At 43.5% G+C, this 57,671-nt stretch carries 57 protein-coding genes (2 of these 57 cut by a window edge); 6 read left to right on the forward strand and 51 right to left on the reverse strand.

What is annotated here, in order from left to right:
- The 17 genes from G589_RS18855 to G589_RS0104065 all read right to left on the reverse strand — a co-directional run.
- On the reverse strand, positions 1-1,810 hold the 5' portion of the coding sequence (locus G589_RS18855; RefSeq protein WP_051192173.1) for a TIM-barrel domain-containing protein. The gene continues 227 nt to the left of window position 1, outside the view; only the first 1,810 of its 2,037 coding nucleotides appear in the window; its start codon is at positions 1,808-1,810; its stop codon lies off the left edge, out of view.
- The gene (locus G589_RS0103995) at positions 1,807-3,132 is read right to left on the reverse strand and encodes a carboxylesterase family protein (protein WP_026521197.1); all 1,326 of its coding nucleotides are present in this window, start codon (positions 3,130-3,132) and stop codon (positions 1,807-1,809) included. The genes G589_RS18855 and G589_RS0103995 overlap by 4 nt, the downstream gene beginning before the upstream one ends.
- On the reverse strand, positions 3,129-4,580 hold the full coding sequence (locus G589_RS0104000) for an MFS transporter (RefSeq protein ID WP_026521198.1): 1,452 nt from the start codon (positions 4,578-4,580) through the stop codon (positions 3,129-3,131). The genes G589_RS0103995 and G589_RS0104000 overlap by 4 nt, the downstream gene beginning before the upstream one ends.
- A 160-nt stretch (positions 4,581-4,740) precedes the next feature.
- Complete coding sequence (locus G589_RS0104005; RefSeq protein ID WP_026521199.1) at positions 4,741-5,694, reverse strand: ABC transporter permease; 954 nt, start codon at positions 5,692-5,694, stop codon at positions 4,741-4,743.
- A 15-nt stretch (positions 5,695-5,709) separates the two neighbouring features.
- On the reverse strand, positions 5,710-7,206 hold the full coding sequence (locus tag G589_RS0104010) for a sugar ABC transporter ATP-binding protein (RefSeq protein ID WP_026521200.1): 1,497 nt from the start codon (positions 7,204-7,206) through the stop codon (positions 5,710-5,712).
- An 11-nt stretch (positions 7,207-7,217) separates the two neighbouring features.
- Positions 7,218-8,165 (reverse strand): ABC transporter permease, encoded by a 948-nt coding sequence (locus G589_RS0104015; protein ID WP_026521201.1) that lies wholly within the window; start codon positions 8,163-8,165, stop codon positions 7,218-7,220.
- 96 nt (positions 8,166-8,261) lie between these two features.
- On the reverse strand, positions 8,262-9,353 hold the full coding sequence (locus G589_RS18860; RefSeq protein ID WP_051192183.1) for a sugar ABC transporter substrate-binding protein: 1,092 nt from the start codon (positions 9,351-9,353) through the stop codon (positions 8,262-8,264).
- The gene (locus tag G589_RS22330) at positions 9,307-9,435 is read right to left on the reverse strand and encodes a hypothetical protein (protein WP_255344668.1); all 129 of its coding nucleotides are present in this window, start codon (positions 9,433-9,435) and stop codon (positions 9,307-9,309) included. Before G589_RS22330 ends, G589_RS18860 begins: the two co-directional genes overlap by 47 nt.
- An 80-nt stretch (positions 9,436-9,515) precedes the next feature.
- Positions 9,516-9,968 carry a hypothetical protein gene (locus G589_RS0104025; protein ID WP_026519717.1) on the reverse strand — a complete coding sequence of 151 codons (453 nt, stop codon included), beginning with the start codon at positions 9,966-9,968 and terminating at the stop codon, positions 9,516-9,518.
- Between the two features lie 149 nt (positions 9,969-10,117).
- Positions 10,118-11,716: a response regulator transcription factor gene (locus tag G589_RS0104030; RefSeq protein ID WP_026521202.1), complete on the reverse strand. Its 1,599-nt coding sequence runs from the start codon at positions 11,714-11,716 to the stop codon at positions 10,118-10,120.
- Positions 11,685-13,508 (reverse strand): cache domain-containing sensor histidine kinase, encoded by a 1,824-nt coding sequence (locus G589_RS18865; protein WP_081668928.1) that lies wholly within the window; start codon positions 13,506-13,508, stop codon positions 11,685-11,687. Before G589_RS18865 ends, G589_RS0104030 begins: the two co-directional genes overlap by 32 nt.
- 209 nt (positions 13,509-13,717) lie before the next feature.
- Positions 13,718-14,872: a hypothetical protein gene (locus G589_RS0104040; protein WP_026521203.1), complete on the reverse strand. Its 1,155-nt coding sequence runs from the start codon at positions 14,870-14,872 to the stop codon at positions 13,718-13,720.
- On the reverse strand, positions 14,872-15,570 hold the full coding sequence (locus G589_RS0104045; RefSeq protein WP_026521204.1) for an ABC transporter ATP-binding protein: 699 nt from the start codon (positions 15,568-15,570) through the stop codon (positions 14,872-14,874). The genes G589_RS0104040 and G589_RS0104045 overlap by 1 nt, the downstream gene beginning before the upstream one ends.
- Positions 15,561-16,271, reverse strand: coding sequence for a hypothetical protein (locus G589_RS0104050; RefSeq protein WP_026521205.1), 711 nt, complete (start codon positions 16,269-16,271; stop codon positions 15,561-15,563). Before G589_RS0104050 ends, G589_RS0104045 begins: the two co-directional genes overlap by 10 nt.
- Positions 16,264-16,719 carry an RNA polymerase sigma factor gene (locus G589_RS0104055; RefSeq protein WP_026521206.1) on the reverse strand — a complete coding sequence of 152 codons (456 nt, stop codon included), beginning with the start codon at positions 16,717-16,719 and terminating at the stop codon, positions 16,264-16,266. The genes G589_RS0104050 and G589_RS0104055 overlap by 8 nt, the downstream gene beginning before the upstream one ends.
- A gap of 164 nt (positions 16,720-16,883) precedes the next feature.
- A complete protein-coding gene (locus G589_RS0104060; protein ID WP_026521207.1) occupies positions 16,884-19,565 on the reverse strand; it encodes a glycoside hydrolase family 2 TIM barrel-domain containing protein in 2,682 nt (893 codons plus the stop codon).
- Between the two features lie 12 nt (positions 19,566-19,577).
- Positions 19,578-22,841, reverse strand: a complete 3,264-nt coding sequence (locus G589_RS0104065; RefSeq protein WP_026521208.1) for a DUF5107 domain-containing protein — start codon at positions 22,839-22,841, stop codon at positions 19,578-19,580.
- A gap of 133 nt (positions 22,842-22,974) precedes the next feature.
- Here G589_RS0104065 and G589_RS0104070 point away from each other — a divergent pair, with 133 nt between their 5' ends.
- A complete protein-coding gene (locus G589_RS0104070) occupies positions 22,975-23,832 on the forward strand; it encodes an AraC family transcriptional regulator (protein WP_026521209.1) in 858 nt (285 codons plus the stop codon).
- Here G589_RS0104070 and G589_RS0104075 read toward each other — a convergent pair.
- From G589_RS0104075 to G589_RS0104100, 6 genes are all read right to left on the reverse strand, one after another.
- On the reverse strand, positions 23,807-25,264 hold the full coding sequence (locus G589_RS0104075) for a GGDEF domain-containing protein (protein WP_026521210.1): 1,458 nt from the start codon (positions 25,262-25,264) through the stop codon (positions 23,807-23,809). The genes G589_RS0104070 and G589_RS0104075 overlap by 26 nt on opposite strands.
- Before the next feature lie 27 nt (positions 25,265-25,291).
- The gene (locus G589_RS0104080; protein WP_242826412.1) at positions 25,292-27,238 is read right to left on the reverse strand and encodes a diguanylate cyclase; all 1,947 of its coding nucleotides are present in this window, start codon (positions 27,236-27,238) and stop codon (positions 25,292-25,294) included.
- A 541-nt stretch (positions 27,239-27,779) separates the two neighbouring features.
- The gene (locus G589_RS0104085; protein WP_026521212.1) at positions 27,780-29,129 is read right to left on the reverse strand and encodes an MATE family efflux transporter; all 1,350 of its coding nucleotides are present in this window, start codon (positions 29,127-29,129) and stop codon (positions 27,780-27,782) included.
- A 612-nt stretch (positions 29,130-29,741) separates the two neighbouring features.
- Positions 29,742-30,647, reverse strand: coding sequence for an Abi family protein (locus G589_RS20930; protein WP_026521213.1), 906 nt, complete (start codon positions 30,645-30,647; stop codon positions 29,742-29,744).
- Positions 30,648-31,286: 639 nt separating this feature from the next.
- On the reverse strand, positions 31,287-31,454 hold the full coding sequence (locus G589_RS21840) for a hypothetical protein (protein WP_015550812.1): 168 nt from the start codon (positions 31,452-31,454) through the stop codon (positions 31,287-31,289).
- A gap of 65 nt (positions 31,455-31,519) precedes the next feature.
- Entirely contained in the window at positions 31,520-32,404 is an 885-nt protein-coding gene (locus G589_RS0104100; protein WP_026521214.1) for a LysR family transcriptional regulator, read from the reverse strand.
- Between the two features lie 127 nt (positions 32,405-32,531).
- Here G589_RS0104100 and G589_RS0104105 point away from each other — a divergent pair, with 127 nt between their 5' ends.
- Positions 32,532-33,569 carry a YeiH family protein gene (locus G589_RS0104105; protein ID WP_026521215.1) on the forward strand — a complete coding sequence of 346 codons (1,038 nt, stop codon included), beginning with the start codon at positions 32,532-32,534 and terminating at the stop codon, positions 33,567-33,569.
- Between the two features lie 27 nt (positions 33,570-33,596).
- On the opposite strand, the gene G589_RS0104110 is transcribed toward G589_RS0104105, so the two are convergent.
- The 6 genes from G589_RS0104110 to G589_RS0104135 form a co-directional block, all read right to left on the reverse strand.
- The gene (locus G589_RS0104110) at positions 33,597-33,899 is read right to left on the reverse strand and encodes an ArsR/SmtB family transcription factor (RefSeq protein WP_026515576.1); all 303 of its coding nucleotides are present in this window, start codon (positions 33,897-33,899) and stop codon (positions 33,597-33,599) included.
- Between the two features lie 214 nt (positions 33,900-34,113).
- Positions 34,114-35,055, reverse strand: a complete 942-nt coding sequence (locus G589_RS0104115) for a Fic family protein (RefSeq protein WP_024865252.1) — start codon at positions 35,053-35,055, stop codon at positions 34,114-34,116.
- A 303-nt stretch (positions 35,056-35,358) separates the two neighbouring features.
- A complete protein-coding gene (locus G589_RS0104120) occupies positions 35,359-36,438 on the reverse strand; it encodes a plasmid recombination protein (protein WP_026521216.1) in 1,080 nt (359 codons plus the stop codon).
- A gap of 207 nt (positions 36,439-36,645) precedes the next feature.
- A complete protein-coding gene (locus G589_RS0104125; protein ID WP_026521217.1) occupies positions 36,646-36,879 on the reverse strand; it encodes a hypothetical protein in 234 nt (77 codons plus the stop codon).
- A 107-nt stretch (positions 36,880-36,986) separates the two neighbouring features.
- A complete protein-coding gene (locus tag G589_RS0104130) occupies positions 36,987-37,961 on the reverse strand; it encodes an AAA family ATPase (protein WP_026521218.1) in 975 nt (324 codons plus the stop codon).
- 129 nt (positions 37,962-38,090) lie between these two features.
- Positions 38,091-38,327: a hypothetical protein gene (locus tag G589_RS0104135; RefSeq protein WP_013280038.1), complete on the reverse strand. Its 237-nt coding sequence runs from the start codon at positions 38,325-38,327 to the stop codon at positions 38,091-38,093.
- Between the two features lie 159 nt (positions 38,328-38,486).
- Here G589_RS0104135 and G589_RS18875 point away from each other — a divergent pair, with 159 nt between their 5' ends.
- Together G589_RS18875 and G589_RS0104145 are read left to right on the forward strand one after the other, a co-directional pair.
- Positions 38,487-39,014 carry a helix-turn-helix domain-containing protein gene (locus G589_RS18875; protein WP_049973101.1) on the forward strand — a complete coding sequence of 176 codons (528 nt, stop codon included), beginning with the start codon at positions 38,487-38,489 and terminating at the stop codon, positions 39,012-39,014.
- A 54-nt stretch (positions 39,015-39,068) separates the two neighbouring features.
- Positions 39,069-40,121: a tyrosine-type recombinase/integrase gene (locus G589_RS0104145; protein WP_026521219.1), complete on the forward strand. Its 1,053-nt coding sequence runs from the start codon at positions 39,069-39,071 to the stop codon at positions 40,119-40,121.
- Between the two features lie 156 nt (positions 40,122-40,277).
- Here the strand turns inward: G589_RS0104145 and rpsI are convergent, their stop codons facing one another.
- From rpsI to G589_RS0104175, 6 genes are all read right to left on the reverse strand, one after another.
- A complete protein-coding gene (rpsI, locus tag G589_RS0104150; RefSeq protein ID WP_022770583.1) occupies positions 40,278-40,676 on the reverse strand; it encodes a 30S ribosomal protein S9 in 399 nt (132 codons plus the stop codon).
- Positions 40,677-40,702: 26 nt separating this feature from the next.
- Positions 40,703-41,131, reverse strand: coding sequence for a 50S ribosomal protein L13 (gene rplM / locus G589_RS0104155; protein ID WP_022764386.1), 429 nt, complete (start codon positions 41,129-41,131; stop codon positions 40,703-40,705).
- 193 nt (positions 41,132-41,324) lie between these two features.
- Positions 41,325-42,113 carry a tRNA pseudouridine(38-40) synthase TruA gene (gene truA / locus G589_RS0104160; protein ID WP_026521220.1) on the reverse strand — a complete coding sequence of 263 codons (789 nt, stop codon included), beginning with the start codon at positions 42,111-42,113 and terminating at the stop codon, positions 41,325-41,327.
- A gap of 21 nt (positions 42,114-42,134) precedes the next feature.
- Entirely contained in the window at positions 42,135-42,938 is an 804-nt protein-coding gene (locus tag G589_RS0104165) for an energy-coupling factor transporter transmembrane component T family protein (RefSeq protein WP_026521221.1), read from the reverse strand.
- Entirely contained in the window at positions 42,938-43,786 is an 849-nt protein-coding gene (locus tag G589_RS0104170; protein WP_022770579.1) for an energy-coupling factor transporter ATPase, read from the reverse strand. The genes G589_RS0104165 and G589_RS0104170 overlap by 1 nt, the downstream gene beginning before the upstream one ends.
- Positions 43,777-44,622 (reverse strand): energy-coupling factor transporter ATPase, encoded by an 846-nt coding sequence (locus G589_RS0104175; protein WP_022770578.1) that lies wholly within the window; start codon positions 44,620-44,622, stop codon positions 43,777-43,779. Before G589_RS0104175 ends, G589_RS0104170 begins: the two co-directional genes overlap by 10 nt.
- 125 nt (positions 44,623-44,747) lie before the next feature.
- On the opposite strand from G589_RS0104175, the gene G589_RS0104180 reads away from it, so the two are divergent.
- Positions 44,748-46,397, forward strand: coding sequence for a dicarboxylate/amino acid:cation symporter (locus G589_RS0104180; protein ID WP_026521222.1), 1,650 nt, complete (start codon positions 44,748-44,750; stop codon positions 46,395-46,397).
- Positions 46,398-46,411: 14 nt separating this feature from the next.
- Positions 46,412-47,305 carry a M15 family metallopeptidase gene (locus G589_RS0104185; RefSeq protein WP_026521223.1) on the forward strand — a complete coding sequence of 298 codons (894 nt, stop codon included), beginning with the start codon at positions 46,412-46,414 and terminating at the stop codon, positions 47,303-47,305.
- Positions 47,306-47,359: 54 nt separating this feature from the next.
- Here G589_RS0104185 and rplQ read toward each other — a convergent pair whose 3' ends face one another.
- From rplQ to rplF, 16 genes are all read right to left on the reverse strand, one after another.
- A complete protein-coding gene (rplQ, locus tag G589_RS0104190) occupies positions 47,360-47,896 on the reverse strand; it encodes a 50S ribosomal protein L17 (protein ID WP_022769964.1) in 537 nt (178 codons plus the stop codon).
- Between the two features lie 157 nt (positions 47,897-48,053).
- Entirely contained in the window at positions 48,054-49,010 is a 957-nt protein-coding gene (locus G589_RS0104195) for a DNA-directed RNA polymerase subunit alpha (protein ID WP_022764378.1), read from the reverse strand.
- Between the two features lie 63 nt (positions 49,011-49,073).
- Positions 49,074-49,667 (reverse strand): 30S ribosomal protein S4, encoded by a 594-nt coding sequence (gene rpsD / locus G589_RS0104200; RefSeq protein ID WP_022769966.1) that lies wholly within the window; start codon positions 49,665-49,667, stop codon positions 49,074-49,076.
- Between the two features lie 143 nt (positions 49,668-49,810).
- Positions 49,811-50,218, reverse strand: coding sequence for a 30S ribosomal protein S11 (gene rpsK, locus G589_RS0104205; RefSeq protein WP_022764376.1), 408 nt, complete (start codon positions 50,216-50,218; stop codon positions 49,811-49,813).
- Between the two features lie 94 nt (positions 50,219-50,312).
- Positions 50,313-50,681 (reverse strand): 30S ribosomal protein S13, encoded by a 369-nt coding sequence (rpsM, locus tag G589_RS0104210; protein ID WP_026521224.1) that lies wholly within the window; start codon positions 50,679-50,681, stop codon positions 50,313-50,315.
- 166 nt (positions 50,682-50,847) lie between these two features.
- Positions 50,848-50,961: a 50S ribosomal protein L36 gene (rpmJ, locus tag G589_RS0104215; RefSeq protein ID WP_013280022.1), complete on the reverse strand. Its 114-nt coding sequence runs from the start codon at positions 50,959-50,961 to the stop codon at positions 50,848-50,850.
- A gap of 143 nt (positions 50,962-51,104) precedes the next feature.
- Entirely contained in the window at positions 51,105-52,484 is a 1,380-nt protein-coding gene (locus G589_RS0104220) for a uracil-xanthine permease family protein (protein ID WP_026521225.1), read from the reverse strand.
- A gap of 91 nt (positions 52,485-52,575) precedes the next feature.
- Positions 52,576-52,794, reverse strand: coding sequence for a translation initiation factor IF-1 (gene infA / locus G589_RS0104225; protein WP_013280019.1), 219 nt, complete (start codon positions 52,792-52,794; stop codon positions 52,576-52,578).
- A gap of 25 nt (positions 52,795-52,819) precedes the next feature.
- A complete protein-coding gene (gene map, locus G589_RS0104230) occupies positions 52,820-53,572 on the reverse strand; it encodes a type I methionyl aminopeptidase (protein ID WP_026521226.1) in 753 nt (250 codons plus the stop codon).
- 4 nt (positions 53,573-53,576) lie between these two features.
- Positions 53,577-54,221: an adenylate kinase gene (locus G589_RS0104235; RefSeq protein ID WP_026521227.1), complete on the reverse strand. Its 645-nt coding sequence runs from the start codon at positions 54,219-54,221 to the stop codon at positions 53,577-53,579.
- An 88-nt stretch (positions 54,222-54,309) separates the two neighbouring features.
- Positions 54,310-55,629 carry a preprotein translocase subunit SecY gene (secY, locus tag G589_RS0104240; RefSeq protein WP_026521228.1) on the reverse strand — a complete coding sequence of 440 codons (1,320 nt, stop codon included), beginning with the start codon at positions 55,627-55,629 and terminating at the stop codon, positions 54,310-54,312.
- Entirely contained in the window at positions 55,629-56,069 is a 441-nt protein-coding gene (rplO, locus tag G589_RS0104245) for a 50S ribosomal protein L15 (RefSeq protein WP_026521229.1), read from the reverse strand. Before rplO ends, secY begins: the two co-directional genes overlap by 1 nt.
- A 97-nt stretch (positions 56,070-56,166) precedes the next feature.
- Positions 56,167-56,355 (reverse strand): 50S ribosomal protein L30, encoded by a 189-nt coding sequence (gene rpmD / locus G589_RS0104250; protein ID WP_022764368.1) that lies wholly within the window; start codon positions 56,353-56,355, stop codon positions 56,167-56,169.
- A 15-nt stretch (positions 56,356-56,370) separates the two neighbouring features.
- Positions 56,371-56,880, reverse strand: coding sequence for a 30S ribosomal protein S5 (gene rpsE, locus G589_RS0104255; protein ID WP_022764367.1), 510 nt, complete (start codon positions 56,878-56,880; stop codon positions 56,371-56,373).
- An 18-nt stretch (positions 56,881-56,898) separates the two neighbouring features.
- Positions 56,899-57,267 (reverse strand): 50S ribosomal protein L18, encoded by a 369-nt coding sequence (gene rplR, locus G589_RS0104260; protein ID WP_022769976.1) that lies wholly within the window; start codon positions 57,265-57,267, stop codon positions 56,899-56,901.
- Between the two features lie 19 nt (positions 57,268-57,286).
- On the reverse strand, positions 57,287-57,671 hold the 3' portion of the coding sequence (gene rplF / locus G589_RS0104265) for a 50S ribosomal protein L6 (protein WP_022764365.1). The gene runs 155 nt beyond the window's last position; only the last 385 of its 540 coding nucleotides appear in the window; its start codon lies beyond the right edge, outside the window; the stop codon is at positions 57,287-57,289.

Raw genomic sequence — 57,671 nt, forward strand, 5'->3', positions numbered from 1 at the left:
CATCACTCTCAGGGTCGTAATCGGAATCTTCTAAAAAGACTGGGTATATTATCGGAGTGCACTCAGAAACTGATATCTCCATCTGCCTGTAAAGATATGGTATGAGGGCCTCTCTCAGATCAAAGAGTCGCTTTACGGTCTCAACTTCATCTTCATACAGCCAGGGCATGTTTGAAGTTCCGTCTGTATTCCAGGAGTGGAGCACAAACCTTGGCGTAAAGATTCCGTACTGAATCCATCTAAGGAACAGCTCCTTGGAGGGCTTTGGGCCGGCAAATCCGCCTATATCCTGACCGAAGTTGTAGATGCCGGAAAGGCTCATGGTCATGGCCATCTTATGGTTAAATCTGAAATCCTCGAAACTGGTTCTGTTATCCCCTGTCCAGGTGGATGCTATCCTTGAAGTTCCCACAATTCCGCATCTTGATACAGCGGTCTTATTTGATATATCGGGTGCAGCTTCAAGGCTTGCTCTGGTCATCAGGTATGAGAACAATGGCTTTATCAGCTTGGCTCTGATTGGTCTTCCAAAGCCATCGGCATATACGTCCTCATCAGGAACGTCATACTCGTTATTGTCATTCCAGGTGCTGTAATAGCCCTTATCAGCAAGTTCTTTTTTTACGCACTCTGTCCAGAACTTCGCCGCATTTTCATTGGTAAAGTCCAGATAACTTCCCATTCCTCCCCAGAAAGGAAACTTTGCCGTAGTGCCGTCACCGTTTTTCAAAAACCATCCGTTCCCAGCGATCATCTCATACATCGGGTGGTCATCCAGAAAGCACGGCTTTATATTGGGCAGAAACTCCACTCCCTTTTCCCTGAAGGTCCTGCTAAGTCCCTCGGGCGAAGGAATCTTATCCGTGTTCCAGTGAAAGACATATCGCTTGTCGCCGATCTGGGTATAGCCGCTGGACAGGTAAAATCCCCCGGGAGAAATGCCGTATTTCTCACAGAGCGCAAGAAACCCTTCAAGCTGCTCACCTGCATTATCAGCATCTGTATACGCCATCGTACTTCCGCAATATTTAAGCGTCCACTTCGGAGGAAGGAATGTGCCTCCGGACAATCGGACAAAACTCCTTAGTATCTCAGGAACGCTTCCGTAAAAGACATAGTAGACGAGATACTCTTCCTCGCATCTGAAGGACTTAAAAGGCGAGTAATAGTTGTCATGCTCTCTTCCAAAATTAAACTCACCGTCAGAATATGTGTCATAGTAAATCCCGTATGAACCTACAGAATTCTTGCAGATATAGAATGGAACATGCTTATACAGAGGGTCCGATGATCTGGCATCAAATCCCATGGAATCTGTGGTTCCAAGCTTAAAGCATCTTCCGTTTTTATTGACATCCCCTGATTTATCTCCAAGCCCGAAGATGAACTCATCCTCTTGTCTTGAAAGATAATGACAGGCTCCTCTTCCCAGCTCGCCTTCAAGGTTATAAGCCATGTATTCCCTGTCCCTGAACAGAACTTCCCCGCCTTCGTAATGTATGATCAGGAAATTCTTTTTTTGGACAGAAAGCCTGTGGCTGCCAAAGGTGAATGTCCAGCCGTCGGCGTCTTCAGTCATCTGCGTTTTTTCGCCTGTAAGGCCTTTGCAGGATAACTTATCCCTTCCCTCATAGGGCATCTCCCCATCCGGGCATACTGAGAAGGTGTTAAAAAACCTTGTACCGTCTTTATAGATTGCCACCCGGACCATGTCCTTGAAAAAATCCAGCCTTGCATTTATGTCTGATTCCTTGAAAAGGAATGTGGATTCCTCCCGGGTTTTAAGAGTAAATCTGTGGTCATATTTCATTTTGGGTCTCCTCTGAAGGTATTTACTATCAGCTTTACAGGGTCCGGACGTTTCATCTTTATTCCTTTTTTTGAGATAACAAGACAACTCTTTCCCCTCTTCCATACAGGACGCTCTGAAGCATTGGGATTTCCGGTTTTCACAAAATCTGCAATGTAATCCATCATAAGAGCTGATATTTCCATATCCTTGTCATCATACGGCCTAAAGCTCTTTTCAAGAGTTCCGAACAGGTATCTTAAATCTGATGAATGAAATGCTCCATTGTCATCGCCGGGGGCATCGATGTCAAAATAATAGCGATATCCGCCGACCTTTCCCATAAACTTTCTTGCCATGTTATACAAAACAACATTGTACATATCATTACTTGTAGTTCCCGCCATGTAATCAAGCTTAAGTGGCTTCTCTATCAGTTTTTCCACGCTTTCCGTCAGAAGATATCCGTCAATAACAGGCTGTGTGTTGACGGTATTATCTTTTCGGACTTTCTTAATCTCTTCAACTGCACCAAGAACCGCCTTATCATCAAGCTCTTTAAACTCATCAAAGTTTGTCGCACCGGAGAGTTTTATCACTTCTTCCCAGTAGCCGCGGGTGTCTGCAGATGCCTTCGGTCGTCCCATCTTTGGGAAAAGACCTGCTCCTGAGATCATAATTGCTCGTTCAAAAAGATCTTTAGCCTTCTCTGACAGACAAAGATACTGCAACGAAATCGCACCTGCGCTTTGTCCCATGGCAGTTATGCAACCAGGGTCTCCGCCAAAAGAGCCTATATGACTCTTTACCCATTTAAGTGAAACCAATATATCATCAAGTCCAAAATTCCCATCTCTTCCAAACTCATCCTGAATCTGCCTGTGTGTCATATATCCGAAAACACCCACACGGTAGTTAACGCACACAAGGATCAGCCCTCTCTTTGCATAGGCTTCGCCATCCAGATATCCCTCGCTGTTGGCCATGGAATTAAATCCGCCTCCGTGTATAAAGACCAGCACCGGTGCATTATGTGCATTCTTGGGTGTATAGATATTGAGATTTAAGCAGTCCTCGCTGTAGGTAAAATCGAGTCCTTCACGGAATTCCCTGTGATAGAATCTCCGCTCAGGAACATCCAGATGTGGAAAGTAGGTCCTGTACTGGGAGCATGCATCTCCAAAAGCTGTGGCATCGTATGTGCCATCCCAACCCTCTACCTGCTTTGCGTACTCAAATCTCTTGGCCTTAGCATATTTTATTCCCAAAAACTCAAGACACTCTTCTCTTTCATTTCCCCGGATCCTACCGAGATCTGTGTCTATTTCGATGTATTTACTCATCTGACCTGTCCCTTTAAATAGTCTTCCTTCCGGTTCTGAAGCTCACTAACCTTCTCCTTGGAGAGTGGATACCAGAAAAGCAAAGCAATTGCCATCAGTGCAAACATTACCGCCGGAATAAGGGTTGCAAGAACATACATCAGATCAAGCTGTCCTTCGGAAAAGACAAATTCCAGAGTGCTTGCAGTGTCATAATATCCCATTGCAAGTAAGGCTGCATTTACAGCTATCGCTGAAATAACCTGACCTAGCTTTCTAAAGAAATTTAAGAAGGCATATGCAGTACCGTTGTCCTTACTTCCGGTGCTGACTTCAATCTCATCTATGGCATCCCCCGCCATAGCCCAGAGCTGAAGCACAAAGAGATTAAGACCAAATCCGGAGATAAGACACAAAACCATAAAAGGCATGAGGGCCGCTCCCGGATCCAGGAATTTCAAGAAAAACATCAGGAAATTTGCTGCAGCAGCTATGATCATACCAACGGAGGTAATCTCTTTTTTACCAAACTTCCTTGCAAGCTTTGGGGTAAAAAGCATAAGTATTGCCATTGGGATATAGGTCAAAATGGTTGGCAGGGATACAAAGATTCCGCCCTTTCCGAAGTAGTATCTGATCAGATAAATATAATAGCTCTGAGTGAACATCTGTCCTGCAAGGAGCAACATTGCAACAACGGAAATAGAGAGCATGGCCTTGTTCCTGAATATAAGCTTAAGGGCCTTTGACGCAGCACCTTTTTCATGCTTTTGTGGCTCTGTTTTTACTCTTTCTTTTGTACCTGCAAATGCCAGAAGAAGCGAGATCACAGACAGCACAGACATGACAATGACGCCTGTCAGAAGAACATCATACTTTACAATAGACTTTCCCGTAGCCTTATCTGTGGAAAAGCAGAGCATTGAAAGCACCATGACAGGCATGCTGCCCAGTGCTGAACCTACTGCTCTGAAGACAGAGAGCTTGGATCTTTCTTTTACATCAAGGGTAATAACTGTGGCAAGAGAGCCATAGGGAATCTGAAGCATAGTGTAGATCATACCCCACGCCACATATGTGATGGTTGCATAAATATATGCAGGAAGATTATCTCCCGGTGTTCCGAAACCGTCGAATTTAAGAAAAAGAAGGATTGAAGCGATGGCCAGAGGAAATGCCACCCTCAGAAACCACACCCTGTATCTTCCATGCTTTGAAACAGGTGCTGTATCACAAATTCTGCCCATAATAGGGTCATTTACAGCGTCCCATACCCTGGTAAGTACAAACATCACCATGATAAAGAACGGACTTAAAATCAGGACATCCGTGTAATACGTCTGAAGAATCGACGTAACAAGTCCAAATACCAGACATCCGCCTGCATCTCCCAATGCGTAGCAGATATACTCCAGCGTCTTAAGGCCGCTGGCTCTGGCAATCATACTTTTTTCATCAGTTTGTCCCATAATATGTAACCCTCCCCTAAAAATGATATCACAAAATGGTCCCTGGGGACGGAGTCAAGGGGTCATTTTCATACAATTAACAAAATGCTATAAAAGTATTCTGAAAATGACCCCTTGACTCCGTCCCCAGGGACCATTCGCCCCCAGCTTAATTTTCAAATTATTTTACGATCATACCGGTTTCTCTGTCGGCAAATACTGCAACCATCACAAGGAACACAATACCCATAATGAGTTGCTGGGTCTTTGGCTCGATTCCCAGCATAACTAGTCCGGCTGTAAGGATCTTATATGTCAGCGCACCAAGGATAATGTTGTAGAACCTTACCTTAGCTCCGCCGTTGACCGGCATTCCGCCAAGTACCAGAGCGATCATGATCTGTGTTTCAAGCTGATTTCCTGCTGTTGATGTAACAGAACCAACCTTGATACTGTTGATGAATGCTGCGAGGCCTGTGATCATGCCTGCTGCCATGTAGATCAGCATCTTTGTCTTTTCAACTCTTACACCTGCAAAACGGGCTGCAGTCTCGCCTGCGCCGATGGCCTTAAGCCTGTTGCCAAGGCCTGTGTATCTGAACACTGCAAATGCAACCAGCAGAATCACAATTGTAAATGTCAGGTTAAAGCCCATGGTGTTGTAAGAGGTAATATTGGAAACACCGTAAACCGGGCTCTTTGTGGTAGCATAGGCAACCATTCCGCGAAGCAGATACATGTTACAGATAGTAACGATGAAGGATGTGATCTTTCTCTTTACGTTAAAGAATCCGTTTACAATTCCTATAAGTCCACCTGTCAAAACTCCGCACAGGATTGCCAGCACAATGTTTATGTTTGACAAAAAACATATGACAACCGAGCAAACACCCAGCATTGAGCCCTGTGAGAAATCAAGGCCTCCCATGGTCATTACCATGAATACGCCAACGCATGCTATAAGAAGCACATAGGACTGTGACAGCAAAAGCTTTAAGTTACCAGGGGTGTAAAGCTGACCCCCTGTTAAGATTGCGAATAAAACTACAATAAAGATGAATCCTGCAAATGGCATTACCGTCCTGAAAAGAGGCTGATTCATCAATGATAATTTTACTTTTTTCTCTGTATCCATAACCGGCCTCCCCCCTTAAACCATCTTCGCAATAAGGTCTGTATCCTTAAGACCTTCATGCCTCAAAAATTCACCATTCTGACGACCGTCTTTCATGATGATGATCCTGTCAGCCATTCCAAGAAGCTCTGAGATTTCCTCGGAGATCATGATAATGGACTTTCCGCTCTTTCTCATTTTGTCCATCATCTGGTAGATATCAGCTTTAACCCTGATATCGATTCCTCTTGTCGGTGAATCCAGAATGATGATATCCGAATTCTTACCGATCCACCTTGCAAGGACAACCTTCTGCTTGTTTCCTCCGGAAAGAGCTGACATAAACTGGTGAACGCCAACCATCTTGGTACTCATCTGTTTTGCATATTTCTCTGCAAATGCCCTCTCATCCTTGGCATGAAGGATGTGATTTCTCTTGATGTCCTCAAGGGATGGAAGCGTGATGTTATCCTGAATGGTGTCGTTGATGACCAGCGACTCTGTGGATCTGTCCTTTGAAGCATAGGCTATGCTGTGATCAATGGCTGTCTTAATGTCTTTTATCTGTGTGCCATCAGCAGTGGTAACGGTGCCTTCTCTGTCATAGGATGCTCCGAAAAGAGCTTTTCCAACCTCGTGCATTCCGCACTCCGAAAGGCCTCCGATTCCGATGATCTCGCCCTTATGCAGCTCTATGGAAAAGTCCTCGATCTCGCCGGGAACCGTAAGGTGTTCCCCCCGCAGAACAACCTCATCAGAAATCGGTTCCCCATAATCTGCGCGATAGTAATTTCCACTCATCTCACGACCTACCATTAACTTTTTGAGGTCATCGGTAGTCACATCGCTGCTCTTTACAGTATCAATATATTCTCCGTCTCTGAGTACGCTTACGTTGTCTGACTGCTCAAGAACTTCATCAAGGTCATGGGATATGAAGATGACGCATCTTCCGTCGTCCTTAACATCCTTCATTACTTTGAAAAGCTCTTTTCTTCCCTTCTCACCAAGTGCAGTGGTGGTCTCATCAACGATGAGGACCTGGGGCTTAAAGTATGTCGCCTTTACAATCTCGATGAGCTTTCTGTCCTCGAAGTTATATTTGTCTATGATGTCTGTAGCCTTGATGTAATCAAAGCCGTAAGAGTTTAAAAGTTCCTGGGCCTTTTTGTTCATGGCCTTGGTGTTCTTTACATTGAACTTTGTGAACTCATCCTCTTTTCCGAGGAAGATATTCTCGGCAACGGTAAGACCTGAAAGTGTACCTGTCTCCTGCACGATGATAGCAACACCCTGGTAGTTTCCGTCAACCTGATTTTTTGCATTAACCTCTTTTCCCAAAAGAGTAAACGTTCCGGAATCCTTGTGGTAAATTCCTGTAAGACATGATGTAAACGTGGATTTACCGGATCCGTTCTCTCCGATCAGCGCATGGATCTCACCCTTGTAAAAGTCCAGAGTGACATGATCTATGGCATGTGTGCCAACGAAGCTCTTGTCGATCTTCTCGGCATGAAGTATAACCTCGCTCATATCTCTCCTCCTTACTTAACAACTGCGCCTTTAACGGGCTTGATGGTCATGGTTACGATAGCAAGCAGCACAATACCTGTTACGATATTCTGCACTGTTGTGGGCGCGCCAAGAGCGACGAACCCCTGGAACAGGAGCTGGATTATGAATTCGCCCACAACAATAGCGATGACAGGATGTCCGTACTTTTTAAAGGCAAGGCCAAAGAAGGTTCCCATAAGAGGCGGGAAGTTTCGGCTCATGGAAGCAAGGTTTGATGCACTGGTCATGGAAGTTCCGTAGGAGATTGTCAGGATTGACTCGATTCCTACAAAGAATCCGCAAAGGACAAATGCCACAACCTTGTATTTATCAACGTTAACACCCATGTTTCCGGCAACAACTTCATTGGAGCCGATGGCATAGGTATAGGTTCCGATCTTGGTGTATTTAAGGATGAATCCGCAGAAAAAGAACGCCAAAAGAGCAAGGATCAGGTTTCCGGGATAGTCACCAAAGGCCCTGTAACTTGGGGAGAGGATAGCCTCTTTTCCGTTGGTTGCAAAAATTGAAAGAGCCTCGTAAACCAGAGAAAGTCCGGCGGTTACGATAAGTGATGAAATCTTAAGCTTTATATATACAAGTCCGTTCAGCAGGCCAACCAAAGTGCCGCTTATAAGGGGCGCTATAAGAAGTCCCGCATATCCGAAACGTTCGCTCATATTTACGGCAAGCACCGATGAAAGCACGATGTTTGCACCAACGCTCATATCAAAGGGTCCCATTACGCAGATAAAATAAAGACCACAGCCGCCTACAGCATAGTAGAGAGCTGTCTTTAGATAAGTCTGAAGTTTATTGAAATCACCGAAAGTATCGGGGGCAAGGATCTTAAAAAACGCCCAGAAAACAAAGGTGATAACGGCCAGCATCACCAGCCCGTACCAGTGGCTCTGCCTGAATTTTTTAAAGTTACTCATACACTCCTCCCTAAGGGTGCTTTTTTTATGAAAAGAGATTTCTCTTACATAAACCGTACCCTCCGGATGGCGGAGGATACGGCTGCAAATTAACTATTAGTTGCTGTGACGTGAAATAACGTCGTTGATTGAAAGATTAGAAGCTGCCTTATTCAGATCTTCGAAGCTGTAACTTGCCATCTCAACGAGCTCTTCGTCTGTATAAGGATCGTCATTTACGAAGTACTTCTCATAGTTCGCGTAATCATCGGGCGATGATACGTAGAGATACGGGAACAGGATCTCATAACCAAATGTGCCTTCCTCCTTTACATAATTACCCTTAACTGCGTTAAGTACGAGATAGAATGCAAACAGTGGATCGCAGAAGTGTCCGCCTGACTCAGCAAACATTCCGCCTGACTTGAGCTGATCTGCAAGGTCATCAAGGAAGTCTGTTGATACAACGTCGATCTTGCCTGTGAGGCCTTCATTTGCGTAAGCACCGATTGAACCTACAAGAGGATCTCCACCGCCGCCTGCTACGATAAGAGCGTCCATTCCGGGATTTGAGTTGTATAAAGACATAGCTGCTGCAGCGCCTTCTTCTGAAGATGTGTTAGCGTAAACAGGCTCTGTGATTGTTGCAGGATCATCTGCATGTGAAGCATTCCACTCATCGATTGCCTGCTGATAGCCCTTCCATCTAAGCTGGAATGTAGCATCACCAACTGTCCAAGCCTCAAGTCCAACGTTTCTGTCGCCGTTCTCAAGAAGGAGATTAACAAGTGTGTAACCGTTTGTTACTTCGTCCTCATGAACTGCACCAACATAGTACTTGGAGTTGCAAGCTGTCTTGTAAACCTCAGGGCTGTTCTCCTGAGAAATGATACGGAAGAACTGTGCGATGTAAACGCCATGCTCTGTACAGGTATTGATTGCTGATGTCATCTCGGAATCAGCTGAGTTACAAATGATGATACCCTGGCATCCTGCTGCGCAGAGCTGCTCAACTGATGCTGTAACCTGCTCTGAAACGTGTGCCTGGTCAACATACTGAACTTCAACGCCGTTAGCCTTAGCTGCCTTGTCAACAATCTTTTTGCACTGGCTTCCAAGAACGTCTGTGGAACTCCAAATTGAAACACCGATCTTGATCTTGTCAGATCCGCCCCCCCGAAGCTGATCCTGAAGATGCTCCGCCTGCAGCGCTTCCGCAACCTGTAACAAGTGATGCTGCCAGAACGCCTGCCATCAGCAGTGATCCCAACCTTTTGATTCTCTTTTTCATAGTCTTTGTAACCCTCCTTTGTATATTTGAAAGTAAGTATTTTTACCGGTCCGAGCCATCCGCGGGCCGAATTTGGAACCTTAATTCTTAAGACCTTTTACCACATATATCTTGTTCTTCTGTTCCCCGAACACTACTCCTGCTGCCTCTGCAGCGCTGCTGTCATACGTAACTGTGACTATGACCTGATCTCCGTTGGAGAGCTCTTTATTCTTGTCGATGGTAAAAGAGATTGATGAAACAGCGTTAATGTATTTAGTGAGCTCTGCAAGATCTTCCACATCGCTTAGCTCTTTTATCTTCTCTTCACCTCCTACCATCTCGGTCTCGATGCCGTCGTAGTCTACGTTTACAAAAGCAGTTCCTTCCCCGTTTTTGCCGTCGAAGTCAACACTTACGTAGTCAAGGATATTGGTCACGCCATCTGTTGTGTCGATAGCTGCCTTACCATCGGCTCCACAGCCGCTAAACAGTAGCAGAGCCGATAAGGCAAATGTAGTTATGAAAGGTGTGATTTTTCTATGGTTGAACACCGTGATACTCCTCCCTTTGAACAAAAAAAGCTTCGTAAACAGTTTTTTCCCCATTCCTGTTTACGAAGCTATTTTATCAATTAAGTTTTTTGACAATTAGCACATTTTAGAAAATCTTACTATCACTTTTTTGAAAAAATACAAAATTGTCAATCTTCTATGCCTGCAACATTTTTTCTGAACTCGCTGGGGCTTATGCCCTCAAAGCGCCTGAATACGCGGCTGAAATAGTTATAGTCATCATATCCTACGGTAAAAGAGATTACCTCGAGCTTATTTTGTGGCTCCTTCATCAGCTCTTTTGCCCTATCCATCCTGCACCTGGTTATATAGGCCGTAATGGTCTCGCCGTATTTCTGCGAGAACTTGCGGGACAAATAGCTGGCCTCCACAAAGAACTGCTCTGCAAGGTCTGATAGCGATAAATGCTCTGCGAAGTGCTCGCTGATGTATTCATGAACGCTCTCCACCTGATTATTGATGGATGTGGTCTCTGTTGTTTCCGTGCCCTGTGCGATTTCCAGCGCCAGGTCAATGTTCTCCATGATGATGTCTTTGCTCAGGGTCCTTAGGCCGTAGGCTATGGCATCCTGAACCTCCTCGTAGCTGCGACTGTCTGCATTTTTGTCAGCATCTGCTATAGCGTTGATGGCCCTTGTGGTGAACTGGGTAACCTCCAAAAGGCTCCAGCCTGCGCTGTCGCACCTGTCGAGACCTGCGCTTTCCGTGATTATGTTTTTTGCCTGTTTGATATCTCTGGCACTAAGGCTGCTTGTAATCTGGGCTTCCACCCTGTCGGTAAAGCGCTCGTTAACCTTCTGCTTCTTGCCGCTTGGACTGCAGGTTATTATGCTGTGCTGCCTTCCAAAGGGCCTTGTCACCAGCTCTGCTATCATCTCGCGATAGACGGTAGCGATGTCATCAAGAGAGCTTGCCTGGTCGTGGATCACGATCGTGACCGGTCCCTGACTCTCAACAGGGAAAGCCTCAAGTATCCTGTCTGCGATAAACTTAAGCCTTGCCGGCGTCGCATTGAGCTCGATTATGAATTCGTTGACCTTGTCGGTGTAGTTAAAGACAATTGACTTCTCGGCATCTATCAGGTCCCTTAGGCGCTTCTTCATGTCGTAGGACATCTTAAGGACGTCCTTTTGGTAGTTCTGCTTAAGCACCTCTACGTCGTGGAACTTAACCAGTATCGTTGATATTTCGGAAAAGACCTTTGTACTTGGCACATGGGATTCCTTGCCGGGTCTGAAGAGCTTGCCGTTTAAAAGAGATGAGAACTCGTCGTCTTCAAGGAAGGATGAGACGTAGTTATCACGCAGGATACTGTCCTCTTTTTCCGCCTTTTGGATCTCGCGCTCTTCAAGGGTCTTAAGAGCCTTACTAAGAGAATGGGCCAGCTGTTCTCTGCCAACGGGCTTTAAGAGATAGTCGATTCCTCCTGACATGAATACACCCTTTACCTTCTGGAAGTCATCATAGCCGCTTACTGCCAGAGTTATGATGTCCGGATACTGGCTGTGTATCTTATCAAGCAGCTCAAGACCTCCAAGGAATGGCATGTTGATGTCCGTTATGACAATGTCCGGTTTTTCTTTTGGGATCCTCTCTAGGACTTCTTCGCCGTCGCAGGCAGGCTCCAGAAAGTCTATTGAGTAATCCTCCCAGGACAGCATTCGTCTTATATTTTCACGACTCCACAGTTCGTCGTCAGCTGACAAAACCTTGTACTTCGCGTTCATCCTTTGCCTCCTCTTTTACAATGGGCAGCACAATAATTGCCTTCGTTCCGCAATCGGGATTGCTTTCGTAGTGAATGCCAAAGCCTTCTCCGTAGACGCTTTTTACTCTGGCATTTACATTCATTACACCGATGGAACGCCCCATTTCTATTCTTCCGATGTCAGCTTTCGCAAGCTGCTCGTTCATAGCCTCGGCATCCATGCCTGCGCCGTTGTCTTCAATGGTTATTTGTAAGAGCCCGTCTTTGTGCGTGGCGGAAATCGTCAGCTCTTTATCCTTCCTGCGTGTGTTGCGAAGGCCGTGCTGAAGTGCATTCTCAACGATGGGCTGCAGTGTGATCCTCGGAATGTTGTCATCAAGAGTATCCGAGTCAATCTGATAGTTGTACTTAATGGTGTTACCATTTCTGACATCCATTACGTAGAGATAGTTCCTGACGTGGGCCATCTCCTGCTGCAATGTTGACTGGGTGTCGGAAATATCAAGGCTGTATCTGAATATCGCTGACAGGGACTGGCAAAGGCCACTGACCAGAGTGCAGTCCTGAGACGCTGCGATTCCGCTCATAGTATCTAAGGTGTTATAGAGAAAGTGCGGGTTTATCTGGGCCTGAAGGACCTTGTACTGGGTGCGCTCCATCAGGACCTTGGCCTCATACTCATCCTGCACCATGCGTCCTATCTGATCCAGCATCTCGTTAAACTCATCGCCCATGACCTTGAGCTCCTCGCTCCAGCCATCTGTCTTGGCCCTCAGGTCTGTCTCGCCGTTTTTGATCTTGATGATGGTGTTGGAAAGCTGCTCCACCGGGCGGTAGATGTATCCTGAAATGGCGGCTCCAAACAGGAGCGTTACCAAAATGATAAACACCGCGATAACGATCAGCATTCTTGCAAGAGCGCTCTGGGTGTGCATCATCAGGGACTGTGGTGTGAGCATGATAAGGTGGAGATTGTACTTCTCCGACTGTCTGCTGTTTAAGTAAAAAGAGCCATACTCGTCATCAAATTTTGGAAAAGAATCCGATGAAGTCGCCACAAATTTCGTGAGGTCGGAAAAGAGCTTGCTCTCCTCCTTTGTGGTATTACCAACCTGGGTGATGGGTGAATCCCCCTGGGGCTGGAGCCAGACATAAACATCTCTTGAAGAGATGTACTTACTCATGATATTTGCTATGTTCTGGGTGCTGTAATCACAGATCAGATAGCCGAACTGTGCCCTGTCTCCGTCATAGGTGTGGAGCTTTAACACAAACCTGATAACGTCAGTGTCCGCAGCTTCATTGTGGTAGCCGGATAACAGGACTGAATAGTCATCAGAGCGGAGATAGTTCTTTAGATGCACCACGTTTACGTACTGCTCTGCATTATAAAGATCATGGGGATAATTGTAGGGCTGCTTTCTCCAGGAACTGACCAGAGTATCATCATTGTCATAGATATACATGGCAAGAAGCTGGTCATCAGAATCGAACCTGCGCTCAGATAAATGCCACGCGGTCCAGTAATAATCAAGAAGTCTTTTTTTGTTTTTCTGGGAATGCCTCATGGCATAGACCATATCCGTCTCGGTATATATGGTCTGCATCTTGACGATATTGCCATGAATGTAAGAATCGAGCTCCGCCTCAATCCTCTGAAGCGTCTCGTCATTATTGAGAAGAGATTCTCTCCTTATCTGCTGCCTGGAGATCACCTCAAAAACAACCGTCTGTGCAACGATTGCAAAAAGCGTACAACCTATAACCAGCCCAATAACGGCCCGGCGCATAGTCCACTTCCTATTTTTCATACCCCATTTTCCCCGATTAGAAACAAAACTTTTTTCTACGCGAAAATGATATCACATAATTTTCGAAAATGCACTCCGGGGAATCAATGAGTCAATGGGGAGTCAGTGGGGACGGTTCTCTTTGACTCCCTTTTGCTTAGGTCTTCTATACCTTTTGATCATCAAAAAAGGGAGTCAAAGAGAACCGTCCCCACTGACTCCCCATTGACTCACACCTTATTTCTTCTCAAGTAAATAAAATATCCAACCACTACCGCCACAACTGACATCACCAGATACAGTATCGGCGCGAACTGAAGGGCTGTCAGGTAGTGTCCGCCAAAGCCCACAAGCCTGAATTCATACAACACGTTCGGAGATGCCATGTCGATTGGCGAGAGCAGGTACAGAAGCTGGGACAGAGGGCGAATGACCATCGGTATCTGCCTTGCGCCGGCAAGGATCAGAAGGAATCCGCCAAAGACTGCACCCATTACTACAACCGGGTTGTTCAGGCACTCGGATAAAAAGCACGTAGCAATTGTCAAGAAAAGACAAGCTGCAAAAGCCACCAGAACCTGCCTTCCAAAGAACGCTCCCATAGTCATAGGTGTAGAGGTCAGAGGCATAAGGTTCTGCACCATAGCATTCCAACCATTGCTACCCCACAAAGCCACGCTCGTACCAACAGATATTCCGCCAAATAAAACTGTCAGCAAAAAGATACTTACGACTGCTGCCGATATCTTCGCGACATAGGTTACACCCCATCCGCCCCTGGTACAGCGCAGAAGCGGATCCGTTTTGTCTTTTACCTCACCTGCATAAATTTGGCTCAGCAAAAGAGTTATCACAAACAGCATAATGAGCGGCGTCGACTGAACAATATCAAACAGTCCATACATCTCATCAAAAGAATGCCACACCAAAGGCTTAGCAACATGTGCTTCCTTATCTTCCCAATACTGCCTCTCACCATCCGTCAGAGCGCACAGCTCCATGCCCTCATAGATAGTGCCCTTCCTGATCTGATAAATTGTATCGGCATCATAATCAGCAATCGGTCTTCCGTAATCAACTATCTTCCTCACCCAGTCGCAGAGCGCCTCATAAGTGCAGTTGGTCTCATTCCAAAAGACTCCGTATTCATCGGCTGCATCATAGAGCTCCGCAAGAAGCGAATCATCAATTTCCCGACCGTCAATTGCCATCTTCAGCTCCCTGGTTCTATCCGCATAATCGCCCATCTGCTCGGACTGGAACACTCCCTGCATAAGCGAATAGATCGTCATAACGATCAGCAGAACAACCGTAAATCTGTTCTTTAAAATCTTTTTTATCTCGTAAAAGAAAAGTGTGCCAAACAAGCTCTTTTTCCCCATCATCAGCTCTCCTCTCCAAATTCCTTAAGATAGAAGTCTTCAAGGCTTCCGTCTTCCTCGCCCCATGGTCCCTGCCAGATGATTTGTCCGGATTTCATCATGATAACCTTATCAGCGATGTGTTCAATGTCAGATACGATGTGCGTGGACAAAAGAACTATACTCTCCTTTCCAATCTCCTCAATAAGGTTACGAAATCGCACTCTCTCCTTGGGATCGAGTCCCGCTGTGGGCTCGTCCAGGATCAGCACTTCCGGTCTGTTTATGAGCGCCTGCGCAATCCCGATACGCTGCTTCATACCGCCGGAGTAGGTCTTTATCTTTTTTGACGCAACATCAGAAAGTCCCACCATTTCAAGAAGCTCCTGTGTTCTTGCCTTGGCGGCCTTTTTATCAAGTCCCTTAAGTGCAGAGAAATACATCAAAAAATCTCTTCCGCTGAACTCAGGGTAATATCCAAAATCCTGAGGCAAATACCCCAAAACGTCGCGATAGCTCATCTCCGAAACCAGAACGCCGTCATAAGTGATATCGCCACTTGTGGGCACAAGGATTCCGCAGATCATCCTCATGAGTGTTGTCTTTCCTGCGCCGTTGGCGCCCAGCAGCCCCGTAACTCCCTTGGTCAGAGATAAAGAGACTCTGTCCACCGCAATCTTATTCTTATATTGCTTAGTTAAGCGATCAATTTTCAGTTCCATTGATACTCCTCCAAACGAAATGTCTTTTTAATCTGAATGCATTCCAGTACGACAAATACTGCAAGCAGTACAAACCATACCCATCTGTAATTCTGCGCAAAAAGAGCTTTCTCATCTTTGATGGCAAGCATCATTACCGACGTCATAGCAGAAACCAGAACACAACCAAATGCATTCCTTCTTCCGATTTCTGTTCTCTCCAGGATCATGCTGGCTATGGAAGAAATAAGATACGGCAAAGTGATGATGGCTCCTGTCATGGCAATCCCATATACGCTTCTCCTGCCTATAACTACTGTGAGTATGAGCAAAAGAGCTATATGCACGCTTCCAATGCATATGAGCTTTGCAAAGAGTATTCCTCTTCCGGAAATCCTTGTCGCTCCCTCGAGTTCATCCATCCCGTACATTCGGCAGCGCATGGTGTCAAATACCGCAATCGCTGACACAAAGGGCATTATCGCAGCTACCCAAAAGAGCATTTCCCTGTTTGAAGCCATCCCAAAAGCGGCAACAAACAGCGCTGCAAATGATGCGATCCACACGGGCATTCTGATATATGAAATCTGGCTTTTTATGATGTCAAAGATGCTGGGTTCCTGCCTGCTCTTTTTCCCAAACTCACGTATAAATGCATCTTTCTTTGCAAGGTCAGGCTTCGGCGCTGCATCGGCCATCATTCTTTTTATGTTTTTACTCATGGAGATTACCTCCTTCCATCAGCTTTATGAAATCTCTTTTTACTGAATTCAGCTTCCTGTAGAGAGCGAATCTTGAAATGCCCATTATCTTGCAGATATCCGAAAGTGGTACCTCGTTCATATATCTTAAGATTAGAAGCTCTCTGTCCTCTTCCGGCATTTTATCAAGGGCCGCATTTACATCCATTCTTCTTATAAGGTCCTCAGCCCCATCCCCCTCATCGGAATAGTCCTCGGGAAGCTCCTCCATTTGGGCTTTCCTGCTTTCATCAATACAGAGGTTTCTGGCTATTGTGTAAAGAAAACGTAACTGCTCGCCGCGCTCTTCATAGCTGCTGTTCATGAAGCGAAGAAACGTCTCCTGAGTCAGATCCTGCGCAGTATCTGTATTGTGAACTCTGTAATAGCAGAAGCGAAAAATTTTGTCGTACTGTTCTTCAATATCCATGGACTTCGTCTTTTCCTCCCCTCTGTAATGTATAACGAATTAATCATATAAAATGTGCGGCAAGAAATAAATATTTTTGTGGCAGGGCAACCCAGTCAACAAAGAGTCAGTGGGGACGTTTCAGTTTGACTCATTTTGAGTCAAACTGAAACGTCCCCACTGACTCACATCTCTTGCTGTGGATCAAATTCATCCGACGCAAGGTATCTGTATATCGCAGTCAAAAGAGCTCTGCACTCCGGATAGTCAAGCAGATTGTGCAGTCCCATGGATGAAACAAATATCCGGCCCTTTTTGCATCTGTACTCCACAAGCATTCCCATGTTGCGAAGATATGCGTAGCAGTCCATAACAGTAACTATGCTCCGCACTCCCTCCGGCAGCAAAAGAGCTCTCTGTGAACTTTGAACAAACCACTGATAGCCCGGGTAAAACTTTGTCGGATAATTTCTGAACAAAGGATGCTCATCATCTATCAGAAGCCCCATGGTTCCCTCCTGAGAGCTGAAAGTTCCCACAGACCAAAAGTCCGTGGTAAAGGAACTCTTTACCGACTCAGGAAGCGCCTCACTTGTGGAATCCGGCGCAAGGAAAACAATTCCGCCTTCTTCCAAAATCTCTTTTGCCTTATCATCCAATGACCTGCATTCGTAGACGCAGTCAGGCTTAACAGGGTTCTGGCTTTCCCTTGTGTAAACGTAAATCTTGTAGAAATTATCATATCCTGCAAAAGATACATAAACAGTAATCTCAGCACTTCTCTCCGGATCAGCCAGCATCAGCTCAGCCTCGATTTCTCCAACCTCACCAAGCTCTCCTTGCCCACAGGTTACCTCATCAAACTCTTTTGTCAAAAGAGCTTTCTCCCCTTCTGAAATCCTTACAATAAGCCTTCCTGTGATATCTCCCTTGGAATAGTTTGAAAACTTAATTACCGCTTTCAGACTTTCGCCATCAACAAAGGTATACTTATCCAGAAGCACCAGCGGAAGCGCCTCTTTAAAGAAACTCCTAAACCTCTCCGGCGCAGCAAAGCTGTAGGGCTTAGCCTTAAGGTGAGAGTTCATCATCCCGACAAGAGCCGTGCCCTGCCCCGGAAAATCCTGAAGTCCCAGCAGAGAAATTCCGCTGTAGCCTTCAGTCCTAAGAGCTGCTTCGATCTCCTCACGATAGCTAAGAAGTGAAAGCTCACCTGTTGCTTCAACGCGCCTCTTCCAACCATCAAGAAGCCCTTTCTCCTTAACTTTTTTCTTTATCAGTTCAAGATTACCCGGCGCTGTTACTCCGCGGAAATCCTCGATTTCGCCAAAGTCAGGCAGAACCTCATACTGCCCCACTTCAAAGCTAAAGACAGGTTTGTCGAAGCTCTTTCTGATCTCTTTCACCGTATCTGCGTAGTCGTGCTTTGCATCAGGATAGTCGCTGTTCAGATACCCCTTCATCCCGGCAAAAGTCGCTCTCATGGGAGTATCCCCAAATGAACTCGAAGTATAAAAATCGCTCTCCGAATCAGCCCCCTTCTCCCCATAAAAAGCATTTGAAGAAAAGGCAAACAGCCTGGTTTTATCCATCTCGTGGCACAGATCAAGGAGCCTGTATGCCACCTTCATCCCGTCCTCTTTTGCCTGCAATTCGTTTCCAAAGGTAAGCATCACGAAAGATGGATGATTTGCGTAAATCTTAAGTATCTCCCTGAGCTCTTTTTCATAATAGGCCGCTGCCTCCGGAGCGGAAAACGCATCCTTAGGGTTCCAGTGGGATAGCTCAGGCTGCATCAGCACTCCAAGCTCATCAGCCGCATAAAAGGCAGCCTCCGGCGGGCAGTGAGAATGAAATCTTAAGCAGTTGACTCCATAGCCCATGTAGGTCTTTATTATCTCTTTCCAGGACTCTGTATCCATGGGCGGATGGCCGGTCTCAGGAAATACCGCGCAGTTTGCTTCGCTCCGCAGGAAAATCCTACGTCCGCCAAGGCACAAATGCCCCTCAATGTCCTCAAAGCTCCTGACGCCAAAGGCAGTTACAAACTCATCCCCCAAAAGCTTTGCCCTTACGTGAATAACCTTTCCGCAGTTCTCATCCCAGAGCAGGTCTTTAGGCACTTCCACGCATACCTGCGTTTCAAAAGAGCTCCTGTCCACCTTGCAGGAAATCTCCAGCTCCTTAGCTACAGAAAGCTCATCAAAACAAAGCTCCAGCTCCCCCTCAAAAGCATCTGCACAGTCCACAGTAACCTGCACATCCAGCAGCCACTTGCCGGCGCCTTCTTCACTTCTCGGATACACTCTGACACTTTCAATGAAATTCTGCTCTAAAGTCTCTATCCCCAACTCCCCAACGATCCCGTTCCAGTTGGTCTGGGTCTCATCCGTGGCAGCCGAGGAGTAGACAATGTTATCTCTGGGAAGCCCCTCGTAGCTGTTATCCGATGAAAGTTCAATAAGTGCGCCATCACGCAGAACATCCGTAACCTCAAACACATACGGCGTTGAAAGACTTCCGGAAAGCGCAGGAATCTCTTTTCCATCCACACGAAGTCCCAGTACTCTTGCTCTCTCGGCCCTGAGAAAGTACCTTTTCCCACTTGCCACATCACCTTCCCACGTCCGCGAAAAGCAGACCTTTCCCTCGTAGGTGTGCTTTCTGGTAAGCCTTGTGGCGATCACATCCTCCGTAACAAGAGCCTTATTCTCCACATAGTCTTCACCCTGGTGGAGCTTGCCCGTCAGCTTATCCTCATGTCCTATGCCATTTGTATCCAGCGTTCCCGGAAGAGTCGCTGCAAAAGTGCCACCATCCATAAGGCGCACATTCCACTCTCCGGCAAGACTTTTAAATTCTCTCATCACAGATCTCCGTCACTTACACAGCCCCAGGTACAGCGCTGCAAGCTGATGATTCTTATCAAGTAAAAGAGCTTTCTCAAACCACCCGGCAGCTCTTTTTCCGTCACCTATTCCCATATTTGCTAGTCCCATCAGATAGTAGCAGTGCACCTTATTCTTAACATCCATATCCGCATCAAACACTGACATATCCGGCATGGAAACTGCAAAATAATCCATTACAAATTTATCGTTTACATGGTGCTCGCCAAAGTCCAAAAGCTTATAGAACCTGGCATTGGCAGCCATCTCATCACCAAGCTCTTTAAAGCCAAGGCCCTGAAACAGGATCATGTCCGCAGGCTGATCGTAGTAATACATCATTCCCGCAGGCTCTGATTCACCTAGCGTTGATTTCTCAAAGCACTCTTTTGCCCCGGCCTCATCTCCAAGCGCCTTGTAGCACCTGCCCAGAAGGTAATAAAGGTTGTTGTCCTTAGTACCCTCAAGCCTTCCTTCACCAAGATTCTCAGGGTAGGACAATGCTTCTTCTATGAGCTTTGCTGCGCCGTTTGCATCTCCTTTATCAAGCGCAGTCTTTGCCAGCATAAAAAGGGATATCTTAAACTGCGAGGTGATCTTGCCCTCGGCCCCTTCCCAGGTCTGGAAATCATGGCTCGTTATCTTCTGATGTGCATCATCATACCTGCCACAGATGTTAAGAAGAGTCACATACTCCGTATAGAGGTCATCTCTCGCCTTAACAATCTCAAGGTTCTCCTCAAACCTTGAAAGCCTCTCTTTCGGCGCCACTCCCAGTCTTGCGTAGAGCTGATCAAGCTCAAGGAACACTCTCGCATCGCTCTTATCAAGATCAAACGCTCTCTCAATGCACTGTTTTGCTCTGTCTTTATCACCACACTTATTATAATACGCTATTGAGAGGTTTCTAAACACAGTCGGGAAGGTATCATCAAGCTCTTTTGACTTCTCCCAGAACTTAACAGCCTTCTCATACCCCAGCTTGTCGTAGTACAGGCACCCAAGGTAATAATAGGCCTTAGCGCCATCAGGATTGAGCTCTATGCACTTTTCCAGTACCTTGAGGTCCTCGAGCTTATTGGGGAAGCAGTACCTGAAGTCGGCGCCTTCCGCATCTCTGAGCACCTTCTTTGCCGCATCGCCTTCTCCCAGCTTATCAAGATAAAACGCCTTGTAATAGTAATTTAAAGGGCTCTTATCAGGGCATGCATCCAGCGCTTCCACCGCCGCATCATACATGCCATATTCCGCAAAGTCTCTTGCTGTCTGCAGGAAATTCTCTATGTCCCCGGTTATCTTCTCCTCGCCGTAGCCATCGCCGGTTTTTGTCAAAAGACATCTCGACACAAAGTCAAAGGCATCCACCCCGAGGTTCTCTTCCAGGTACTCCCGCGCCTTTTCATCTCTTCCAAGCGCCAACAAAAGTGCTGCCTTTAAGCCTCTTGCCTTGATGTTTTCGCTGTTCTTTATAAGGCTCTTTTCTGCAAACGAAAGCGCCTCTTCATAGGCTTTTCTCCTGCAGGCGATCACAGAGAGATAGTAGAAAGCCATCTCCTGCTGGGCACTGGTCCAGGTTGCCTTGTAGAAGGCATCATAGGCCTCATCAAATTTATCCTGATAAAACAGACTCAGCCCCAAGTCATAATACGCCTCACTGTCATAAGGATTGGGATTAAGAAGAGTGAGCCTTTCTATCGCCTTTCTGAAGTATCCTTCTGCCTTTGCAAACTCTCCTCTTCTAAGGAGCAACATTCCGTATGCGTTATTTATACGGATGTCTCCTTCATCCCTCTTTAGTCCCTCCAAATAGTAATCATCCGGAAGCCAGGTAGCATGCCTGTACTGTTCAATGTGAAGCCCCGTAAGATACAGTTCCTCATTACTAAGGATATCCTTTGGCGCTTTCGCAGCCTTGGCAGGCTCAGCAAGCTTTGGGATTCCGCAGTCTTTTTCCTGATAAGAGACAAGCTCTTTCCCCTCATAGATCACTGCAATCCTGACCCTGTACTTATCAGCACCGGCTACGGGAATGCTTCTCTCAAAAACTTTCTCAGGAGAGATATCCGCCATCTCGCTCAATATCTCTTTTCCATCACAAGTTACAAGTACCTTCGCACCTGAAAGTTCTCCAGTGGCATAAACACATGCCTTTATTTCTTTGTCCGTAACCTCAAGATTTACCGCCGCATCAGTGCTGGCATTCTTGACGTAACCGGCCTTTTTGTAGGGCATGAAGTACTGCTTGAATTTCTTTTCCTCAAAGGGCATAAGCCACGCAAAATCAGGCTGGTTGTCGCAGTACATACCTGTCATCAGCTCAATGTACGGACCATCTTCATCCGTAAGGTTCCTATCCCACGCCTTTCCGAAATCACCGCATCCCCAGGTCCACTGCTTCTTGCCAGGCGAAATGTGATGATCTGCAACATGCAAAAGACCTGCTTCCTTGCCGTAGTCGTATCCGCCCACGAAGTCATAGTCGGAATGCTCTGCCATGTAGGAAGTCGGCACGGGTATGTTTTTGTATCTTGAAATATCAACACCGGCGCTGTAGTCATGCTTATAGTAGGTGCCGGTTGCGATTGGAAATCTTGAGACAGCTCTTTTACCATGGTCGTAGACCGAATGGACATCCGGCGGGAAAACGGACTGGGTGTTGTCGTTGACGGAGACAGCCGGATTGGCCCACCAAAGGAAGGTCTGAGGAAGAGGCGTTCTGTTGTAGAGCTGTCCCTCAATCTCGATGTATGCCTTGTCAGGATACAGAGTTATGGTAGTGATGACCCTTGTTCCGTACATCCTGTCCACATCACCCAGAAGAAGGCTCTTGGAGCCGTCAGCATTATCGCGCATCCTGTGCTCAACCTTCATGTAGGTGGTTGGTCTGTGGTGCTGAGGCCAGTTGAACTCTATACCGCCTGATATCCAGGGGCCGGTAAGTCCAACAAGCGCCGGCTTTATCACATGGTTATAATAGACAAAGTCATATCCGTTAGTCTTATCGAGTGCTCTCTGGATCCTTCCTCCGAGCTCAGGCATTACCATGACTTTTAAGTATCTGTTCTCCAAAAAGACAACGTTCCACTCCTTGTCCTTTTTCTGCCTGCTTATTGTTGAAGTTGCAGGGTATGGATAAATCTTGCCACTGCTTCCCTGATATACTCTCTTTTCGAGGAACATCGGGTTTATGTCTGCTTCTCCGATCTCGTAGGTTGGTATCTCAAGCTTTTCTTCCCAAATCTTTACTGTGTCCATGTCGTTCTCCCTCAGGTAAAATCGCTGTAATAGCTTATATCTATCTTGAGCATAAGATAATAGTGGGACTTTCTCAATTGATAAACTTGCTTTATAATATAAATAAATTGCTATACACTCCCGGAGGCTCATCATGTTCACAACTGAAGAAAAAATAGCTAAGGACTCTCAGTATTTTATATATACACCCACAGCTGCTGCGAAGGCTCTTTTCCTGTATCCGACTGTCATCGGAGGATTTGAATACCAGCCGGGTTATTCTCTTGAAAGAAATCGCTATGACAGCTATCTAGTCATCCTGATAGAAAACGGTACTATGGAAATATTGCTGGATGGAAAATATGTCACAGCAGCCAAGGGTGATGCCATTATACTGGACTGCTACAGGCCTCATGCCTACAGAACAAGCACAGGCTGCAAGACTATATGGCTTCACTTTGACGGAAAGCTTGCAGGAAGCTACTACGAATATCTGGTCAGAGAAAGGGGCAATATCATAGCTCTTTCAAACTTCAAATCATCCCGCCAGGTTTTGTCAAAGCTCCTCGATGGTATAAGTCAGCACCTGTCTCTGAGCGAAGCACAGATGAGCATTATGATAGGGAATCTGCTGCTGGAATTATCTCTCACTCCTTCTTCAAAAGACGCTGCAAACGAAGATGGGATAAAGAAAGTTACCACCTTTCTCACAGAGAATTTCAGCAAGAAGATAACTCTTGAGGAAATGGCAGATATGGCAGGGTTATCGCCCTACCACTTCAACAGGAAATACAAAAAAGAAACCGGCGTGACACCACACCAGTTTCTTTTATCGACGCGCATTTCTGCGGCTAAATATAATCTGTCCAATTCTAACATGACCATCTCAGAGATTGCTCTCTCCTGCGGTTTTATAGATGAGAGTGCCTTCTGCTACTGCTTTAAGAAAAGAGAAGGAATAACACCGAACGAATATAGGAAGAATGCTATAGGTTCTGCTTCGCTTTCATAGCTGTCTTTCTCTCGTACATGGCTTTGTCGGCCTTTTTGAAAACATCTTCGGCAGTCACATCGTCATCATCGTCAAACATGGCATAGCCGATCGCAGCAGATACCTTTTCCCAGGGCATTAGAATACTGTCCGCCGCAATCTTCGTAAGCCTGTCATTAAAGTCCTCTATGCGCTTATCTACATTCCTGAAGTCCTTTTTCTTTAAGATGACCACGAACTCATCACCGCCAATCCTGAATACCCTTGAGCGCTTGAACACATCACAGATAATGGCGCTTAGTCCTTTGATAGCAATGTTTCCGTTTTCATGACCATAGGTGTCATTAATCTTCTTAAGATCATTAAGATCTATCATTGCTATTCCAAACTCGGTAAAGCCCTCACGAATATCTTTGTTGAGCTTCTTTATTTCATCTTCGTAGGCCAGTCTGTTCCAAATACCGGTGAGGGTATCCTTGACTGCCAGCGCCTCCATGGTACTCGCTTTTTCCTCGGTCGCCTTTAGCGCCACCTTGGTATCCATTAAAGCGGTGATATTGGCATTCATGTCTGCCTCCATCTGCTTCATGGACAGAAGAAGGTCCGAAATCTCATCGTTGTTCCTGACAGACAGCTTCTCAAACTCATGGTGGATGATCTCACCGCTTTCTGAGCAGTAGTTTTTGGCCGTATCCTTAAGAAGCGCCACGGGTCCGAAAATATTCCTGTTTAAATATATCAGGGAGAATATCAGAACGAGCAAAGTAAAGAGGGCCATGGCAATACCTGTCATAAAAACGTAATCCCTCTCGTTTGCCTTGATCTCATTCATAGAGATATCAACACAAAGAAAAGCAACTACTTCATTATCGAGCATAACAGGAGAAGCTGCTGTAACAAGCCAGCCATACCTTTCCTCATTGGTTATGGTTGTGGGAATGGCACGTCCTGTTGAATCCGGCCAGAAGCCTTCCACAAATGAATCAACAACACCGGGAGGACATACATTTTCGTAAGCCGCATCAATTATGTATATGGCATGATCACCGGCTTTATTAAACTGCATGATATATATGCACTCGACATCAAATATTTCCTGATATACTCTGAGCCGCTTTCTTAGTTTTCCAAATACCGGAAGGCTTTCTACGCCTTCAAAGTTTGACATGTACTTATTCCAGGCATCTGACCCCCACTCAGTACTGGGTACAACTTCTCCGGCATCTTCATAAATGCCCATTACAATATCTGTAAGCTCTTTGACATCGCCTACGTCAAGGGCGCTCACAACTGCTCTCGATATCCTCTCGGCATCATCGGTGTACTCTTCATCAACAATATCTCTTGCAATCCTGTTCATCAAAAGAACTGCCAAAAACCCAAGTAAAAGGCACACAGAAACAACGCCTATGGAAATTCTTACTTTAAGAGAGATAAATGGCTTTTTATCCATGCATGTTTACTCCAGTACAAAGCTTTATCAGCCGGTGGCTTTTAGCTTCTGCTTATTCTCATACATTGCTTTGTCTGCGCGATCTAAGATATCGGAAACAAGGCTGTCATTTTCCGGTTCATACTCAGCAATACCCGAAGCAATAACCGCCCCGGTGCCACTTTCTTTGTTCTCAAGAACCTGGCTCCTTAGCTTATCCATAAGCTCCTGCTTCCTGTCATAATCATCGCCTCTAAGGAACACTACAAATTCATCTCCGCCAACCCTGAATACTGGACTGTGCTTAAATATATTGCACAAGAGCTTAGCAGATTCCTTGATATATTCATCACCTGCAACATGCCCCTGAGTATCATTTATCTCTTTTAAGTTGTTTGCATCACATACAATGAGCGCAAAGGGCAGATAGTCCATGCCATTATCAATATTGCTCTGCACTGATTCCTCAAGCTCTTTATACGCTGTCTTGTTCTTGATGCCGGTAAGTTCATCGCGCCTTGCGAGCTCTTTTTCAGTTTTCAGAGCTTTCATATGCTGCTTTTCTTTTTTGATCTCATCGTCAATATTCTCGACACCTATGATAAAGTGCGTTCCATCGCTGCTCTTACGCACAGTCATCCTGGTATACCGAGATCTCCCGTTCACCATGAGACGGTAATCGATACTGCGGACCTTACGGCTCTCCATAGCAGAGATCATATTGTCCTTATCCATGAATTCAATCAACATGTCACGATCCTGTTTATGAATGATCTGAGGAATATTGGACATAGATTCAGCATAGAAATCCTCTCCCGAATTGCTGATCTCCAATTGGCCATAGATATTGTTTGATTCGTAGCCCACATAGGACGAGGTTGCAATATCAACATAATAGATCTCATCATAGTTGGATGCCAGGCTCTCTGCAATCTGAGTAAATGTAATGGTCTTTTTCTGACTCTCCTTGCGCTTTTTCTCAGCCCTGAGTTCATCCTCAATGTCTTTTTCGTAAAAGATAATGTGCTCCTTATCATTACCTGCGCGCATATAAGTAACGAGGAAGAATCTCGGCTCTTCCCCCACCATAAACCTGTATTTGCAGGAAAATGAACGTCTACCCTCAAGATTTGCAATCATAGTTTCTTTGGTAAAAGAGCTTTCAGCAGCCCCTTTATCCTCGTCAAAAGCATTTTGCTCAATGTTTGCCTTGAATGCAGTAAAGAAGTCTTTTCCGGACGAAGGCATGTTCATAAACTCTTTCTGTCTTCCGGCGTATTCAAGATATTCTCCATTATTTACGTTGATATAATAGATGGCGATATAATCTTCAGCCATTACTGTTGCGATTTTATCCTGGATCTCTTTTTCCTGTTTCTCGCCCGCTTCCACATAAGAATGCACTACACAAGTTCCAATCAAAAGCCCAATGACATATAGAGGATAGAATGAAGTCAGAATCTGCATGAACATAAAAACGCCAAATGCGACACTGGTATAAGCCACTGCCCTGTACCTGACGCTTTGTCGTCCTGAAGATTTCCATGAAACAACAAACATCCTGATAGCAATCCCCAAATAAAAAACAAGTATAAAAATATATATAGTATGCCTTCCGGATTCCGGAATATACTCATGATCATCACTATAGGAAAAGATAAAATGATAAAACCGGTTGAACATCAGACAGATCAGCCCGGCTATGAACGCAAACCACGCTGCGCCGGTCATAACCTCGGCCCTGATATCGTCACTTTCAAGATATGCAACGATGTAGCGCGCCCAGGTCAGCATGGTAAGAAGCATAAAAATGAAATAAAAGACCGTGTTTATATAGATAATTGTAAACAGCTTGGGATTATTGTGATTCTCATAGAGAATACCCCAGGCTATCTCTACCAGATAATATAAGTTTATTGCATGCAAAAAATGACTGTAGCGCACTTTCACCTGCTGTTCTGCATCCTGTGCATCAGTCTTTGCAAATATATTCATTATGGATTTTCGATTCAAGATCACATTTATTGTCAGCGCAAGCAATGCGACTGCTGAATAATACATCCCTTTTTATAATCCTCCTGAATATATTAATAATAACCGTAAAAACGTTAAATAAAAAGGGATTTTATAAATATTTAATGGTCCCTGGGGACGGGGGTTCGGGACCATTTTTCACGCGTAAAAAAAGACCCGGTACAATGTACCGAGTCTTCTGTAATCTGCAATAGCAGATGATTATCTCTTTGAGAACTATTAATGAAGTGAAAGTTCCGTATTTTAGGCATTTCTCCTTCAAGTTGCTGTTTACCTGCTGCGTACGGTAGAAAGCTCAGGGCTACTGTATGCTGCTGGTGGCAACTTTGTTATTCTTTATTGTCAAACCATTTAGGAACTTTGTGGGACAATCTCACAAGACTACCATCTTTGTAAATTGCAAATCTTCTAAAATCTTCTGTGTTATCATATACCGCAACAAGATTACAAAAGGAGTCCTTGGATAAAAAATACAGGTACAGGGAGTCTTTTTATTACTACTTTATGCTATTGCTTTAGTTCTTTTGCCAGTTAAACAATAGTATGTCACCATGAGCATCAGAAAAGCGCCTATCCACGCAGATACTTCAGAAATGGCAATTCCCTTAAATCCGTTCCTTCCTACCAAAAAGCCAAAGATCAGTCTCATAATGACTTCGAGCCCGCCTGAGAGCATTGGTATAAAGGTATTGCCCAACCCCTGAACAGAGTATCTGTATACAAAAAGCCAGCCCAGGGCAAAAAAGCTTATTCCCATGATTGGCATAAAATCAATACAATAACCGATTATAGTGTTATCAGTCAGCAGCATCCTTGCCAGGTTTCCGGGCACAAATATCATAAGGAGCGATATAGGCACATTCACAAGTGTAGAGAGCATCAGGCCCTGTCTTACTCCTGTGCGTATCCTGTCATATTTGCCGGCGCCCTTATTTTGCCCCACAAAGGTCATCATGGAAAGACCTACGGACATTCCGAACTGCTCAAAGAGTGATGCAAATTTCATGCAGGCTGAATAGGCTGCCACATATGCGCTTCCCATAAGATTTACGAAGTACTGCAATACCATGGCCCCTGCGGCTGTGACCGAATTCATAAACGCCACAGGAAGTCCTATTTTCATCAGTTCAACCAGTAAAAGCTTTTCATCTGCTATTTCTGATGTGTCTTTTCCCAGGCTCATAAAATTGATGGTTCTAAGCTTTTTAAGGCATAGCAGGTATGATACAAACTGTGAAACCACTGTTGCCACTGCCGCCCCGGCAACTCCTGTGCCAAAGGCCATTATCAAAATAATATCCAGCATGATGTTCACAAGTGAGGAACAGATCATAGCAGTAAGCGGTGTCCTGGAATCTCCCATTGACTGGAGAATTGTAATCTCAAGGTTATTCATAACCGTCACTATAATTCCCAATAAGATCACAGCAAAATATCTATACGAATCATCAAAGATATCTTCAGGAGTGTTCAAGAACGTCAGCATCTTATTGAGCAAAGAAACGCATACAACAGTAAAGGCTATTCCAAACGTGATACTGAGCTTCTTGGCTGCTCTGATGTATGCATTCAGCATAGCCATATCGTTTTTTCCAAAGTTCTGGGCAAAGGTTATGCCAAATCCTCTGGTCATCCCCACAACAAATCCAAGTATAAGGAAGTTAAGTGTCCCGGTTGCCCCAACAGCAGCCAGCGCCTGATCCGAGATTCCCTTGCCAACTATAATGCTATCCACAAGACTATATAGTTGTTGGAAAAGATTTCCCCATAATAAGGGCAAAAAGAACAGTATGATCTGTTTCATACTGTTTCCTGAGGTCATATTTTGTGTGGTCTGTTCTGTATTTGTCATGGCCGCTCTCTTTGGTCTTTCTCTTGATGTTAATTTTATTAGTTAAGATCATTTAAGTATCCAGGCTATTCCCTTTGCAAGACGCAGATCCGCATCTTTAAAATGATTTCCGGGATTCATTTCAAACGTAGTTTCTATGCCCTTATTCTTGTATTGATCATAAACTTTTCCGGTCTTATCTTCAACTGTGCTAAGAAGCGCGTTGCGAGTGCATGCCTCTCTATCGCCAAGGGAAAAATATATTGTTTTTCACAAATATATATTTACAGCAAACAATTTATTGCTATTTATCGTGTTTACTATGCCCAAATTTACACACCCCTTTTTCCGCGTGTAAAAATGTGTAAATCTTTTCAAATGTTATAGTTCTTTTAAGTTCTTTTTTGTTAGTTTCAAATCTACCTACTGTTTCGAAGAATATAAAAAAGAGCCATCCAATCGGATGACTCTCTTGTATAATGCTTTGTAATCTCGTATAGAGAAACGATTATCTCTTTGAGAACTTTTTCACTGCCTTAAGTGCTGTGTTTGTGGCATTTCCAGGACAAGTTGCTGTTTACCTGCTGCGTACGGTAGAAAGCTCAGGGCTACTGTATGCGGCTGGTGGCAATTCTAAGTAATATTCTTCAAATTCTTTATATACATAAGTTCCCTATAGTTTTGGGGAAATCCTATAAGGTTAAGATCTATATCCTTCTCATATTTCTTAACTATACGATTAAGCTTATCTCTAAGTTGCTTCCTTTCATCATCAGAAGGTAGCCTCTTAATCAGCATGAGTATATACGCAAACAGAGAATCATTCCTTATTGCCGTGTTATTCCTCAAAAAACTCTTATTGAACTTTACCGGAGGATTCATCGTAGAATTATACAAACGCACACCATGAGAACACTTATTTCTTAGAACAGATAATGCATGTAGGTGATTTTCAAGCGTTGATGTACTTATGCCAACCTGCGTTGCTATCACATTCTTATCTGATATATACAATGCATGGTAGAACAGAGAAACACTTGAACAGGTCATCAACTCAAGCATAACCCATACCGGCATCTTATCAGCATATTTATTGAAATGGTGCTTAACTATTGCGCTGTCTTTATAATATGACTTCTCTTTAGTGAAATTCTGCAATGTCTTTGTAATTCCAACTTTATCGTAATAGTTCTTCACATCATAATGCTGATCATATGGTGGTGTCTGGCATTTTAGCTCCGCAAATTTATTTCCTATCAAATCTTTGTAAAAGAATTCTGCTTTTTCAATATATTGTCTAAGCAATGATCTGATTTCTTCATCAAAGCAATAAACCGTGTAAATATCTTCAAAACGAATACCTTTAATCATCTCATGGCTATCAGTTGACAGTCTATATTGCAACATATATCCCGAAAGTCTATAATAGCTGACTTTCTGAAGTACATTTCTTGCAAATGCCTCATCAGATATTACTACTCCATGATCTTTTAGCTTTTTTATCTGTTCATCTATTGTGTATGGTTTCTTTAAATCCATATATTCTCCATAAAGTAAAAAAGCCAAGCTCAACGCTCGGCTTGGTCCCAAGTGTTATTCGCACCTGGCAACTCTGTTAGCTTTATAATACCATATTTTAGCTTTTTTTCAAGCTATATCTTGAAAACTCGCTGTTTGCCTGCTACGCACGTAGAAAACACTCTCTGAGACTTCTTGTTTTCCGGATCTGTCTGCTTTTCAATAATGCATCGCATTTCCCCCTTATATAAGCTCCTAGTTCTAAAGGATCACGATACTTACTATTTCAGTGATTATCTGAACAGAATAAAAAAACACCCCAGGACAATTGTCCTGAGATGTAATAAGTCGTATTTGATTGTCCAAAGACGTAATACGTTGTGAAACGATTATCTCTTTGAGAACTTTTTCAATGTCCTAAGTGCTGTGTTTGTGGCATTTCTAGGACGAGTTGCTGTTTACCTGCTGCGTACGGTAGAAAGCTCAGGGCTACTGTATGCGGCTGGTGGCAACTTTAATAACCACGATCAAAAATAATACTCTGATTTTACTTTCTGCTCATTAAATCTTTATCTGTTGTAAGATTATCTTCCGATATATCTTTCTTAGCGGAGCACACGGGACTTAAACCAAAGGTTCACAATGTACCCACAGCTCTAATTAATCCGTTATTTCTCCTCCAGCCTCTCTAAGATCAAACAATGAAACGATCTTAAACTCTTTCTTTTCAGTATCCACATCCCTAAACCAGATGCTTCCACTATTGATACATGCGCCCTGCCAGTTCGCCCATAGATCTGATATGTCCCATGATGCAAGTGCGGTCATCTCTTCCTCATTAAATGCTTTTTTAAGAATAGGTATGCTTATCGTTATTCATTTTACTAAAATGTTTATGCCACCGGTAGGATTTCCTCACATATTGCACGGATCTCTTCACTGAAAACAGTATCTTTGGGCCAGATGAAGGTAAAATCATGTTTTACCCTAAAGTCGTCAAGGGGAATTGTTTTCAGATATCCGGACTGCAGTCCTGATGCAACCGCTGCTTTATATAAAAAGGTGATGCCACAATCTTTTTCAATAAGGCTTATTATGGTATGCATGTTCTCCACCTGGGTAAAATTCCTAAAATCACTTGTGGAGTAATTGTTCAGGGCAAGAGCTCTTTCCAATATATTGCGCGTTCCTGAACCGGGTTCTCTTATAAGAATTCGCTCGGGAAAGAGATCTTTTATCACGCGTGGCTTCTGATTGAAAGAGTGCTTTGCCGAACAGACAGGAACGAACTCTTCTTTGCTAAAAAGCAGCGTTTCATAATCATTTTCAGGGAAATATCCTTCTACAAGTGCAAAATCTATAACACCGTCGGAGAGTTTTTTAAGAAGCTCCGATGTGTTGCCAAATGTAATCTTAAGATTAGTATCCGGGTGATTTTTTATGTAATCACTGATCGGATCAGCAATTATGTATTCTCCTATGGTCATGGTGACACCAAAAGAGATGTCTTTTAAGCCATGGTTATTCTTTGAAAGTATTTCTTTGAGACTTTCATCATCATTTTTTATCTGATTCATTTTTTTATACAGGAGTTTTCCGTTATCAGTTAGAAAAAGTTTTTTTCCATCCTGAGTAAACAGCTTTGTCCCGTATTCATTTTCAAGATGATGTATGTGCTGAGAAACAGCGGGCTGAGTAATATTCAGCTCCTTAGCCGCCTTGGTGAAATTGAGGTGCCTGCAAACACATAGAAAGGTATCTATCCTGAAATCCAGCATGATCAGTTCTCCATAACGATAAGAAATATTTATGGTTACATAATAATATATAATTTTATCTTTTTCAAGAGATAGAATAGAATAAGACCTGCAAAATAACAGATTAGAAAGTGAGAGAGGTCTTGAGATGGATTTTTTGAAAAAGAATTATATGGGAATATTTGTATGCTTTGTTATTGCGGTTCCTTCATGGCTCCTGGGAAAGCGATTCCCTGTCGTTGGCGGAGCGGTGATTGCGATCATTCTGGGTATGATAATAGCCCTGTTCTGGAATGATAAGGGAAAGGCATCGGATGGAATAAAGTTTACATCAAAGATGATCCTGCAGGCGGCTGTTGTCCTCCTTGGATTTGGTATGAATCTTTCGGTCGTTCTTCAGACCGGAAAACAGTCACTTCCTATAATTATCTGCACGATTTCAACATCGCTTATCCTATCATGGATTCTTCATAAGGTAATGAATATCAAAGGAAACACAGCTACTCTTATCGGAGTTGGCTCGTCAATATGCGGCGGCTCAGCGATAGCAGCTACGGCTCCTGTCATTGATGCAGATGATGATGAAGTGGCACAGGCAATTTCCGTGATATTTTTCTTTAACGTGTTGGCTGCACTTCTTTTTCCGTCCCTGGGAAAACTTATAGGTTTTGATATCTCAACTGGAGAAGCATTTGGTATATTTGCGGGAACTGCTGTTAATGATACATCTTCTGTCACCGCAGCTGCATCAACCTGGGATAGTATGTGGAACCTGGGGAGTCAGACTCTTGATAAGGCAGTTACGGTCAAGCTTACAAGAACACTGGCTATCATACCTATTACACTGGTACTTGCGTATCTGAGGGCAAGGGAAGCAAAAAAGGATGGAAGTTCGACAAATGGCTTTAGCTTTAGAAGAGCATTTCCGATGTTCATAGTCTTCTTTGTGATTGCTTCAATTATCACAACTATTTGCTTGAGAGCAGGTGTCCCTTCTTATGTTTTTAAGCCACTTAAGGAACTTAGCAAGTTCTTTATAATAATGGCCATGGCTGCTATTGGCTTGAACAGTAACATAATCAAACTAATTAAATCAGGTGGGAAGCCGATTTTGCTTGGCGGCTGTTGCTGGATCGGAATAACAGTTGTCTGCCTTTTGATGCAGCATGTAATGGGAATATGGTAAAGACCTGAGTCTGAATAAAGTTCCACATTACGGTTCTCCCTTACAGCACTTGCCGGTGGTTTCATTACAGAGAGTTTTTATAAAACCACAGAATTCCTTCATGATGTCCGTGTTTATTGAATAGTAGTGCCACTTACCTTCTTTCCTGTCTTTAACCAAGCCCGAATCCACAAGTATCTTCATGTGATGAGAGAGAGTCGGCTGTGTAATATCAAACTTTTCAAGAAGCTTACATCCGCATTTCTCCTGATCAGAAAGCATCTTAACTATTTCCATTCTGTTGGGATCTCCAAGAGCCTTACATATCAGCACTTCGTCTAATTTGGTCATAATCTTCTCCTTATATAGATGTTTATCTATGTGTTGATAAAGCATATACATAGATATTCGTCAATGTATTATTTCAAAAAGGAGACAGAGCTTTTAAAACTCTGTCTCCTCCGTGGCAATTTATCTTCGGATATAAACGATAACATTTCTTCCACAATTCATATTTTTTCATAGTTATGGAAATTTTGTTAATATAAAATAACAGAATTTATTTTTAGTCCATCCGTTTCCAGCATTTTTCTTTAAGAAAAGTAGCTATCACATTGATGTCTTCACCTTCATAGTATGCAACCAATAATTTCTTGAACTCCGGCACATCTTTCTCTGGTATGACAAGAAGTCCTTGCCCATGGGATATAAGATAATGATTAGCAAATATTACTGAAGCTCTTTTGTTACCGTCAACGAAGACCTGCGTTTTCATGCAATACATGCATAATTCTATAGCTTTATCTATATCCACCTTATCAGATGATCTTATTTCGTTTATGTTCTCTATAACCATTGACTCTATAGGAATAGGCGGTACATAACTGGTTCCGCCTATGGTTACAGGCACACTCCGTATCTTTCCCCCATAAGAGAAAAATCCTTCATTAACAAGCTTTGCTACATGGCAAAGTAAATGATAATCAGTTTCAGCCTGTATAACATCCTGGTCAAGAATAAACTCCCAAGAATGCTTAAGATTCAGGATTTTTTGCACATCATCTGCTGTCATGCCATTGACGATACCTTTTTCCAATATTTCCTCTGTCTGTGGAAAGGTCGTTGCTACTCCCTCCAACACAGCCTGATCATAGATATTTGATTTCATATTGGCTCTGGCGAAATCCAAATTCATAACAACATCTGCAGATAGTTCAGTAGGGCTATATCCAACTTCTGCAAGCTGCTTATCTATTTTTCGAATACTCTTTTTTAATTCTCTGGCTTCTCTAGCGTTCCTAAGAAGCAACTGATACAGATTATCTGAATAAACATCAACATATGTTGATGTAAGTTTTCCATTTACTCTTTTTCTTATATACAAGTATTTGCCACTGGAGTTTTCCTTCACTTCCGGTGAGCCGTCATAAGGTATGAGATTTAGACGGGCCTGAAGGTCAGCTTTATCCTGCAATAGGCTCTTAATTGTTTCCAACTTATTATCCATCGATTTCTCCTTTTAGGGAACCTTTCTAATAGAAATATATCAAAAAGTTCCCTAAAGTTCAAATAAAAAATAGGGAACTTTTTTCGATAATCAGCAAGGAAAGTTCCCTAAAATGTCTCGAAAAGAATTATTACCTCCGACTTAACATCGTCTATAATACTGAAAGTTAATCTATTCAGAAATACTTAAATTTTTTCTTTGTAGCAACTGTTTATAATTATACCTATATCTACCATCCTGTTCAATATTATGTGCATAAAACAAGGGCGTTTTCACGCCCCTGCCTATTGCACTATCAGTTATTCATCTCTCAGGTCTTAGATTATTCCTATTAAGATTTGGACTTTGCTGCTCCTTCCTCTGATCAACTATCGTCTGGCTTTCTCTTAGCTTTTGCAAAATGCTTGTTTTAGCCTTTTCAGCTACCTCAGGCTTCTTGGTCTTATCCCACCATTCCTTGAATGTTCTGAAGGCTTTCGAGACTAGTTTTCCCAGTGTGGTCTTAGGATTTTCGAGTGTTGCGTATCTCATGAATTCCTTTTTCATTTCTGTATTTACCACTGAGTCCACATATTGGTTAACTGTGCTTTCAATGTCCTCCTTCATTTCTTTAGCCGTTCCGTCCAGAGCTTCAATCTGTGTCTCCTTCTCCTGGCACTTATCTTCCAGCTTTTCATATTCTTGCTGCTTTAGCCTTAAGTAGAATTCTTTTGAGAAGTCGCTATTCCTTCCTTTTTCCTTTGGCTTTAAGGTTTCATCTCCAAAGATCTCCGGGTGGTCTATCATCTGATGCTCTACAAAATCGTGCATTAGATCTTGTATTTTTTCTAGTCTCTCCTGATCAAACACTTTTGTTTTTGCCACCTGTTTGCTTAGTCCTCGTTTGTATCCTGTTGCTACCGGAACTCCTACTACGTGCATATGAGGTGAATCCTCATCCAAGTGTGTTACCGCCGATGCGATTTTGAATTCCGGAACTATCTCTTTTACATATTCAAGCTGATCTCTCAAGAGTGGCTTCATTGCATTCCACTGCTCTCTCGTCTTATCTGCCCAGAATTCCTTATCCCCTACTTGGAGAATTACCTCCGTAGCCACATCATTCTTTTTACTTTCGGATACATACTCCAGATAGTCAGGAATCTGTCTGTCACTTCTTTTACCTTTGTTGTATTCCGCAAGTGCCTCAGAGAATTCCCTTTCATAAATCTCTTTTACATCATCGAGAACATTTACTTCACTCCCGACTTCCACTTCGATCATTTCTTCGTTATACTCTTCGCTTTGAAATAATCGAAGATTGTGTTTGCTCACCGAAACCACATCTCGCGTTTTAGTGAGCGAATGCTTCTTACATGAAATGTGAAATGTCACTGTTATCATAAACAAACTCCTTTCGTAATATTTTTTTGCCGCCGGCAGGCCCCTCGGAGAGCCCCCGGATAATGATGTGTAATGTCATTATCCATAGGGAGTTACCCATAACGACACGTTATGGGGAAGCTCGCTCCGCTCGCCTGCCAAGCCATTCATTCCTTGGCTGATTATTACCGGAGCGTGTCACGCTCCCGTTCAATCCATCAAGGGAAATCACCATCTAAAATCCCTGTGCATTCCCACCATATCGAGGTAGTCCTGACGAGCTTTTTTCTTCTCCTCTTCTGTGGGTGCTGTCTTGAACTTTGAATAGATTTCATGCCTCACTAGTTTTTCCATCTTGTCTTCAAGTTCTTTTTTGATCAGATCAGTATCTTCATCAAACTCAAAGACCAGTAATCGTACCAGCCTTATAAATAATTCCTGTGATATCTGTACGTTTTTCATTCGTCCCTTTCTTCTAGTCCGCAACAATGCAGTGTCTTTATCTTTTTACAACCTTGCAATCTTAAGAGTGTAACTTCAGATACCTTACATTGTTGCGGTCTTGATTATCATTCGTTCTCTTTCAATATCCAGTACCAGGTATTGTTGATTCTCCTGGCTTTTATCCCAAGTTCATTTTTGGCTATCTCCAGAGTTCTTTTTGATATATCCTCTTCTTTAGCCAGTTCTACTGCCTCGTTACTTGGGATCATATTATGGTCTTCAGCCAATTCTCTCAGAAGAGCTATCGCCTTTTCCTGCTTATTCGCTTTCGGTGCAATTCCTCCGAGAACTTCGTCTGCGGTTATTTCATAATCTCCAATCCACTCGAATCCCTTTTCTGATAATCTGAAGGCCTTTGAATGTCCAAATGCTGCTAAGTTGTTCTTTATTTGGACTATTGCCCTTAGTTCCGGTTCTCCTTCTATCCTTCCTACCAGCAGGACACTTCTTGCTACTGCGTAGAAGTCAATTGATCCCATCCCTCTATAGGCTGCCTTGTTTCCGGAAGCCTTGTTCATGTGTCCGATTAGGATGATTGCACATTTGTACTTCTCCGCCAGAGCTCCCAGCTTCTTAGTCATATCTCTTGCTTCGTTAGCTCTATTCATATCCATTCCGCCTCCGAGATATGCCTGTAGTGGATCCAGAATCAAGAGTTTTGCTCCAGTCCTTATGATTGCCTGTTCAACTCTCTCATCTACCATTGATAGCGATTTATCACTCTCATCTATCACATGGATTTTGGAGCAGTCAGCCACGGCACCTTCAAGTCTTGGCTTTATTGTATCAGCCAGTCCGTCTTCTGCTGTCTGATATATGATGTTTATTGGTTCCTCACTCTGCAGACCTGTATCTAACGAAATTCCTTTTGATAACTTCGCTGCTGCATTTAGTACAAAAGTTGTTTTTCCATCTCCGGGATCTCCCTGAATGATGGTAAGCTTTCCATATGGTATAAACGGATACCATAGCCAGGAAACTTCTTCAGCTTCTACATCTGACATCTGGATAAGCTTTAATTCTGGTTTGCTTGTTTCCATTTTGATTCCTCCAATCTTACTTTTTTGTTGAACTTGGCCGGAACCCTTGCTATACTTTATTTAATCGAATTTACAAAAGCTCCGGCTTTTCATTCACTCTCTTGTTACCAGCAAGAGAGTTTTTTCATTTTAGACTGCTTCTGGACTAAAGTATCCAATCTCTTCCCATACCTTTCTGTCTGGACAATAGTAGTTGTATTCACTGGAATTCTCTTTCTTCATGGCATATCCAAATTTGAATATCCCCTGCTGGATTCCAATTCTTACGAACTGTGCATCCTTGTGCATTGCCTCGGCAACCTCAGTTATAGGAACATTTCTACCGGTAAATCTTGGTAGTTCTACATATAACTTTTTGTCTTCCATACTTTTCACCTCCCTTCTTTCAAAATACGAATTATCAGTTCGTATTTTGATAATACGTCTTAGTAATTCATTTGTCAACACAAAATATGTATTTGTAATTCGTATTACGTTCTTGCAATTCGTATTACTACATGTTACAATTCACACAAGGAGGTCAGTATGATGAATAATAGATCTGATATTGGAAATAGAATTAAGCAGGCCCGCAAAGCTCAGCACCTCAGTCAGACTGAACTGGCTAACAGGCTAGGCAAAACTATGCGTACCGTACAGAAATATGAAAGCGGTGAAATAGAACCTTCAATAGGTATACTGAATGAGATCGCAAATATTCTTAATATCTCCCCAGCAGAACTAATTGGATATCAGAAGAAGAACATCACTTTAGATACTCTCTCAGATGTCCTCTATGTTCTAAACGAATTAAATAAAAAAGCAGGTCTTCACTTCAATATAGACGTAAATCGCCCACCAAAAACTGAAGAGTGGAGCTGTAGCCTTAAATTCATGGGAAACGATGAGATAGCAGAAAACAACGCAGATCTCTGCCTTTTTCTGGAAAGATACGCAGATGAACGAGAAAGCCTTGAACAAGGCCTATCAAATGAAGATAGATTTAATCACTGGTTTGAAACAGAACTTGCATACTACGCAAATGTAGCATTGCCCGATAAGAAAGGTGATTAAGGGACTATCCCCTTTTTCATAAATTACCTGAGCATCAAAGGAGGTCGATATTATTTGAAATTACCAAACGGATATGGAAGTGTTATGAAAATGTCCGGGAAACGCAGAAAGCCCTATATGGTAAGAGTAACCACCGGATGGACCATTGATCCGGAAAAAGGTACCAAAAAGCAGACGTACAATGTCATAGGATATGCTGAAACCAAGCAGGAAGGCTTGCAAATGCTATCAGATTATCATCAGAATCCATTTGATACAAAAGCAGCCAAAATGACATTCACAGACGTATATAATGCCTGGTCTGAAGCAAAGTATCCTGCCATCTCTAAATCCAACGTACATGGGTATACAGCCTCATATAACGTATGTGGCACCCTTTACAACAAAACTTTTAGAGATATAAGACTGGCAGAGCTTCAGAATGTCATTGATACCTGCGGAAAAAATTATCCTACACTCCGTAAGATCAAAGTCCTTTTCAATCAGCTTTACGATTACGCCCTTAAGAACGATATCTGTAACAAGGACTATTCCGAATTTGTAGATATCCTCAAGTATAAGGACAAAAATCCAAATAAGATTGAGAGAGATATCTTTTCAAAAACTGAGATTGACAGGCTATGGGAACTCAAGGATGATCCGTTCTACCAGACAGTACTGATGCTGATTTACAACGGCTGTAGAATATCTGAACTACTGGATTTGGAAAAGAAAAACGTTCATCTTGAAGAACAGTATTTCGATGTGATACTAAGTAAGACTGAAAATGGTATCAGAAAGGTTCCTATAGCAGATAAGGTTCTACCATTCTACAAAGCCTGGTATGAATCCTCTGACTGTGAATACCTTCTTCACACAGATGACAACAAAAAATTCACCTACAGGAACTATAAAGACAGCTACTGGACGCCACTAATAGAAAACCTTGGTATGGAGCACAATCCTCATGATACTAGGCACACCTGCATATCAATGCTGGCGGAAGCTCATGTGGATCCTACAATGATCAAGAAAATCGTAGGACACTCCGGAGCTATGTCTCTGACAGAGAAAGTGTACACACACCTTGATATCCAGTCTCTGGTAGAAGCAATTAACAAAATCTAAGGCTTGAGAATTTTGCTGTCTACCTGCTGTTTACTCGCTGTTTACGGTACAAAATTTTCTGCGTTTCACCACAACTGAATACAATTATAGATAAAAGAAAAACCCCAGAAACACTGAGTTTCTGAGGTTCGTAAATTCTTTTTGAATCTCGAAAGATTATCTCTTTGAGAACTGAGGAGCTCTACGAGCCTTCTTGAGACCGTATTTCTTTCTCTCCTTCATACGAGGATCTCTTGTAAGGTATCCGGCCTTCTTAAGAACAGGTCTGTACTCATCTGAATCAGCCTGAAGAAGAGCTCTTGAAATGCCGTGTCTGATAGCACCGGCCTGGCCTGTTGTTCCGCCACCCTTAACAGTTACAACAACGTCGAACTTGTCTGTTGTCTCTGTAGCTACGAGAGGCTGACGAACGATAACCTTAAGAGTCTCAAGACCAAAATACTCATCGATAGGTCTCTTGTTGATTGTTATATTTCCATTTCCGGATACAAGGTATACTCTAGCGATTGACTTTTTTCTTCTACCTGTTCCGTAGTAATTAGCTGACTTTGCCATTTTAGATTCTCCTTTCGACTACCCGATTAAAATGTTAATACTTCAGGCTTCTGAGCTGCGTGTGGGTGCTCAGCACCTGCATATACATGGAGCTTGCTGTACATATCTCTTCCAAGAGATCCCTTAGGAAGCATTCCCTTAACAGCGTGCTCAACAACTCTCTCAGGGTGTGTCTCAAGCATCTGACGAAGTGAGAACTCCTTGTGATGTCCAACATAATCTGTGTGGTGCCAATACATCTTCTGATCAAGCTTCTTACCTGATACTTTGATCTTATCAGCGTTGATTACGATTACGAAATCACCTGTGTCGATGTTTGGTGTGTAAATAGGCTTGTTCTTACCTCTAAGTACGTTTGCAACGTTAGAAGCAAGACGTCCAAGTGTCATATCAGTAGCATCAACTACATACCACTTTCTCTCTACTGTAGTTGCACTAGGCATAAATGTTTTCATTGTGTTTCCTCCATTACCAGATTAGAACAATTACTTAAAATTTGTTACTCCTCTGCGCAACCCTTCACCTGATTGTGCAGTATATGAACATATTGAGGCTTACCGGGACATCAATATGCCACTTAGCTTAAATGAGGACATAGTTATACTACGTCACACAGTAAGATATTATATGACTATTTGCCAACATTTGTCAACAATTATTTGAATCTTCCAAAGGCCCCGGAATTCCATCCAGAAACTTATATTCCATCAGGAAAAGACCCTGAGGAGGAGCTGTAGGTCCTGCTGCCGATCTGTCTTTTGCCTCGAGCATATCTACTATATCCGAAGGCTTACCCTTGCCCCTTCCTATCTGCAGAAGTGTCCCGGCGATAATCCTCACCATGTTGTAGAGGAATCCGTTACCCGTCACCGATATGATGACCTCGTCGCCCTCTCGCCTTACCTTGACATCCTTAATGGTGCGCACATGTGTAAGCGCCTGTGACTGAACATTGCAAAAGCTCGTAAAATCGTGCTCTCCCACCAGGTAACTCCCTGCTTCCTGCATCACATCCACATCAAGAGGCATACTGAAATGATAGGTGTAATGTCTTTTCACCGGAATCTCAAACCGGGTGTTGAGAACGCGGTACTCGTAGGTCTTCTCGGTATCACAGTGCCTTGGATGAAAGTCTGCAGCAACATCTCTTGACTCCACCACTCGTATGTCGTCCGGAAGTATGTGATTCAGGGCAAAAGAGAATTTATCTCCCGGAATGGAACTGGAAGTATCAAAAACTGCAATGTTCCCAAAGGCGTGGACTCCTGCATCAGTCCTGCTGGCGCCTATCACCTGCACTTCCTCGCCTGTAAGTCCGTGTATGGCACGGTTAAGCATCTCTTCAATTGTATTGTGTGTGCTGGTCTGAAGTGCCCAGCCGTTGTAGGCTGTTCCGTCATAGGACACCACCAGCATGACGCGTCTTTTTTCGCTCATCAGCTCTTTTTCCAAAGTTATCTAAAAAAGGATCCTGCCAAAAACCAAGCAGCAGACTACATATCCGAAGATCACTGCAAGTGCGATGATATCAATCCTCTTATAAACAAGAGGCTTCATCTTGGTCCTGCCCTCTCCGCCCCTATAGCACCTGGCTTCCATAGCCATTGCAAGGTCGTTGGCTCTTCTGAAGGCCGAAATAAACAGTGGCACCAGTAGCGGAACCAGGCTCTTTGCCCTGTTCATGATGGATCCGCTCTCGAAATCCGCTCCTCTTGCCATCTGCGCCTTCATGATCTTGTCCGTCTCCTCCATGAGGATCGGGATAAATCTGAGGGCAATAGACATCATCATAGAAATCTCGTGGACCGGAACCCTGATCTTCTTAAGAGGCTTAAGAAGGTCCTCAAGGCCGTCCGTCAAGTAGTTGGGCGTTGTTGTCAGCGTCATAAGCGACGATCCGGTGATAAGGAACACAAGCCTTACTCCCATCATGATTGCAAGCCTTATTCCCTCTTTTGTGATCTTTATCTTCCAAAAGCTCACCAGAGGCTCTCCCGGCGTCAAAAACAGGTTGAACACCATAGTTATGAGCAGTAGGAAAAAGATTGCTCTCATGCCCCTAAAAATGAATTTTGGAGGTACATTTGAAAGCTTTATGCACACGCACAGGAAAAGTGCCGCAATGACATATCCTATGAAGTTTTTCACCAGAAACAGGGAAATAATAAAGGAGAAGGTTCCCACGATCTTAACTCTAGGGTCAAGGGAGTGGATCACCGATTCCGTCCTATAATATTGTCCCAGCGTAATATCTCTAAGCATTATTTACCAAGCGCCTTTAAAATCTCTTTTTTTGCTTCTTCCAGGGTTGTTATATCGGTACTTACATCAAAGCCCGCAGCCTTCAGTTCCTGCATGCAGTAGGTCACCTGAGGCGCAGCAAGTCCTATCTCCTCAAGCTCTTTATAATGGGAAAAGACCTCTCTGGGCTCCGCGTCAAATGCAACCCTGCCCTTGTTCATTACGATGATCCTCTCAACGTAATCCGCAACATCCTCCATACTGTGGCTCACAAGGATAATGGTGATGCCCATGGTCTTATGGAGGTCCGATATCAGGTTGAGTATATCTTCACGCCCCTTGGGATCAAGGCCGGCTGTGGGTTCATCAAGAATAAGGATCTGGGGCTTCATGGCCAGAACACCTGCGATAGCAACTCTCCTCTTTTGTCCTCCCGACAGATCAAAGGGTGACTGATAGAAATAATCATCATCAAAGCCCACCTGTTTTAAGGCCTCATAAGCCCTTAGCTCAACTTCCTTCTGGGGGAGTCCTAAGTTCTTGGGGCCAAAGCACACATCCTTAAAGCAGTCTGATTCAAAGAGCTGATGTTCCGGATACTGGAAGACCAGGCCCACCTTGGCTCTTAGCTTTTTCTTGTCGTAGTCCTTGTCATTGATATCTTCATTGTTAAAGAAAACCTGACCGCTTGAAGGCTTAACAAGACCGTTCATATGCTGTATCAGCGTTGACTTACCTGACCCTGTGTGTCCGATAAGTCCGATGAACTGACCGTCCGGGATCTTCAGCGAAACATCTATAAGAGCTGCGCTGGCCATGGCAGTGTCTTCGTCATATATGTAATTGACATGATTTAGCATTATCGACATGCTTTTAAAGCCTCCACAAGCTCTTTTCTCGTAAGGATAGGATTAGGGAGCGGAACTCCGCTCTTTCTTAGTTCATGTGCAAGGAGTGTGACCTGCGGAACGCCCAGTTTAAGCGCCTTTAGCTTGTCCACCTGAGCAAAGATCTCCCTTGGAGTTCCTTCCATGACAACCTTGCCCTTGTCCATGACAAAGACCTTGTCTGCATCCACAACTTCTTCCATATAGTGAGTTATAAGAATAACCGTGATGCCCTCTACCTGATTGAGTCCCCTGGCAGCTCTGATTACTTCCTTTCTGCCGTTGGGATCAAGCATGGCTGTGGGCTCATCCATGATAATACACTTAGGGTGCATTGCAATGACACCGGCAATGGATACTCTCTGCTTCTGACCACCTGACAAATGATTGGGTGATGACTTTCTGAACTTGTCCATACGGACAGCCTTTAAGCTCTCATCCACTCTCTCCCAGATCTCCTCAGTGGGAACACCCATGTTCTCAGGTCCAAAGCCGACATCCTCTTCAACAATCTGACCGATGATCTGGTTGTCCGGATTCTGGAATATCATTCCCGCTTCCTGTCTGACATCCCAAAGGTGCTCATCATCCTCGGTCAGCATTCCATCCACATAGACCTCACCTTCTGTCGGGTAGAGCAGTGCATTGAAATGCTTGGCAAGCGTTGACTTACCTGACCCGTTGTGCCCCAAAATGGCAATAAACTGCCCCGGCTCCACAGAAAGATTGACATCGTCAATGGCTCTTGTAATGCCCTCAACGTTGCCTTCCTCGTCGCGCCTTATATATTCAAATACCAGTTTGTCTGTGCGAATCATCTTCTTCATAACAGTGCTAATTTTACTAGATTTCAAGGGATAATACAACTTTAAGCGCTTTTTGCATGATATAATTTTTATATGTGATTGCGATCACGGACTAAACGGAAAGGACCTGCGGTTTAATGAAAAAGATCAGAAACACATCAGCTGTTTATAATTCAGGCAGTTACACCTTTATGTCCGACGTAATGGGCTTTATCGAAAGCAGCCTAACTCAGATATCTGTCGGCAAAAAATTCATTCAAAAAACCTTACTTATCTCCGAGGAGATAATAGCAGACCTTCTAAAGCACGCTCCGGCCAATACCGATCTAAAGATCCAGGTCAGACAATTCTTTGGCGAAACCAGCGTGAACCTGTCCATGAAGGGTGAGGAGTTTTCTCCCTATTCCGATGAAGATGACCTTAGCGAAGATGCCAGCGTCAGTGCCATCCGCGCCGTACTTCTGCGCTCCTTCGGTGAAAATTTCAAATACAGAAACAAAAACAATATTAACCATGTAAGGATAGTTGCCGGCCAGTCGGAGCAAAAGCTCAACAACTCCGCCATTTATGCGCTTTTCCTTGGTCTGGCGTTTGGATTTCTTGCGAAATTTCTTTTCCCTGAATCCGTTAACACTACGCTCTGTACCTACGTATTAGAGCCCATAAAGACCGTATTCATGCATGCCATAAGGATCATCATTGCTCCTGTGGTATTCTTCTCAATTGTCTCCTGCTTCTCACAGTTTACAAATCTCTCTGAAGTAGGCAAGATAGGCAGCCGTGTCATATCCATGTATCTTCTGACCACGGTCATCGCTGTTCTTTTGGGCATCGGTATCTTTCACCTGGTACAGCCCGGCGAATTCGGCTTTGCGCTGAGTTCCGGAATCGCCACTCAGGCAGTAAGCGTGGACACTTCCGTGGACACATCCATAATGTCAACGCTTATGAATATAGTGCCTTCCAACTTCCTGTCTCCGTTCCTTGAATCCGATACTCTTCAGCTGATCTTCCTGGCTATGCTCTGCGGAATCTCTGTCGGAATGGTAGGCAAGTACTCTTCAATGTTAAAAGAGCTTTTTGACGCCCTTAACACACTGTTTTTAACCATCACAACTCTGATAACCAGATTTATTCCGCTTGCAGCTTTTGTTTCAATATCACTCCTTGTAATCAATCTTGGCGGAGATTCGCTTCTTTCAATACTCAGCGTCACACTGACGCATACCGGTGCCATCCTTTGCATGATGTGCATATACGGACTTCTGATCCTTGTTATCGGCAGGCTCAATCCTCTTAAGTTTTTCAAGAACGACAAGGAGGGTATTTTTACCAGCTTAACTTTGTCCTCCAGCTCAGCAGCCATGCCGACAAACATGAGAATCTGCACCGAAAAGCTTGGCGTTTCACCAAAGGTTGCAAATTTCTCCATTCCTCTCGGAGCAACCATTAACATGGATGGTGTATGTCTTTACCTGACCATAATCGGTCTGTTTTTGGCAAAAGCCTATGGCATCGTTGTTGACCTGCCTTCGCTTATTTCCCTCACATTCACCATCGTAATGCTCTCTCTTGGAGCTCCGGGCGTTCCCGGATGTGCATTCATCTGCCTCGGTGTTGTTGCGGAATCTCTTAATATTCCCATCGAAGCACTGGGCCTTATCATAGCCATCAATCCTATTCTTGACATGGCCGATACAATGTCCAATACTACAGGAGACATGGCTACTGCGGTAATTGTCGCAAGTAACGAAGGTCTACTGGACCATGAAAAATATAACAGCTGAGGTAATCAAACAACATGAAAATCAAGTACTTAAAAGAGCTGGCACTTCTGGCAGGAGTTATCATCATTGCCGCCATTGGAGCAAGGTTTCTTGCAAGAGGCGAAACTCTTTACGACTATGCAAAAAAGAATCCGGAAGCAGCTGCAGTTTCATCAACTATAGAAGAAGTTAAGGAGCCTGAACCGGAGCCTGTAAAAGAGCCGGAGCCTGAAGTTGTTGCAGAACCCGAGCCTGAAGTCATCGAAGAGACGCAGCCCGAGCCCGAACCTGAAATCATCGAAGAACCTGAGCCGGAACCTGAACCGTCACCCGAGAGGATCACCTACATGGATGGATTTTACTATGAGCCAATCTCCAATGAAGTCTTCAAGCGTATCTCAGGAATATCCTATCCTGTTGACTGCACAGTATCACTAGATGAACTCAGGTATGTCGGACTTATGTATGTAGATTTTAACGGCGAGCCTCAGAAGGGCGAGCTGATATGCAACAAAGCTCTTGCCCAGGATATGGTAGAGATTTTCTACGAATTGTATTCAAACGATTATCAACTGGAAAGTGTAAAACTGGTGGATGAATACGGAGGAGATGACACAGCATCGATGCTGGCAAACAATACCTCCTGTTTCAACTACAGAGTGGTTGAAGGAACCACAAGACTTTCAAACCATGCTTACGGTCGTGCAATAGACATAAATCCTTTCTACAACCCTTATATCACCTATAACAAGGATGGCACAACAAATGTATCACCTGCAGGCAGCGAAGCCTATGCAGACAGATCAGCTTCATTCCCGTACAAGATTGATGAAAACGATCTGGCTTATAAGCTCTTTAAGGAGCATGGCTTTAAATGGGGTGGAGACTGGAATAACAGTAAAGATTACCAACACTTTGAAAAGAAATAAGAGAAATAAAAAAGGGATGCGGCTATTGCCGTATCCCTTTTAAGTGGCTTGTTATTAAACGAGCTCAAGTACAACCATCATAGCTGCATCGCCTTTTCTCTGGCCGATCTTAACGATTCTTGTATAACCACCCTTACGTCCAGCGTACTTAGGGCCATACTCATCGAAAAGCTTAGCTACGAGATCAACTTCCTTAGTGTTTTTCTTTCTTCCTGCCTTCTCAGTAGGAACCTCAGTTACAGGGTAAAGAGTCTTAAGGAGCTGACGTCTTGCGTGCATACGTGAAGGAAGATCCTTCTTGATTTCCTTCTTAACAGTTGTATACTTTGTAACCTTCTTGCCATCTACAACTTCTTTTACTCTCTTGCCATCTTTGTCCTTCTCAGGAACCTTAGCTTCAACAGTAACTGTCTCGAAGTTGTCCTTCTCCTTAGCTGCAAGAGTGATCATAGGCTCTACGATCTTCTTGATTTCCTTAGCTCTTGCCTCTGTGGTAATGATCTTACCATTGTAAAGAAGTGCTGTTACCTGGTTACGAAGAAGTGCTCTCCTAGGTTTTGTTGCTTTTCCAAGCTTTCTGTACATTGCCATTTTAAATTACTTCCTTTCTCATTTGCAGGGTTCCCCCTGCTGTGGTACATCAAAGGATGCACATCGGTCTTACTCCTTAGATGCTGTTAATGATCCATTATGAGAATCCACCTCAGTACGCATCGGATTTACCTTCAGCGGAAATCATATAACAAAATTATTCGCCGTCCTGTCTGAGTGAAAGTCCGAGCTCATCAAGCTTAGCAAGAACCTCCTCAAGTGACTTACGTCCAAGATTACGAACCTTCATCATATCGTCTGAAGTCTTGTTAGCAAGCTCCTGAACGGTATTGATGCCTGCTCTCTTAAGGCAGTTGAATGAACGAACTGAAAGCTCAAGTTCATCAATTGACATTTCGAGAACTTTGCCCTTCTCATCGTCTTCCTTCTCTACCATAACCTCAGCGGTCTTAGCATTCTCGGAAAGATCAATGAACAGGCTTAAGTGCTCACTGAGAACCTTAGCTGCAAGGCTTACAGCCTCGTCGGGACCAAGTGTTCCATCCGTGTGAACATCAAGTGTAAGTTTGTCAAAGTCTGTAACCTGACCTACACGAGTGTTCTCTACAGTTACATTTACTCTCTCAACAGGAGTATAGATAGAATCGATAGCGATCACACCGATAGGAAGATCACCGGTCTTATTCTTGTCAGAGCTTACATATCCTCTTCCCTTTGTGATGGTGAGCTCCATGTAGAGCTTAGCATCCTTACCGGAAAGTGTGGCGATAACCTGATCAGGATTCATGATCTCGATATCCTGGTCAACCTGAATATCAGAAGCCTTTACAACGCCCTCACCATTGAACTCAATGTATGCAGTCTTTGGCTCGTTTGTATCAGAACTGTTCTTGATTGAAAGGTTCTTGATGTTCATGATGATCTCAGTTACATCTTCCTTAACTCCGGGAATAGAACTGAACTCATGTAATACGCCTTCGATTTTGACCTGACTTACTGCTGCTCCTGGTAATGAAGAGAGCATAATCCTACGAAGGGAATTGCCCAGTGTAATACCGTAACCTCTCTCAAGAGGCTCGACTACGAATTTACCATACTTCTTATCATCTGAGATTTCAGCAACTTCAATATTTGGTCTTTCAAAATCAAACACTGATATACCCTCCTTATGTGGTTTGTTAACATTTTATAATAATAATGAATTGCTAAGCAATTATTATTTAGAGTACAACTCGACGATAAGCATTTCATCTACAGGAACGTCAATAGCTTCTCTTGAAGGAAGCTCCTTGATTGTGCCCTGAAGGCTCTCTTTGTTAACATCGATCCACTCAGGAACAAGTCTGCCTGCTGTGATCTCTGAGATATCCTTAAATCTCTGGATATTCTTTGCAGCCTCTTTTACTTCGATAACATCACCAGCCTTGATGAGGTATGAAGGGATGTTGATAACCTTGCCATTTACAGTGATGAACTTGTGAAGAACAACCTGTCTAGCTTCTCTTCTTGTTCTTGCAAATCCCATTCTGAAAACTACGTTATCAAGTCTTGTCTCAAGAATTGTCATAAGGTTTGAACCTGTCTGACCCTTCATTCTATCAGCCCTGTCATAGTAGTTTCTGAAAGGCTTCTCAAGTACTCCATAAATGAACTTAGCCTTCTGCTTCTCACGAAGCTGAAGTCCGTACTCACTCATCTTCTTACCAGCTCTAGCTGATGTTCTCTTTGACTTCTTGTCATATCCAAGGAATGTTGGATCAAGATCAAGAGATCTGCATCTCTTTAAAACGGGAACTCTGTTTACTGCCATTTTTTGGCTCCTTTCTTTTTCTCAGATGATGTCTTCATCTGATGTTGTTTACAATGCTAAATAATTCGCACCTTCGTCCAACGAGTTAATTGTCAAAAATATAATCTATATTTGCACATGTAACCCGCAAACAATGAGTATGATTATACTCTACGACGCTTAGGTGGTCTGCATCCGTTATGTGGTACAGGTGTTACATCTGTGATAGATGTAACTGTAAGGCCACTTGCAGCAAGAGCTCTGATTGCAGCTTCTCTTCCTGATCCTGGTCCCTTAACGAATACATCAACAGTCTTAAGGCCGTGAATAAGTGCAGCCTTAGTTGCTGTCTCTGCAGCTACCTGTGCAGCATAAGGAGTAGATTTCCTTGAACCCTTAAATCCCAGACCACCGGCACTTGCCCAGCTAAGAGCGTTTCCTGCAGCATCTGTCAATGTAACGATTGTGTTATTGAAAGATGACTGAATGTGTGCCTGTCCGTGTTCAACGTTTTTCTTGACACGTTTCTTAGCAGCTGATTTCTTTGCTGCTGATGATTTCTGATTTGCCATTTTAAACTAACCTACTTTCTTCCTATAAATCTTTGTTTTTTGTTACTGTTCTGAACTCGCCATGCCCGGGTTCATATTCAAAGGCTAATGAAGATTATTTCTTCTTGTTAGCGATTGTTCTCTTTGGTCCTTTTCTTGTTCTTGCATTTGTCTTAGTTCTCTGACCACGGCAAGGAAGTCCTCTTCTGTGACGTACGCCTCTGTAACATCCGATCTCAGTGAGTCTCTTGATGTTCATGGCAACTTCTCTTCTAAGGTCACCTTCTACTTCGTAGTCGTTACCGATAACCTCGGCAATTCTCTTAACTTCATCGTCTGTAAGATCACGAACACGTGTGTCCGGATTTACTTTTGCTACTTCAAGAATCTTGTTTGAGCTTGTTCTACCGATACCGTAGATGTATGTCAAACCGATCTCTACTCGCTTATCTCTAGGTAAATCAACACCTGCAATACGAGCCATTTAAAAATCCTCCATAAAAATAAATAATAATGATAAAAATAGTTACTTGTTTGATTGGGGCTTTTAAGCTACGCCCAATCGGACAGAAACGGGTCCGATCTTTCCAATACGCTATAGATCAGCATGTTCTATATTGGTATCAAAAAGTAATCCGAAGTGGCTCGAATTAACCCTGTCTCTGTTTGTGCTTAGGGTTGTCACAGATAACTCTGATAACGCCCTTTCTCTTGATAACCTTGCACTTCTCGCACATAGGCTTAACAGAAGACCTAACTTTCATTGTTACTCCTTTCTTACGCATGGATAAAATGCCTTGAAAAGGGCATAATATGCCCTTCTCACAAAAAGACCGACTTATAATATAACACAAATAAATTCAATACGCAACAGGTTTTTTACAAAAAATCGATTATTTTTTCGGTATTATTCTTCTTCAATATTGTTAAAGCTAACACCTCTGTTGATATCGCCCTTATGATTATCTCCGAAATTGTAATCATTACCCGGAAGAACAGCATTTAAGATGATTCCGAGAAGAGCTGCGATAGCCAGTGAAGTAAGTGTTATTGATGTGCTTCCGATTGTAAATGTGAGGCCATCTGTAAATCCAAGACCTGATACAAGAATTACTGCAGCAACGATAAGGTTTCTTGACTTAGTGAAGTCTACCTTATTCTCAACTACGTTTCTGACACCGATAGCTGAGATCATTCCGTATAGTACAAAGCTTATTCCGCCGATGATAGCTGTTGGCATTGTTCCGATGATATCGGCAATCTTAGGAATGAAGCTGACGATGATTGCATAAACAGCTGCAATTCTTACTACCTTAGGATCATATACTTTAGAAAGCTCAAGGACACCTGTGTTCTCACCATAGGTTGTATTTGCAGGTCCGCCAAACATTCCTGCAAGTGCAGTTGCAAGTCCGTCACCAAGAAGAGTTCTGTTGAGACCGGGATCTTCTATGAAATTCTTGGATGTTGTAGCAGAGATAGCAGAGATGTCACCAACATGTTCCATCATGGTTGCAATTGCAATAGGTGCCATAACAAGGATTGCTGTAACATCAAATTTAGCGATTACAAACTTAGGAAGTCCAACCCAAGCAGCTGTAGCAATAGGTGCATAATCAATGATTGCTGATCCGTCGGCATTGGTCATTCCAAAAGCCTGGAAAATAACAGCAACAACATAAGAAATTACTACTCCCATAAGGATAGGAATAATCTTCCACATTCCCTTACCCCAGATATTAAAGATGATTACAACCAAAAATGCGATGATTGCAAGAATCCAGTTAGCTGAAGCATTTCCGATAGCTGAAGGTGCAAGTGAAAGTCCGATACAGATGATGATCGGTCCTGTAACAACAGGTGGAAGGTAGTGCATAACCTTTTTAACGCCAACCAGTCTGAAAATAAGTGCAAGAACAAGATAAAGAAGTCCTGCAACAACAATACCGCCACATGCATAAGGGAGCTTCTCTCCGTATGTCATGTTTGCATATTTTCCTGTATTAAGATTTGCTATTGTGGCAAAGCCGCCGAGAAATGCGAATGATGATCCCAGAAAAGCCGGAACCTTGAATTTAGAACAAAGATGAAAAAGAAGTGTACCAAGTCCTGCAAAGAATAGTGTTACCTGGACTGAAAGTCCCTCACCGTTAAAATAGCCGTTGACCAAAATAGGAACCAGAATGGTTGCTCCAAACATAGCAAACATGTGCTGCAAACCTAAAACCGCCATTTTCGGCTTCCCCAATGTTGTGGCATCATAAATAGCCTGTCTTTTTTCTCCCATATTCTCCTCCAATCTGAAATTGTGTGAACCTTTCAATTCATCAGTATAACACAAAACCGGAGTGCTATACACTCCGGTTTAAACAATCTGATTATTTATCTCTCCAAATAATTCTGCCCTTTGTAAGATCGTATGGTGACAGCTCAAGTGTTACCTTGTCACCGGGCAAAATTCTGATGAAGTTCTGTCTGAGTTTGCCACTGATATGAGCAAGAACAACGTGTCCGTTCTCAAGCTCAACCTGGAACATTGTGTTGGGCAACTTCTCAATAACCTTTCCTTCAATTTCAATTACATCAGCCTTTGACATCTTTATCCTCCTTAAATCCTTACTGTCAAATGATAGTCAGTATCTCTGGTTCACCATCCGTGATGGCTATTGTATTTTCATAATGGGCAGAGAGCTTACCGTCAACGGTAACCACCGTCCATTCGTCATCTAACCAGCCTACATATCTCTCACCGAGAGTTATCATGGGTTCTACGCATATTGTCATGCCCTTTTTAAGCTTAGGCCCAGGCCAGAATTTCTTATAGTTCGGCACTATCGGGTCTTCATGGAGGCTTTTGCCTATTCCATGGCCTGTGAGCTCTCTGACAACACCATATCCGTGACTTGTAACATAGTTGTCAACCGCTCTTGATATCTCATTTAGTCTGTGTCCTGCTCTGGCCTTTTTGATTCCTTCAAAAAAGCTGTCCCTGGCCACATCAATAAGATCCTGAGCTTCGTCACTGATCTTGCCGACGCCCCATGTTCTTGCTGCGTCAGAATGAAAGCCTTTATATATAAGTCCTGTATCGAAGGTGACTATGTCTCCCTCCTTCAGGATCCTATCTTTACTTGGTATTCCGTGAACAACCTCGTCATTCACAGATATGCAAACAGAGGCAGGAAATCCCTCATAGTCTTTGCAGTTTGGTATTCCACCAAGTGCACGGATAGCCTTCTCGCCGATCTCATCCAGCTCAAAGGTAGAGATTCCGGGTCTTAGAGCAGCATGCAGTTCATCATGAACCTTTGCTAAAAGATGCCCTGACTGTCGCATAAGTTCTATTTCTTCATCAGTTTTGATCGTAATAGCCATATTCTTATGCGTTTAAGATATTTACAATATCACTGAATACTTCCTGCATGTCTTTTGTTCCGTCTACTGACTTCAAGATATTCTTCTTGTTGTAGTAGTCGATAAGAGGCTGAGTCTGCTCGTGATAAACTGATAATCTGTTCTGAACTGTCTCAGGCTTATCATCATCTCTCTGAACAAGCTCGCTTCCACATTTATCGCAGATTCCTTCCTTCTTTGGAGGAATGTGCTCAATATGATAGGTTGCACCACACTTAAGGCATGCTCTTCTGCCTGACATTCTGCGAACGATATTCTCATCGGGAACATCAACGTTGATTGCGAAATCAACCTTGTCGCCGAGCTTTGTAAGCTCTTTGTCAAGAACATCTGCCTGTGGGATTGTACGTGGGAATCCATCAAGAACGTATCCGTTCTTGCAATCGTCTGCAGCTACTCTGTCCAGAAGGATCTCAACTGTGAGCTCATCCGGAACAAGCTGTCCTTTGTCCATGTACTCCTTGGCCTTTTTGCCAAGCTCAGTACCGTTTTTGATATTGGCTCTGAAGATATCTCCTGTTGAGATATGCGGAATATCAAACTTCTCCGCGATCATCTTAGCCTGTGTTCCTTTTCCTGCACCAGGTGCACCTAACATAATAATTTTCATACTCATTCACCCTTCTCAAAAATTAAGATAAGAGGTTTCAAGATCTGCGCTGTGCAGACCTTTACGCCTCTTATTATTGTATCATAGCTTAATCTTCCAGGAAACCTTTGTAATTACGAACAAGCATCTGTGATTCAATCTGTTTGATTGTCTCAAGGATAACACTTACTACGATGATAAGTGATGTTCCTCCGAATGAAACACTTGCGCCAAATACACCATTGAAGAAAATTGGAAGTACACCGATTATTGTCAGTCCACATGCTCCAATGAAAATGATGTAATTGAGAATACCTGTAAGGTAATCACTTGTAGGCTTACCGGGTCTGATTCCGGGTATAAATCCGCCCTGCTTCTTCATATTATCTGCAATCTCAATAGGATTGAAGGTAATTGATGTATAGAAATACGCGAAGAAGATAAGTAATAAAATATAAACCAAAAGTCCGATTGAATAATTCCAATGGTTTGGATTGCACCAGTTACTCTGGTTAAGGTAAGCAAGAATCTTACCCCAGGTACCTGATCCCTGATAACCAGCCAGCTGGCTGATAATGATTGGGAACTGGAAGAGTGACATTGCAAAGATGATAGGCATAACACCTGCAGTGTTAACTTTCAGAGGGATCTCTGAACGCTGTCCACCATAGGTCTTTCTACCCTGGATCTTCTTGGCATACTGTACAGGAATCCTGCGCTCAGCGCCGTTAAGAAGAACAACCAGTACTACCATTGCAACAATAACAGCCAAAATAATAATCGCTGAAACTACTCCCCTAGCAATAGGCTTTCCACTTACGAACTGCTCAAATAATGAGCTGATGTCTGACGGCATTCTTGAAAGAATGTTAATAGTCAGGACGATAGAAATTCCGTTTCCAACCCCATTCTCGGTGATTCTCTCACCAACCCACATCAGGAATGCACTACCAGCTGTAAGAGCTGCTACAATCTGAACTACAAGGAATGGATTCTGCTCTGTGAGGAATCCTGTGTTCCTGTAGAAACCAATTGCCATTGCGATGGACTCGATAAGCGCTAATGCGATAGTGATGTATCTTGTAAGCGCTGTAAGTTTCTTTCTTCCGTCCTCTCCGTCTCTCTGCCACTCCTCAAACTTAGGAATAGCAATTGTGAGAAGCTGAATGATAATGGAAGATGTGATGTACGGTGTGATATTGAGTGCCAGGATTGACATGTTCTCAAATGATCCACCGGTGAATCGATCCATAAAGCCAAAAGCGTCACTCTCTGTAAGTCCGCTGAACCAGTTACGGAAAACAGCTGTGTTCATTCCCGGTACGGGAATAGCAGATCCGAGCCTGATTACGCAGAGCATAAAGAAAGTAAAAAGAATCTTCATTCTTATTTCTTTGACCTTTAATGCATTCATTAGGGATTTAAACATTAGATCACCTCTGTTGTTCCACCAAGTGCCTCGATCTTCTCCTTAGCTACTGCACTGAAAGCATTAGCCTTAACCGTAAGCTTCTTAGTAATCTCGCCGTTTCCAAGAATCTTAACGCCATCAAGTTCTTTCTTGATTATACCCTGATCCTTGAGTGCCTGTACATCAACAACTGCACCATCCTCAAATACGTCAAGAGCACATACGTTGATTCCTACGATATTCTTGTGATTGATGTTCTTGAAGCCTCTCTTAGGAAGTCTTCTGAACAGAGGCATCTGACCACCTTCGAAACCAGGTCTTGGTGCTCCTGAACGAGCCTTCTGACCCTTGTGTCCCTTACCGGCAGTCTTGCCGTTTCCTGAACCATGACCACGGCCTCTTCTAAAATTATCGCTCTGTACAGAACCCTCAGCGGGTCTTAAGTTTGATAATTCCATGATATTCCTCCTTATTAATGCCGAAACCCCAAGCGCTATACGCAGCCATAGGCCACTCGCGCTATCGTGATACGGTTTCGGATGATTGTAATGTTAATTAGATCTCTTCAACCTTAACAAGGTGTCTGATCTGCTGGATCTGACCTCTTGTTGCAGAGTTGTCAGGCAGCTCAACACTGCTGTTAAGCTTCTTGAATCCCATTGATTTTACTGTTGCTACCTGCTTAGGTACAGCGCCAATTGTGGACTTAACCAATGTGATCTTAAGTTTCTTCTCGCTTGCCATTGATTTTTCCTCCTATTATGCAGTAACTTCTGCTACAGACTTACCGCGCTTTGCTGCTACCTCTTCAGGTGTCTTTAACTGAGCAAGACCATTGATTGTAGCATAAACAACATTCTGCTTGTTGTTTGAACCAAGTGACTTTGTTCTGATGTTTCTGATACCTGCAAGCTCACATACAGAACGAGCAGGACCACCAGCGATGATACCGGTACCTTCAGGTGATCTCTTCAGTAAAACTTCAGCTGAGCCGAACTTACCGATGAAATCATGTGTGATACTGTTGTTCTCATCAAGAGGAACAGTAATAAGGTTCTTAGTAGCATCTTCCTTACCCTTACGGATAGCATCCGGGATTTCTGTTGACTTACCCAGACCAACACCAACGTGTCCGTTGTTGTCACCAACAACTACAAGGGCTGTGAACTTCATGTTACGTCCACCTTTAACAACCTTTGTAACACGCTTGATGGTTACAACTTTATCTGTTAATTCCAGCTGACTTGCATCAACGATATTACGCTTCATTTGTAAACTTCTCCCTTCTTAGAATTCCAGGCCAGCTTCTCTGGCTGCATCAGCAAGAGCCTTAACCTTACCATGATAGATATAACCGCCTCTATCAAAAACTACGGCCTTGATACCCTTCTCTAATGCTCTCTTTGCTACAACATCTCCGATCTTTGTTGCTGCTTCGATGTCGTCTGTATTCTTGAGCTCAGCCTTGATATCCTTTTCAAGAGTTGAAGCAGATACAAGTGTTGTGCCATTTACGTCATCAATAACCTGAGCATATACGTGGTTATTGCTTCTGAATACTGCGAGTCTAGGTCTCTCAGCACTGCCGCTGAAACGATTACGGATTCTCATGTGCTTCTTAGCACGTACTTTTGATCTTGATTCCTTACTAACCATTGTGCACTCTCCTTCTTAATTATTTCTTACCGGTCTTACCAACTTTACGTCTGATAACTTCATCAGCATACTTGATTCCCTTGCCCTTATAAGGCTCTGGAGCTCTCTTTTCTCTGATGATAGCAGCGTGCTGGCCAACCGCCTCTTTGTCAATTCCCTTAACTGTGATTGTCTGTCCCTCTACAACTGTCTCAACTCCTTCAGGATCAACAAGCTCTACAGGGTGTGAATAACCAAGTGTCAGAGAGAGTGTCTTGCCGTTTTTAGCAGCTCTGTAACCTACACCGTTAACCTCAAGCTTCTTCTCGAAACCATCTGTTACACCAACAACCATGTTGTTGAGAAGGCTTCTTGAAAGACCATGTAATGCTCTAGTCTTCTTCTGATCGTCTGGTCTCTTAACC

This window comes from Butyrivibrio sp. VCB2001, from assembly GCF_000423965.1.
In the GTDB taxonomy this organism is placed as follows: Bacteria; Bacillota; Clostridia; order Lachnospirales; family Lachnospiraceae; genus Butyrivibrio.

Excerpts from the sequence above, each read along its gene's own strand:
- G589_RS0103995 (WP_026521197.1), bottom strand. The coding sequence starts at position 3,132 with ATGAGTAAATACATCGAAATAGACACAGATCTCGGTAGGATCCGGGGA.
- G589_RS0104000 (WP_026521198.1), bottom strand. The coding sequence starts at position 4,580 with ATGGGACAAACTGATGAAAAAAGTATGATTGCCAGAGCCAGCGGCCTT.
- G589_RS0104005 (WP_026521199.1), bottom strand. The coding sequence starts at position 5,694 with ATGGATACAGAGAAAAAAGTAAAATTATCATTGATGAATCAGCCTCTT.
- G589_RS0104010 (WP_026521200.1), bottom strand. The coding sequence starts at position 7,206 with ATGAGCGAGGTTATACTTCATGCCGAGAAGATCGACAAGAGCTTCGTT.
- G589_RS0104015 (WP_026521201.1), bottom strand. The coding sequence starts at position 8,165 with ATGAGTAACTTTAAAAAATTCAGGCAGAGCCACTGGTACGGGCTGGTG.
- G589_RS22330 (WP_255344668.1), bottom strand. The coding sequence starts at position 9,435 with ATGAAAAAGAGAATCAAAAGGTTGGGATCACTGCTGATGGCAGGCGTT.
- G589_RS0104030 (WP_026521202.1), bottom strand. The coding sequence starts at position 11,716 with ATGAACGCGAAGTACAAGGTTTTGTCAGCTGACGACGAACTGTGGAGT.
- G589_RS18865 (WP_081668928.1), bottom strand. The coding sequence starts at position 13,508 with ATGAAAAATAGGAAGTGGACTATGCGCCGGGCCGTTATTGGGCTGGTT.
- G589_RS0104040 (WP_026521203.1), bottom strand. The coding sequence starts at position 14,872 with ATGATGGGGAAAAAGAGCTTGTTTGGCACACTTTTCTTTTACGAGATA.
- G589_RS0104045 (WP_026521204.1), bottom strand. The coding sequence starts at position 15,570 with ATGGAACTGAAAATTGATCGCTTAACTAAGCAATATAAGAATAAGATT.
- G589_RS0104050 (WP_026521205.1), bottom strand. The coding sequence starts at position 16,271 with ATGAGTAAAAACATAAAAAGAATGATGGCCGATGCAGCGCCGAAGCCT.
- G589_RS0104055 (WP_026521206.1), bottom strand. The coding sequence starts at position 16,719 with ATGGATATTGAAGAACAGTACGACAAAATTTTTCGCTTCTGCTATTAC.
- G589_RS0104060 (WP_026521207.1), bottom strand. The coding sequence starts at position 19,565 with ATGAGAGAATTTAAAAGTCTTGCCGGAGAGTGGAATGTGCGCCTTATG.
- G589_RS0104065 (WP_026521208.1), bottom strand. The coding sequence starts at position 22,841 with ATGGACACAGTAAAGATTTGGGAAGAAAAGCTTGAGATACCAACCTAC.
- G589_RS0104070 (WP_026521209.1), top strand. The coding sequence starts at position 22,975 with ATGTTCACAACTGAAGAAAAAATAGCTAAGGACTCTCAGTATTTTATA.
- G589_RS0104075 (WP_026521210.1), bottom strand. The coding sequence starts at position 25,264 with ATGGATAAAAAGCCATTTATCTCTCTTAAAGTAAGAATTTCCATAGGC.
- G589_RS0104080 (WP_242826412.1), bottom strand. The coding sequence starts at position 27,238 with ATGAATATATTTGCAAAGACTGATGCACAGGATGCAGAACAGCAGGTG.
- G589_RS0104085 (WP_026521212.1), bottom strand. The coding sequence starts at position 29,129 with ATGACAAATACAGAACAGACCACACAAAATATGACCTCAGGAAACAGT.
- G589_RS20930 (WP_026521213.1), bottom strand. The coding sequence starts at position 30,647 with ATGGATTTAAAGAAACCATACACAATAGATGAACAGATAAAAAAGCTA.
- G589_RS21840 (WP_015550812.1), bottom strand. The coding sequence starts at position 31,454 with ATGACCGCACTTGCATCATGGGACATATCAGATCTATGGGCGAACTGG.
- G589_RS0104100 (WP_026521214.1), bottom strand. The coding sequence starts at position 32,404 with ATGCTGGATTTCAGGATAGATACCTTTCTATGTGTTTGCAGGCACCTC.
- G589_RS0104105 (WP_026521215.1), top strand. The coding sequence starts at position 32,532 with ATGGATTTTTTGAAAAAGAATTATATGGGAATATTTGTATGCTTTGTT.
- G589_RS0104110 (WP_026515576.1), bottom strand. The coding sequence starts at position 33,899 with ATGACCAAATTAGACGAAGTGCTGATATGTAAGGCTCTTGGAGATCCC.
- G589_RS0104115 (WP_024865252.1), bottom strand. The coding sequence starts at position 35,055 with ATGGATAATAAGTTGGAAACAATTAAGAGCCTATTGCAGGATAAAGCT.
- G589_RS0104120 (WP_026521216.1), bottom strand. The coding sequence starts at position 36,438 with ATGATAACAGTGACATTTCACATTTCATGTAAGAAGCATTCGCTCACT.
- G589_RS0104125 (WP_026521217.1), bottom strand. The coding sequence starts at position 36,879 with ATGAAAAACGTACAGATATCACAGGAATTATTTATAAGGCTGGTACGA.
- G589_RS0104130 (WP_026521218.1), bottom strand. The coding sequence starts at position 37,961 with ATGGAAACAAGCAAACCAGAATTAAAGCTTATCCAGATGTCAGATGTA.
- G589_RS0104135 (WP_013280038.1), bottom strand. The coding sequence starts at position 38,327 with ATGGAAGACAAAAAGTTATATGTAGAACTACCAAGATTTACCGGTAGA.
- G589_RS18875 (WP_049973101.1), top strand. The coding sequence starts at position 38,487 with ATGATGAATAATAGATCTGATATTGGAAATAGAATTAAGCAGGCCCGC.
- rpsI (WP_022770583.1), bottom strand. The coding sequence starts at position 40,676 with ATGGCAAAGTCAGCTAATTACTACGGAACAGGTAGAAGAAAAAAGTCA.
- rplM (WP_022764386.1), bottom strand. The coding sequence starts at position 41,131 with ATGAAAACATTTATGCCTAGTGCAACTACAGTAGAGAGAAAGTGGTAT.
- truA (WP_026521220.1), bottom strand. The coding sequence starts at position 42,113 with ATGAGCGAAAAAAGACGCGTCATGCTGGTGGTGTCCTATGACGGAACA.
- G589_RS0104165 (WP_026521221.1), bottom strand. The coding sequence starts at position 42,938 with ATGCTTAGAGATATTACGCTGGGACAATATTATAGGACGGAATCGGTG.
- G589_RS0104170 (WP_022770579.1), bottom strand. The coding sequence starts at position 43,786 with ATGTCGATAATGCTAAATCATGTCAATTACATATATGACGAAGACACT.
- G589_RS0104175 (WP_022770578.1), bottom strand. The coding sequence starts at position 44,622 with ATGATTCGCACAGACAAACTGGTATTTGAATATATAAGGCGCGACGAG.
- G589_RS0104180 (WP_026521222.1), top strand. The coding sequence starts at position 44,748 with ATGAAAAAGATCAGAAACACATCAGCTGTTTATAATTCAGGCAGTTAC.
- G589_RS0104185 (WP_026521223.1), top strand. The coding sequence starts at position 46,412 with ATGAAAATCAAGTACTTAAAAGAGCTGGCACTTCTGGCAGGAGTTATC.
- rplQ (WP_022769964.1), bottom strand. The coding sequence starts at position 47,896 with ATGGCAATGTACAGAAAGCTTGGAAAAGCAACAAAACCTAGGAGAGCA.
- rpsD (WP_022769966.1), bottom strand. The coding sequence starts at position 49,667 with ATGGCAGTAAACAGAGTTCCCGTTTTAAAGAGATGCAGATCTCTTGAT.
- rpsK (WP_022764376.1), bottom strand. The coding sequence starts at position 50,218 with ATGGCAAATCAGAAATCATCAGCAGCAAAGAAATCAGCTGCTAAGAAA.
- rpsM (WP_026521224.1), bottom strand. The coding sequence starts at position 50,681 with ATGGCTCGTATTGCAGGTGTTGATTTACCTAGAGATAAGCGAGTAGAG.
- rpmJ (WP_013280022.1), bottom strand. The coding sequence starts at position 50,961 with ATGAAAGTTAGGTCTTCTGTTAAGCCTATGTGCGAGAAGTGCAAGGTT.
- G589_RS0104220 (WP_026521225.1), bottom strand. The coding sequence starts at position 52,484 with ATGGGAGAAAAAAGACAGGCTATTTATGATGCCACAACATTGGGGAAG.
- infA (WP_013280019.1), bottom strand. The coding sequence starts at position 52,794 with ATGTCAAAGGCTGATGTAATTGAAATTGAAGGAAAGGTTATTGAGAAG.
- map (WP_026521226.1), bottom strand. The coding sequence starts at position 53,572 with ATGGCTATTACGATCAAAACTGATGAAGAAATAGAACTTATGCGACAG.
- G589_RS0104235 (WP_026521227.1), bottom strand. The coding sequence starts at position 54,221 with ATGAAAATTATTATGTTAGGTGCACCTGGTGCAGGAAAAGGAACACAG.
- secY (WP_026521228.1), bottom strand. The coding sequence starts at position 55,629 with ATGTTTAAATCCCTAATGAATGCATTAAAGGTCAAAGAAATAAGAATG.
- rplO (WP_026521229.1), bottom strand. The coding sequence starts at position 56,069 with ATGGAATTATCAAACTTAAGACCCGCTGAGGGTTCTGTACAGAGCGAT.
- rpmD (WP_022764368.1), bottom strand. The coding sequence starts at position 56,355 with ATGGCAAGCGAGAAGAAACTTAAGATCACATTGGTTAAGTCCACAATT.
- rpsE (WP_022764367.1), bottom strand. The coding sequence starts at position 56,880 with ATGAAGCGTAATATCGTTGATGCAAGTCAGCTGGAATTAACAGATAAA.
- rplR (WP_022769976.1), bottom strand. The coding sequence starts at position 57,267 with ATGGTTAGTAAGGAATCAAGATCAAAAGTACGTGCTAAGAAGCACATG.